The sequence below is a fragment of the Pseudomonas syringae genome (assembly GCF_000737245.1).
Lineage (GTDB): Bacteria > Pseudomonadota > Gammaproteobacteria > Pseudomonadales > Pseudomonadaceae > Aquipseudomonas > Aquipseudomonas syringae_J.
Window position 1 is genome coordinate 57,672 of the sequence record NZ_JPQU01000020.1, and the last position, 57,307, is coordinate 114,978.

Here is a 57,307-nt window from a genome sequence, read left to right on the forward strand (position 1 = left end):
TACGGGTGCTGCAAGACAAAAAGCTGGAAAGGCTGGGCTCAAACAAGGCTATTGATGTGGATCTGCGAATCATCGCGGCCACCAAACCGGATTTATTGGAGGAAGCCCGGGCCGGACGCTTTCGCGAGGATCTGGCCTATCGTCTGACTGTCGCCGAACTGCGCCTGCCGGCGTTGCGCGAGCGTCGAGAGGATATTCCATTGCTGTTCGCCCATTTCGCAAAGGCTGCAGCCGAACGTCTGGGACGTAAAGCGCCGCAACTCAGCGGTGCCAGGCTGAGCGAGCTGCTGAGCCACGATTGGCCGGGCAATGTTCGCGAGCTGGCCAATGCTGCTGAACGGCAAATCCTGGGGCTGGCCGCTTCGCCAGAAACTGCCACCGATACCGGCCAATCACTCGCCGCTCAGCAGGAAGCTTTCGAAGCCCAATGCTTGCGCGCCGCCCTCGCCCGCCACAAGGGCGACATCAAAGCCGTACTCCATGAACTGCAACTGCCACGCCGTACCCTGAACGAAAAAATGCAGCGTCATGGGTTGTTGCGGGAGATGTTTGTGGAGTGATGCTCGGAAAATGCTCTGTTGGATGAACGCCTGTAGGAGATTCTAGGTCTGCCTGCAAGGCTAATGGCAACACACCAAACCCTTGGTGACCTCGGACCTGTGGGAGCGAGCTTGGTCGCGAAGGGTCAATACATGAAGCAAATTTCTAGCGCCTGGAACATAGCCTTCGCAAGCAAGCTTGCTCCCACGGGGGGCGCGCGGCCACCTGTGAATGAGCGGTTTTCCGCTTATTCCTGAATAGCCAACAAGCGGATTTCCGCTCATAAAGTTCTGTAAACCCTTCTAAACCGGGCCTCCATCAACTGGCACAGCTCCTGCTATAGCCACAGTCAGGCTGCGCATCGACGCGCCATTCCTAAAAATAATGACTGTAAGGAACATGATGGATACCTCCAGCTCAATGCCTAAAGGGTCGACCGGCACGGCGACTGCGGAAAAAACCACCTCAACCCGTCTCAAATCAATTTTCAGTGGCTCGGTCGGCAACATGGTCGAGTGGTACGACTGGTACGTCTACGCCGCTTTCTCCCTGTACTTCGCCAAGTCCTTCTTCCCCAAAGGCGACACCACGGCTCAACTGCTCAACACCGCAGCGATCTTTGCCGTAGGCTTTCTGATGCGCCCGATTGGTGGCTGGCTGATGGGTCTGTATGCCGATCGCAAGGGCCGCAAGGCAGCCTTGATGGCCTCGGTACTGCTGATGTGCTTCGGCTCGCTGATCATCGCGTTGACACCCGGCTATGAAGTCATCGGTGTCGGTGCCCCGATCCTGCTGGTATTTGCCCGCTTGCTCCAAGGCCTGTCGGTCGGTGGCGAGTACGGCACTTCGGCGACCTACCTGAGTGAAATGGCGACCAAGGAAAGACGCGGCTTCTTCTCAAGCTTCCAGTACGTGACCCTGATCTCCGGCCAGCTCATCGCCCTGGCTGTGTTGATCGTGTTGCAACAAACCCTGACAACTGAACAGCTCTACGCATGGGGCTGGCGTGTGCCGTTCGTGATCGGCGCGCTGTGTGCCGTTGTTGCGCTGTACCTGCGCCGCGGCATGGAAGAAACCGAGTCGTTCACCCGCAAGAAGAAAGAGAAAGCCAAAGAAAGCCTGATGCGCACCTTGATGCGCCACCCCAAGGAACTCATGACCGTAGTCGGTCTGACCATGGGTGGTACGTTGGCCTTCTATACCTACACCACGTATATGCAGAAGTATCTGGTGAACACCGTCGGCATGAGCATCACCGACTCCACCACCATTTCAGCGGCAACATTGTTTCTGTTCATGGTGATCCAGCCTCTGGTGGGGGCGCTGTCGGACAAGATCGGTCGTCGCCCGATCCTGATTGCCTTCGGTGTCATGGGCACGCTGTGCACGGTGCCGATCCTGACCACGCTGCACACGATCCAGAGCTGGTGGGGCGCGTTCTTTCTGATCATGGCGGCGCTGATCATCGTCAGCGGCTATACCTCGATCAACGCAGTGGTGAAAGCCGAACTGTTCCCCACAGAAATCCGTGCGCTGGGCGTAGGCCTGCCGTATGCGCTAACTGTATCGATCTTCGGCGGTACTGCTGAATACATCGCGCTGTGGTTCAAGAGCATTGGAATGGAGACCGGCTACTACTGGTATGTCACCGCTTGCATCGCCTGCTCGCTGCTGGTCTATGTGTTCATGAAGGACACTCGCAAGCATTCGCGGATCGAAACTGATTGATTCATCATCAGCGCGATTGATGAAGGGCGGCCCTGCACAACAGAGCCGCCCTTTTTGTTGAGAGGCACTTCTTTCTGGATGCTTTCACAATGGTGCATTTTTCAGCTAAAAATTGAGCGCAACCGGCAATAGATATTAAGTTTTTAATTTGTCAAGAGGGTTTATTGCGAGATTTTTCAAAGAAATGCACCACCCCAAAGCACTACAGCCGGAAAGGCCCGAATACAGTGCCCTGTGGCTTACTATCATTTTCAGCGATGGTCGGTAGCAATCCTATTAACTTCTTAATAAATTCTGGGCGCGTAGCATTCACTCCATACCGAACTGGCAAACAATTCGATTGGAGAACTACCATGAAAACTAACAAACTGATTTTCGGCATCGCATTTTCTGTTCTGGCTTCCAGCGCTTTCGCAGCTCCACATCTGCCAAGCCTGCCAGGTAATAACCACACTAATCTGATTGAGCCTGCCTCGACTCTGACTGTTGCGGAAGGTGGCTCCAAGCACACTAACGTGGGTGGCATTCGCCAGGCCGCTGATGGTTCTGACCATGTAGGCGCTAATCGCCTGGCCGCTGATGGTGCTGACCGCGTAGGTGCTAATCGCCAGGCCGCTGACGGTTCTGACCATGTAGGCGCTAATCGCCTGGCTGCTGATGGTGCTGACCGCGTAGGTGCTAATCGCCAGGCCGCTGACGGTTCTGACCACGTAGGCGCTAATCGTCTGGCTGCTGATGGTGCTGATCGTGTAGGTGCAAACCGCCTGATCTAATCGTCAGACGTGTCCCTTCAAGCCCGGCTTAATGCCGGGCTTAATCGTTCTGGGCTATTGCTAAATCCTGGTGTGGCTCTTTTTGAGACGAATCGGGCACTATATCGACTCTTTGCAGAGGCCATCACGGTTACAGGAATTGCACATGTCAGATGACATCTACTCGTACCAACCTTCCCAAGGCCATGGCCTGCCCCACGATCCGTTCAATGCTATCGTCGGCCCGCGGCCCATTGGCTGGATCTCGTCCCAGGACGCCAACGGCAAGTTGAATCTGGCGCCTTACAGTTTTTTCAACGCCTTCAACTACATCCCCCCGATCATTGGTTTTTGCAGCGTCGGTCGCAAAGACAGCCTCAATAACATCGAACAGACCGGCGAGTTCGTGTGGAACCTGGCGACCCGATCCCTGGCTGAAGCCATGAATCAGAGCTGCGCCCCGGTTGCAGCGGATGTGAGCGAGTTCGAACTGGCCAATCTGACACCCCTTGCCTCACAGATCGTGGCTGTGCCGCGTGTGAAAGAAACGCCGGTTTCGTTCGAATGCAAAGTCACGCAGATCATCCAGCTGCAACGGGCAGACAAGGAATTGGTGCCTAGCTGGTTGATACTTGGGGAGGTGGTAGCCGTACATATTGCCAAGTCACTGTTGAAGGACGGCATTTACGACACGGCGGCGGGTGAACCGATATTGCGTGGCGGCGGCCCGGCGGATTACTTCCAGCTGGGCCCCGAGGCGTTGTTCAAAATGCATCGGCCCAAGGCCTGATCAGTCAACGCTGGATGTTATTGCTGGAACACCAGATTGCCTTCGGCGTCGATGTCGAGCAACCGCGCCAACTCGCCGGTTGCAGCAACGTCGGCGTCATGGGCAGTCTTAAATATCTGACCGACGAGCACTTTGTTGAACACCGGTGCGCCACCCGCGTTCAGCGCTTTGACGGCAATAGCAGCGCTATAGCCACCTTCGCCAGGGGCTCCACTCGGAACTACGGCTGAAACCGCTTCAAAATTGTTGAGTTCTTTACGTGCCATTGCTTGTGATCCTGCTTGTGCGTTTAAAGCAGGGGATTCTAAACCGCTGACGCTCAGATCGTGCGCAACATCTGCAAAGCCTTGGCCTGGGCTTCCTGTTCGGTGGCGAAGGTTTGGAAATCCAGGCTGCTGACCATGCACGTCTGCACAATTTCAGAAAAAATCTGTACATGCGGCGCATCGAGCCAGTTATTCATCTCGTCTTCACTGGCCCATGAGCCGGAGATCAGCCACAAGTCCGGGTCTTGAGGTGCGTTTACCAAAGCGAAGCTCAAGCAACCACTGGCATTGCGCGAAGGTTCGATCAGGGCGAGCAGGCGGGCACCGAGTTTTTCACTTTGCCCTTTCCTTGCGCGGGCGAAAACGAGATGGCTCACTGCTGATGATTGAGGCATGGCCGTAGTTCCATTCAGGTGTCGAGGAAGAGTACCAAGGCGGGGTTTTCCGGACATGGCAACAGGATCCGAGATTAGGGCCTGCTGACTATAGCCGTTAGCCGGTTTCTGTCAGCTTATTGCCTGATCCTGCATTGGAGCCAGGCTATGCTCGCCACGCACAGTCTGGCCCAAGCCGTCCGCCAGCAGATTCAGGCAAGAGATGTGACGGTTTATCGCGCTTCAAAACCGGCATCAGCAGAATCAGGCAATCATCCGGCAGGATTCGCGTACCACCCGGCCTTGCACAAAAATAAGCTAAGCGCATAAACCCCGAGCGTATAAATGAAGCATTGAGGGACGCACCGAATGTCGCAACTACAACAGAGCCTTGAGCCCGTCAGTGAACACCTGGAAAAGCAGCGCGCTGAGCTGGCCGAGCTTATTCGGCGCTTTACTCCCGGCGAAGGTAGTTTCCAGACAGCTATTGAGCCGCTGTTCATGGTGCGCTACGAAAGCCCGTCGCAATCGTTACCAGTCTTGGTCCAGCCCGCGCTGTGCCTTTTCGCCCACGGCAGCAAGGAAGTGCGCCTCGGGGACGAAACTTACACCTATGATCCCCTCAACTATCTTGTGCTGTCGGTCGCAATGCCTCTGAGCGGCCGAATCCTTAATGCTACTCCAGAGCAACCGAATCTGGCGCTACGCCTGGACATCGACCCTGCGGACATCAACGCGTTGATCGCCGAAGCCGGTCCTATGAGCGTACCCACCCGGCCAAGCGGTCGCGGCCTGTATGTCGAACGCATCGATACCCAGTTATTGGACGCCGTGCTGCGGCTGTCACGCTTGCTGGACAACCCTAAAGACATTCCCATGCTTGCACCGCTGATCAAGCGTGAAATCCTTTACCGATTGCTGCGTAGCCAGCAGGGTCATCGCCTGTACGAAATCGCGATTACCAACTGCCAGACGCATCGTGTCACCCAAGCGATCAAATGGCTTAACGAGCATTTCGCCGAGCCGCTGCGCATCGAAGAACTCGCTAGGGAGGTGAACCTCAGTATTTCCACCCTGCACCATCGGTTCAAAGCAGTCACCGCCATGAGTCCATTGCAATATCAGAAGCAACTGCGCTTACAGGAAGCGCGGCGCTTGATGCTCAACGACGGGCTGGAGGCCTCGGCGGCTGGCTACAAAGTCGGCTATGAAAGCCCGTCTCAGTTCAGCCGCGAATACAGCCGCCTGTTCGGCGCCCCGCCCCTGCGGGATATGGCGCGGTTGAGGGTAATGGTCTGAGCGAGCCATCGCCGATCTCGTCCCTTGTTGGAGCGTATGGGCGGCATTCCGACTTGCCCGCGATAAGGCTGAACGCGACTAACCTGATATCTGTGGCGCCCTTATCGCGGGCAAGCACCGCTCCCACATGGACCGCGTACAGCCTTAGAACTCCGCCATCCACCCCCGCTGATCAATCTCGATCAACGTAGGCCCCGATCGCTCGTTGGCCGCACGCAGCGCCGCCTGCAATTCCTCAACAGCAGATACCGCTTCTGCGGCACAACCCAGCGCCTTGGCGACGCCGATGAAATCCGGGGTGTAGATATCCACGCCAATGGGCTCGATAGCGCGGTTGACCATGAACTTCTTGATCTCCTCGTAACCCTGGTTATTCCACAGCAGGATGATGATCGGAGTGCGCGCTTCCACTGCACTGGCCAGCTCCGGCAGGGTGAACTGCAAGCCACCATCGCCGATCAGGCAAGCTACCGGATTTCCTGCACCGGCATCGACACTGCCCAGCCAGGCGCCGATGGCCGCTGGCAAGGCGTAGCCGAGTGTTCCATAACCGGTCGAGGAGTTGAACCAGCGGCGTGGCTGCTCAAGATCCAGCGTCAGGTTGCCGGTGTACACCGGTTGGGTCGAGTCGCCCACGATCACGATGTTGGGCAGCACCTCCAGCACCGTCTGTAGAAACATCGTCTGTGCACGAGTCGCCGCGTCCCAGGAAAGGTCCAGGGTTTGGCGCAAAGCCGCCACGCGCTTGACTCCCCAATCGGCATTACCCTCGCAAAGGGTCTCCTGCTCCAGCGCGACCAGCAGAGCTTCGGCGGCAGTCTGCGCGTCAGATACCAGTGCCACTTTGGGTGGGAAGTTACGCACTGTCTGGTCAGGATCAATGTCGATGCGCAGCAGTGTGCCGGGGATTTTGAAATGGCCCTGGAAGGTAATGTCGTAATCGGTTTCTGCCAGTTCGGTGCCGATGGCCAGCACCACGTCCGCAGCTTCGATCAATTCACGTGCCGGATCGAGCGCTTGGGTAGAGCCCATCAACAACGAATGACCGGACGCCAGCATGCCTTTGGCATTGATCGTCAGGGCAACCGGCGCTTGCAGCAGCTCGGCAATCTCCCTTAAGGCAGTGGCCGCTTCGATAGCGCCGCCACCCGCCAGGATCAGCGGGCGTTTCGCGCTGGCGAGCAGTTTGCTCATTTGGCTGATGGCGGCTGGCGAGGGACCGGCGCGGCTGATGCTTACAGGCTCACTGTCGAGCAAGGCATCGGCATTCTCTACCAATACGTCCAGCGGAATTTCAATGTGCACTGGACGTGGGCGCCCAGCCTGAAACACGGCAAATGCCCGGGCCAGAACACTTGGTAACTCGGCGGCTGACATCAGGGTATGGGAGAACGCCGCAACCCCTGCCACCAGTGCGCCTTGCGCTGGCAGCTCATGCAGCTTGCCACGGCCGCCGCCCAACTGGCTGCGGGACTGAACGCTGGAGATGACCAGCATCGGGATCGAATCGGCATAGGCCTGGCCCATGGCGGTGGTGATGTTGGTCATTCCAGGGCCCGTAATGATGAAGCAGACCCCCGGCTTGCCGCTGGTGCGCGCATAGCCGTCAGCCATAAACCCTGCACCCTGCTCATGCCGCGGCGTGATATGCCTGATCGCCGAGCCCGCGAGGCCACGGTACAACTCCACGGTGTGCACGCCGGGAATGCCAAACACCTTCTCGACGCCATAAGCCTCAAGTAACTTCACCAACACTTCACCGCAGGTTGCCATCGCTGTTTTTCCTGATCGAATTTTGAGGTACTCATGCTTACTGGACGGATACCTTGCAGGAGCTGACCAAGGCTGCGAACAGTTTTTTGAGAAATACCGATTCGCAGCCTTCGGCAGCCCTACAGACACCCCCAATCCGAGATTAAACGGCGCTATAACTTTTCACACCATAGTGGCGAAAAGATATGCTTTTTGAGTCCTACGCTCTGCTTCTCCTCTACCTAGACTCCTGACAGTCCTGTTCAGAACTGCTCAGTAGTTGGGATGAGGTTAACCGAGATGAATATAAAAATAAGAAGGTGCTTGTCTGTAGTCGGTGTAGCTGCGGTTATTGCGCTTTATGCCACCAGCGCTTATCGGGTGGAAATGGCGCGCCAGGCTCCTAAACACGTTGCAGGTTGCAGCTTCGGCCACTGCGTTCCGGCCAATGCAACATTCAGTGCCTTGCGATGAGCCCGGGCTGAAGCGTTTAAGTCGCGAGAATTGCGTAAGGCAGCTATCGATTAGGAAGCTATCGGCTTAGACTGATCGCTTTCCTCCGTCGGCCTCGACGGGGTATCACTGTCGATCAGGTTCTGCCTTGACCAGTCTCAATCACACCACGCCGTCCATCCGCAGCGTTTTGTCTGCATTGATGATGGCGGTATTTCTCAGTGCTCTGGATCAGACGATCGTCGCCGTCTCGATGCCAGCCATCTCCGCCCAATTCAACGATTTCGACCTGCTGGCCTGGGTTATTTCCGCTTATATGGTGGCCTTGACCGTTGCCGTGCCCATCTACGGCAAGCTTGGTGACCTGTACGGGCGGCGAAAATTGATGCTGTTCGGGCTTGGGCTATTCACCTTGGCCTCGCTGTTCTGCGGGGCGGCGCAAAGCATGGAGCAACTGGTTCTGGCCAGGGTCCTTCAGGGGATTGGTGCGGGTGGCATGGTCTCGGTGAGCCAGGCGATCATCGGCGATCTTGTTCCTCCCCGGGAGCGTGGCCGTTATCAGGGCTACTTCAGCGGTATGTACGCGACCGCCAGTGTTGCCGGCCCGGTTCTGGGCGGCTTCATGACCGAGTACCTGTCGTGGCGCTGGGTGTTTCTGATCAACCTGCCACTGGGGCTGGGCGCCTGGTGGATCGCCAAACGCACCTTGCTCGGCCTGCCGGTCCCGCAAAGAAAGCCGATCATTGATTACCTGGGCACGATATTGATGATCGTCGGCCTGACCGCCCTGTTGCTGGGCATCACCGAGATTGGTCAAGGCCGTGGCTGGCGCGATCAGCAGGTGGTTATTCTGCTGGGTATCGCGTTGCTGGGCCTGGTGCTGTTCGTCCTTTACGAACGCCGCACGGTAGAGCCTTTGCTCCCGATGCATCTATTCGCCAACCGCAGTGCGGTGCTGTGCTGGTGCACGATTTTCTTCACCAGCTTCCAGGCGATCTCGCTGATCGTGCTGGTTCCGCTGCGTTTTCAGACCGTCACCGGCGGCGGCGCTGACAGCGCGGCCTTGCACCTTCTGCCCTTGGCGATGGGTATGCCCATGGGCGCCTTTTTCGCTGGCCGTCGCACCTCGCTGACCGGTCGCTACAAACCGATGATCCTGACCGGTGCGCTTTTAATGCCGTTGACCATTCTTGGCATGGCCTTCACCCCACCGCAATCGGTGGTGCTGACCAGCCTGTTCATGGTCCTGACCGGGATCGCCAGTGGGATGCAGTTCCCCACCTCGCTGGTCGGCACACAGAATTCCGTAGCTGTTCAGGACATGGGTGTCGCCACCAGCACCACCAATCTGTTCCGCTCGCTGGGGGGAGCGGTAGGTGTGGCCGTCATGTCTGCGCTGTTGCTGGCGATGCTGCAAAGCACTGGCCTCGGCCATATCAGCTCAGGTCCCATCGGTGGCGAGGGCGCATCCGGCAACGTTTTGATGGACAGTCTTAATGCCGCAAGCGGCCCGGCGTTGCAGACCCTGCGTGGGGAATTGGCGATGACCTTCAGGCACTTGATGATGATCAGCGCGGCGGTCTCACTGTTCGGACTGGCCGCCGCGCTGTGTATGCCCAATAACCTGTTGCGTGGGAAAGGCCACAAAGAGCTGTGAACAGCTCAGCTGTAAGCTTCAAGCTTCAAGCGAAGCAGTGCGTGCTAGCTTGTAGCTTGTAGCTTGTAGCTTGCAGCTCTAATGGTAATACCCCACCGCCACCAGGTAATTCCCCGCCTTACGCATATACGCGTGTTTGTTCTCCACCTTGCCGGTCACCGGGTTGCGCCAGCGGTATTCATATTCACCGGCGTTCTGCCTGGCGATCATCGCCAGCATGGGTTCACCCACTGGTTTGCCTTGGGGATCCTTGACCTTGTTGAAGTCGGTATTGATCAGTCGCAGATTGGTGCCGTGTGCCACGTAGCGTTTGCTGTTCAGGTCTACCACGAAAACATAGAGGTCATCCTGCAAAAAGCCACCCCGCAGGTTGTTGATTGCAACCAGAGTGCCCTTCTCATCCCGACTCAACCCGGCAACTGCTTTATCCAGCAGCGCCCTGGCTTGTTCAGGCGCCGCTCTGGGCATGTAATAGCCGACGGCCAGGATCCGTTCTGCGACGCGTTGAAAATAGACATGTTTGCGTTCGACCTTACCGTCCGCCCAGTTGTGCCAGCGGTACTCAGCCTGCTGGACGCCCTTCTCTTCGGGCGTCTTGAGCACATCCTTGAACGCTTGTTGCAGGTCAGGCTCCAGCACCTGAGAAACGTCTCGCCCGATCAACGCCACCGACGGGCCGCCACTGGCGAGCATGGTCCCGTGGGTATCGACCACAAAAACGTAGCGTTCGCCATCCACAAATTCTCCCTGGCGACTGAACTCGGCAAACGCCTTGTCGCCGACTTGCTGATAACGCGCGACGGCTTTTTCGAGCAGCGCCCTGGTGGCAGGCCCCTGCTCCGGGCTTTCAGCCCCCGCCCACGATTGGCCAAGCCAGGCACAACAGACAAAACCCAGTACCACGGACCTCAATGAAACCTGCATCGCGGACACCTCTTTTTTATATGTCTGGGCAGAGCTTAGACAATGGCCGGGCGATGCAGAATCATTCATGAGATAGAGTCACAGTATGGTCTGCCACCCTGAGGTCATTCCGGGTCCGCAGACCAGAACCACTGAGTGCGTTCCGCCTTGAGATGCTCAAAACCAGGCATGATTTCACCCTCGTTGAAAAAACGCCGGGATCGCGCCTTGGCATTGCTGAACCAGTATCCGGTCTGCGGACAGGGTTGGCCGGCCTTCACAGGCGGCTTGGGTTTTTCCTCAAAACGGTCGTACCACTGCAAGGTGGATTGCTCAGTAAAGCCCCTGCCCCGAATCGGATAAGGATGCAGGCAACCGGTAGTCCGTACTCGCACCGGTTCAAGTGCATTGTGCAGCGCTCTATACGCACGGGATGGCGCCTCGCCTTTATCGCCCAGCGAGGGCAGCAACCCGGTACGCACCAGCAATCCGGCGTCATAGCCTTGGAAAACAACATCGCTGTGGGCGCTGAGCTGGCGGCGCAAGCGATCATTGCCACCGAGCGTTTTGACGTATCGACTGCCCAGTACGGTGTACCAGCTGACGCCCTTGATTCGCTCAAGCAGGTACAGGCTTTCGAGATGCGGACCGGCATCGACCATCAGCCCGGTATGCTCCTGAGCGAAGCGATATTCCACCGGCAAATAACGCGCGTCGTCATCGGGCATGATGCACGCGAGGCCTCCATAGCCATGCTCGGTAAGCACTTGATCGCACAAAAACCTGAGCCAGCCTTCGTAAGTCCTGACGCCTCCGCTCTCCTCGAGCAAAGACCACGGCAAAATCATTTTCAGGCATGAGTGGTCGGTATCGTTCTGGCTTTTGCCTGCCCCCATCACAAACATCCGGTGGGTGGCCGCTTCAGCGGAGTCGGCACTGGAGATTGACCACAGAAGCGGCTCCTCCGCCGGGGACTCGAGGATCTGACGGCGACACGTCGCGAAACCGCTCGGCGACAGCTTGCGCAGGTGTTTATATGACTGCCATTTGAGAAATGGACGGAATGTCTCGTAGAAGCGGCTGAAGCAAACCTCCAGCCGTCGCCGGGTATCGGCCGTGTGGCCTTGCTTGAAATACAGTGTCGTCATCAATCCGAGGCGAACAAGTGGCACACCCCTTGCTGAAACAACTGTCAGTTGTTCAGCCTTTTGCCTGAGCTCAGCCAGGATCCTTACAATTTCAGATACAGTTTCTGACACGCTTTAAACTCCCCAGCAACCCACTCATGTGCTAACGGGGCGCAGAGTGAAGGGAGTTTCAGAAGGGAGCAATACGGTAAAGGCAGTTTGGGAAATCAGCTACAAAGTTCAAGAAGCGTCCTACTCACAGTTCACAGATTTCCGCGTTTACCGAACATTTTTTGTAAGACATAGTCGTAGTGGCATTGCGCCAAGAAGGTAAACGATGGGTAAACTGACTGGGCAGTCATCCATCACTTCGCTATAGATAGACAGGTAAACAGCAAAAGATTGCTAACAGAACTCAGCATGGGATTAATTCCGTAAAGCAGGACTCAGGCGCAACATGTCGAGCCCCGCCTCTACCCATTTTTCCGCCTGATCACTAATCGAATAGCTGTCGGGGATGAGTAGCCACTGACCGAGCATGCCATCGATGTATGCGTGCAATGAAATCGAAGCGCGCACCGTGTCCAGATCTGCAGGCAGTTGACCTTTGCGCACAGCGTTACTCAGGGCCAGACCGATTCGGTCGTTGCATTCAAGAGCACTCTCCTGCCGCTGGCGGCGGAAGTCACACATTTCATCGGTAAATTCACATTTATGAAACAGGATCTCATTGATGCGACGGGTTTTCGGATCCAGAGCAACTTCATGAAACAAATGAATGAGGAGATTCTTCATGCAGCCCAATGGATCGGCCTCGTCCTCGCTTTCGCTCGCCTTGGCCATCTCCTCCAAGGGCTCCTGGATGCTGTCCAGCATCGCCTGCACCAGGTCGGCCTTATTACTGAAGTGCCAGTAGATCGCGCCTCGCGTCACCCCAGCCAGGCTCGCGATATCCGCCAGAGTCGTGCGCGCCACCCCTCTCTCATAGAACGCCTTTTCAGCGGCCTCAAGAATAAGACTTCGGGTGACCTGAGCTTCCTCTTTGGTACGACGGACCATGGCATCAAAACCTCAATAAATATCCTCCAGGCTCCGAATGACGCGGGCTTGAAGCAAAAACGGGCGGCATTTGTATTGCCTTGTCCCGAACCTGTAATCCCCTGTCTGCGCGGCTTAGCGACGCAGAAATGGGTATTTACAAACAACCGTGAATGTAAGTATATTCATTAGCTTGCTACTAATCCAACCAGAATTTTTTATCCCTTCCAATTTTTCTTGAGCACTCAAGGCTCCAGACCCGAGGATCTTCATGCAATTCAAGCCAGCTGTTACCGTTCTGGTCACTGCCGTCGCCCTGGCCACACTGCTAAGCGGATGCGGTAAAAAGGAAGAAGCGGCAGCCCCTGCCGCACCACCTCCTCAGGTCGGCGTCGTTACCATCAAAGCTCAGCCTTATACGCTGACCACAGAACTGCCGGGCCGTACCACGGCCTACCGCATTGCCGAAGTCCGGCCGCAGGTCAACGGCATCATCCTCAAGCGCCTGTTTACCGAAGGTGCGGAAGTGAAAGCCGGTCAGCAGCTTTATCAGATCGACCCGGCGCTTTACGAAGCTACGGCCAACAGCGCCAGTGCGACGCTGCAATCAGCCAAATCACTGGCCGATCGCTATAAGCAATTGGTCAATGAACAGGCTGTCAGCCGTCAGGAATACGACAACGCGCGATCGACCACTCAGGAAGCTCAGGCTGCCCTGCAGACCGCTCAGATCAACCTGCGTTACACCAAGGTCATGGCGCCGATTTCCGGCCGCATCGGTCGCTCGGATGTGACCGAAGGTGCACTGGTGACCAACGGGCAGGCCAACGCGATGGCGACGATTCAGCAGCTGGATCCGATCTACGTTGACGTGACTCAATCGTCAGCTGAAATGCTCAAACTCAAGCGCGACCTGGAAACCGGCAAGCTGCAGAAAGCCGGTGATAACGCTGCTACGGTCAAACTGACCCTGGAAGATGGCAGTGAATACAGCAAACCAGGCAAGCTGGAGTTCTCGGAAGTCTCGGTAGACCAGGCCACTGGCTCGGTGACCTTGCGCGCCGTGTTCCCCAACCCTGATCACATCCTGTTGCCGGGTATGTTTGTCCACGCACAGCTTCAGGCTGGTGTCAGCGCCAAGGCGATCCTTGCTCCACAGCAAGGTGTGACCCGCGACCTCAAAGGCTCGCCGAGCGCTCTGGTGGTTAACAAAGACAACAAGGTTGAGCAACGTCAACTGGTCGCCAACCGTACCGCCGGTGCTTTCTGGCTGGTGGAAAAAGGCTTGAACGAGGGTGACCGCGTGATCACCGAAGGTCTGCAGTACGTCAAGCCAGGTGCTCAAGTGACCGTGAAGGATGCGGGTAACCTCACCGAAGCCCAGTCTGCCCCTGCCGCCGGCAAAGGTGAGTAATCGATGTCTAAATTCTTTATTGACCGCCCCATCTTTGCCTGGGTACTAGCCCTGGTGGTGATGCTGGTGGGTACGCTTTCGATCCTGAAACTACCGATCAACCAATACCCGGCCATTGCGCCGACCGCGATTGATATCCAGGTGACCTACCCAGGTGCCTCTGCACAAACCGTGCAGGACACTGTGGTGCAGATCATCGAGCAACAGCTCAACGGTATCGATAACCTGCGCTATGTTTCCTCGGACAGTAACTCCGACGGCAGCATGACCATCACCGTGACGTTCAACCAGGGCACCAACCCGGACACCGCCCAGGTTCAAGTCCAGAACAAGCTCAACCTGGCGACCCCGCTGCTGCCACAAGAAGTACAGCAACAGGGCTTGCGGGTTACCAAGTCAGTGAAGAACTTCCTGCTGGTGATCGGCGTTGTTGCCGAAGACGGCAGCGGTTTGACCCGGGAAGACTTGTCCAACTACATCGTATCCAACATCCAGGACCCGATCTCGCGGACCTCCGGTGTAGGTGACTTTCAGGTATTCGGTTCGCAGTACGCCATGCGTATCTGGCTGGACCCGGCCAAGCTCAACAACTTCCAGCTGACACCTGTGGAAGTGAGCGCGGCCATTAGCGCGCAAAACGTGCAGATCGCCACCGGTCAACTGGGCGGCTTGCCCGCCATGCCTGGCACACAGCTGAACGCCACGATCATCGGCAAGACCCGTCTGCAAACGGCCGAGCAGTTCGGCAACATTCTGCTCAAGGTCAACACCGACGGTTCGCAAGTGCGTTTGCATGATGTCGCGCGCATTGGTCTTGGCGGTCAGAACTACAGCATTGATGCACAGTTCAACGGCAAACCGGCTTCCGGCATGGCGATCAAACTGGCTTCCGGCGCCAACGCGCTGGACACTGCCAAGGCGATTCGGGCCACCGTTGCCAACCTGGAGCCCTTCTTCCCGCCCGGGATGAAAGTGGTTTACCCGTACGACACCACCCCTACGGTGACCGAGTCGATTTCCGGCGTTGTACACACCCTGATCGAAGCCATCGTGCTGGTGTTCCTGGTGATGTACCTGTTCCTGCAAAACCTGCGCGCGACCATCATCACCACGATGACCGTGCCAGTGGTATTGCTCGGCACGTTCGGCATCCTGGCGGCGTTCGGATTCACCATTAACACCCTGACCATGTTCGGCATGATTCTGGCCATCGGACTTTTGGTGGACGACGCCATCGTGGTGGTGGAGAACGTCGAGCGGGTGATGGCCGAGGAGCATCTATCGCCCAAAGAGGCGACGAAGAAATCCATGGCACAAATCCAGGGCGCACTGGTAGGTATCGCCATGGTGCTCTCGGCGGTACTGCTACCGATGGCATTCTTCGGCGGCTCCACGGGGGTTATTTATAAACAGTTCTCGATCACTATCGTTTCGGCGATGGCCCTGTCGGTTCTGGTTGCCTTGATCTTCACCCCGGCCTTGTGCGCCACCATGCTCAAGCCAATCGATCCGGAAAAACACGGCCAACCGAAAAAAGGTTTCTTTGGCTGGTTCAACCGCACGTTCGATCGCAGCGTCGTCAGCTACGAAAACGGCGTGAAGCGCATGGTCACTCACAAGTTGCCTGCGTTTATCGTTTACCTGGTGATCGTCGCTGGCATGATCTTCCTGTTCACCCGCATCCCGAGCGCGTTCCTGCCCGAAGAAGACCAGGGCGTGATCTTCGCTCAGGTTCAGACGCCGGCTGGCTCATCTGCGGAGCGAACGCAGAAAGTCATCGATGAAATGCGCGACTTCCTGCTAGACCCGGAAAACGGAGAAGGCGCAGGGGTTAAATCGGTATTCAGCGTCAACGGCTTCAACTTCGCCGGTCGTGGTCAGAGCTCGGGCCTTGCGTTCGTGATGCTCAAGCCGTGGGACGAGCGTGATTCGAATAACACCGTGTTCGAGATCGCCAAACGTGCCCAGGCGCACTTCTTCTCATTCCGCGATGCAATGGTGTATGCCGTCGTACCGCCTTCGGTACTGGAGCTGGGTAACGCCACCGGTTTTGACGTTTACCTGCAGGATCAGGGCGGCGTCGGTCACGAAAAACTGCTTGAGGCACGTAACCAGTTCCTCGGCATGGCGGCACAAAGCAAGATCCTGGCGGGCGTACGTCCAAACGGTCTGGGCGATGAGCCGCAGTACCAGCTCACCGTCGATGACGAGAAGGCGAGCGCTCTGGGCATTACCCTGGCGAACATCAACCAGACCTTGTCCATCGCGCTGGGTGGCAGCTACGTCAACGACTTCATCGACCGTGGTCGTGTGAAGAAGGTGTACGTGCAGGGTGAAGCATTTGCCCGTATGACCCCTGAAGACCTCAACAAGTGGTATGTGCGCAATAACTCCGGGACCATGGTGCCGCTGTCGGCCATTGCCAAAGGCGAATGGATCTACGGTTCGCCAAAACTGTCGCGCTATAACGGCGTAGCAGCAATGGAAATCCTGGGTACTCCTGCACCGGGCTACAGCTCGGGTCAAGCCATGGCGGAAGTCGAGGCCATTGCCAAGAAACTGCCTGCAGGGATCGGCTACGCGTTTACCGGCCTGTCCTTCGAAGAACGCCTGTCCGGCTCGCAAGCGCCTGCGTTGTATGCGCTGTCGATGCTGGTGGTGTTCCTCTGTCTGGCTGCTCTGTATGAAAGCTGGTCGATTCCGATCGCGGTCATGCTGGTGGTGCCACTCGGTGTCATCGGCGCATTGATGGCCACCAGCCTGCGCGGTCTGTCCAACGACGTGTTCTTCCAGGTGGGTTTGTTGACGACCATCGGATTGGCGGCGAAGAATGCGATCCTGATTGTCGAATTCGCCAAAGAGCTGCATGAACAGGGCAAGAGTCTGGTGGATGCGGCGATGGAAGCCTGTCGTATGCGTCTGCGTCCGATCATCATGACCTCTATGGCATTCATCCTCGGCGTTGTGCCGTTGGCGATCTCCACTGGCGCAGGTTCGGGTAGCCAACATGCAATCGGTACGGGCGTGATTGGCGGTATGATCACGGCCACCATTCTGGCGATCTTCTGGGTCCCGATGTTCTATGTTGCCGTGTCGTCGATGTTCAAAGGCAAAGACAAGGACAAGCAACACAAGTCCGAAATTTCACACGATGAGGCTGGCCAATGAGCAAGTCCCTGATCTCTCTGGCAGTCACTGCGGTCATCCTCAGTGGTTGCTCGTTGATCCCTGAATACAAGCAACCTGCAGCGCCGGTCGCCGCACAATACCCGCAAGGCCCGGCGTACTCGCCGGCCGAAGCGGCCAATGTCGCGGCAGCTGAACAAGGCTGGCGGCAGTTCTTCCGCGATCCGGCTCTGCAACAGCTGATCCAGACTTCGCTGGTCAATAACCGCGACCTGCGTGTCGCGGCGCTGAACATCGACGCCTACCGTGCGCAATATCGCATCCAGCGTGCCGACCTGTTCCCGGCTGTCTCGGCCGATGGCAGCGGCAGCCGTCAGCGGGTTCCGGCTGATCTGTCGACCTCTGGCCGATCAGGTATTACCAGCCAGTACTCGGCCACTCTGGGCATCAGCGCTTACGAACTCGATCTATTTGGTCGGGTTCGCAGCCTGAGCGAGCAAGCGTTGCAGACTTACTTCTCCAGTGAGGAAGCACGGCGCAGCACGCAGATCAGTCTGGTGGCCAATGTCGCCAATGCTTACCTGACCTGGCAGGCCGACAAAGAACTGCTCAAACTGACCGAAAACACCCTGAAGGCGTTCGAGGAAAGCTATCGACTGACCTCGCGAAGCAACGAAGTGGGGGTTTCTTCGGCACTGGACCTGAGCCAGGCACGCACCTCCGTGGAAAGCGCGCGGGTTGCATTGGCTCGCTACCAACGCCAGGTCGCACAGGATCAGAACAACCTGACGCTGCTGCTGGGTACCGGCATTCCAGGCAATCTGCCAGAAGCTCAACCACTGAGTGCCGACCTGTTGAGTGAAATGCCAGTGGGTATGCCGTCGGAGCTCTTGCAACGCCGTCCGGATATTCTCCAGGCAGAGCATCAGCTCAAGGCCGCTAACGCCAACATCGGCGCGGCACGAGCGGCGTTCTTCCCGAGTATCAGACTGACAGCCAATGCCGGTTCGATCAGCCCGGACCTGTCCGGCCTGTTCGATGGCGGCTCGGGCACCTGGTTGTTCCAGCCGAGCATCAACATACCGATCTTCAACGCCGGTAGCCTGCGTGCCAGCCTGGATTACTCGAAGATCCAGAAAGAGATCAGCGTCGCCAACTACGAGAAGGCGATTCAGACCGCTTTCCAGGAAGTGTCCGACGGACTGGCCTCGCGCAAGACTTACAACGAACAGTTGCAAGCCCAAAGCGATTTCGTCGGTGCCAACCAGGATTACTACCGTCTTGCAGAACGTCGTTACCGTATCGGTATCGACAGCAACTTGACCTTCCTGGATGCCCAGCGCTCGCTGTTCAGTGCTCAACAGTCGCTGATCACCGATCGCCTGTCCCAGCTCACCAGCGAGGTCAACCTGTACAAGGCCCTCGGCGGTGGTTGGTATGAGCAGACCGGACAGGCCAAGCCAGTCTCGCAAGAGAAGCCGTCAGTCCAGCTGTTCTGATACGCCGCTCAATAAAAAACCCACCTCATCGGTGGGTTTTTTTATACCTGTCTTAAAGCGTTTGGTTAGTGATCGTGATGCAGATATGCGGGCTGCTTGGGCAGACGCAGGCTGAACAAGAAGGCAATCGCCATCATGACGGTGACGTACCAGTAGAAGTTGTTCTCCATGCCCATGCTCTTCAGGTTGAGCGCCACGTACTCAGCGGAACCACCAAACACTGCGTTAGCCACCGCGTAGGCAAGGCCGACACCCAATGCTCGAACCTGTGGCGGAAACATCTCGGCTTTGACCAGACCGCTGATCGAGGTGTAGAAACTGACAATCGCCAGCGCCAGGGTGATCAGCAAAAAGGCAATGAACGGATTGGTGGTGGTCTTGAGGGTCATCAGGATTGGCACGGTACAAAGGGTACCCAGCGCGCCAAACCAAAGCATGGAATTACGCCGACCAATTTTGTCCGCCAGCATGCCGAACAGCGGCTGCATGCACATGTACAGGAACAGAGCGCCGGTCATGATGTAACTGGCGGTTTTCGGGTGCATGCCACCGGTGTTGACCAGGTATTTCTGCATGTACGTGGTGAAAGTGTAGAAAATCAGCGATCCGCCTGCGGTGTAACCCAGCACAGTAATGAACGCGGCTTTGTGATCGCGGAACAGGGCGCTGATGCTGCCGGCGTCCTTGTTATCACGCTGCTCGGCGGTGGTGGTTTCTTCCAGTGAGCGACGCAACAACAGCGAGATCACGGCGGCGATGGCACCGATGACAAAGGGAATCCTCCAGCCATAGGCGCGCAGCTCTTCAGTGCTCAAAAATTGCTGCAGGATCACTACCGTCAAGACTGCCAGCAATTGGCCGCCGATCAGCGTCACATACTGGAACGATGCAAAGAAACCGCGTTGTCCGCGCAAAGCCACTTCACTCATGTAAGTGGCCGTGGTGCCATATTCTCCACCCACCGACAAACCCTGAATCAGGCGTGCGAGCAACAGCAATGCAGGTGCCCAGGCACCAATCGACGCATACGTGGGCAAGCAGGCAATGATCAACGAACCACCGCACATCATGAGTACGGCAATCATCATCGAGTTCTTGCGGCCGTGCTTGTCAGCCACCCGGCCGAACAACCAGCCACCAATAGGGCGCATCAGAAACCCGGCAGCAAAGACGCCTGCGGTATTGAGCAATTGAACGGTGGGGTCATCCGAAGGGAAGAAGGCGGGGGCGAAATAAATCGCGCAAAACGCATAGACGTAGAAATCGAACCATTCGACCAGGTTGCCCGACGAGGCACCAACAATTGCGAAGATCCTCTTACTGCGCTCTTCACCCGTGTACTGCGTGGTTGTCATTATTTTTCCCTCATGGTGTGGAACAGATTCCAGGACACAATCTGTAACATACGACAGCCCGGATGTCTGTGGAATTCCCGATACACGTGGGGGTTGGCGATGCTTTGTTAAAACAATCCCTGTGGGAGATTCTATGTTCGTCTGCAATCCTGCAGGACCGGCTTTAGCCGGGAGGGCTGTACTTGCAGCGAAGGAGATGCAGCGACCGCACTCACGCGCTCCCTGCTAAAACCGGTCATACGGATCAAATTGATGCTGTGGGAGCGGTGCTTGCCCGCGACGCAGACGACCCTGTCCAGCAGGCCCATCGATTTATCGTTCTTCGCGGGCAAGCCTCGCACGGGGAATGTATATCCCCGTGGGAGCGGTGCTTGGTCTGGGCCGCATTCTGACGATACAGGCGCTAAAGTCTGTCAGGCACGCTCAATCGCTAGCGCAAGCCCCTGCCCGACGCCTACACACATGGTCGCAAGGCCCCGGCGGCCGCCGGTTTTCTCCAGTTGATGCAACGCTGTCAACACCAGACGCGCGCCACTCATGCCTAGCGGGTGACCTAAAGCAATCGCGCCGCCGTTTGGGTTTACCTGTGGTGCATCATCGGCCAGCCCCAACTCCCGCAACACCGCCAGACCCTGGCTGGCGAACGCTTCGTTAAGCTCGATCACATCAAAATCAGTAACAGCCAGACCCAGACGCTCAACCAGCTTGCGCACAGCAGGTACCGGCCCAATCCCCATTACTCGCGGGGCGACACCCGCGCTGGCCATGCCGAGAATCCGTGCCCGAGGGTTCAGGCCATGCTTCTTGACCGCGTCGGCCGAGGCCAGAATCAATGCAGCAGCGCCGTCGTTGACGCCCGATGCATTGCCGGCAGTGACGGTCTTGTCAGGGCCATTGACCGGCTTGAGCTTGCTCAAGGTTTCCAGGCTGGTATCGGCACGAGGATGCTCATCTTGCTCCACGACCGTTTCGCCCTTCTTATGGGTGATGCGCACGGGCGTGATTTCTTCGTTAAAGAAGCCCGCAGCCTGTGCGACGGCAGTGCGCTGCTGGCTGCGCAGGGCGAAAGCGTCCTGATCGGCTCGAGAAATCTTGAAGTCGTCCGCCACGTTGTCGCCGGTCTGCGGCATGGAATCGACGCCATAGTGCTCTTTCATCAGCGGGTTAATGAAACGCCAACCGATGGTAGTGTCTTCCAGCTTCATGTTCCGCGAATACGCCGCGTCGGCTTTGCCCATCACAAATGGCGCACGGGACATGGACTCTACGCCGCCAGCAATGGCCAGCTCCATTTCCCCGGCCGCAATGGCCCGGAATGCGGTGCCGATAGCGTCCATGCCTGAAGCGCACAGGCGGTTGAGGGTTACGCCAGGAATTGATTCCGGCAACCCTGCCAGTAACGCTGCCATGCGCGCGACATTGCGGTTGTCCTCGCCGGCCTGGTTGGCACAGCCGAAGAACACCTCATCCACTTCGCTCCAGTTGACCGAAGGATTGCGTTCCATCAACGCCTTGATCGGCACCGCGGCCAAGTCATCAGCGCGCACACTGGATAACCCGCCACCAAAACGGCCAATGGGTGTACGAATGGCATCGCAGATAAATACTTCACGCATCATGCTTCTCCTGGCGCCTGACCATGAGCCGCCGCAGTGCGGGCCTCTAGATCGCGCAATGCAGTCAATTCAGTTTCAGTGGGTTCGGCAGAATATTCGACGTTCTCCGCGAAACGCACCTCCCAACCGGTGGCCGCGATCACCTGCTCGCGGGTGACGCCGGGGTGCAGGGTCGTTACCACGAATTCGTTGCTGCCCGCTTCCGGCTCCATGATGCACAGATCGGTGATGATCCCCACCGGCCCGGCACCCGGCAGGCCAAGGCGCTTACGCGAATCGCCACCTTCGCCATGACCTACAGAGGTAATGAAATCCAGCTTGTTGACGAATGCCCGCGCCGACTGTTTGAGAATAATCAGCACTGACTTCGCAGAACCGGCGATTTCCGGAGCGCCACCAGCACCTGGCAAACGCACTTTGGGGTTGTTGTAGTCGCCCACCACGGTCGTATTGATATTGCCGAACCGGTCCACTTGCGCCGCCCCCAGGAAACCCACGTCGACGCGGCCGCCTTGCAACCAGTAGCGGAAAATTTCACTGGTAGAGACGACTGTGTCAGCAGTCTCCGCCAGCTCGCCGTCACCAATCGACAAAGGCAAGACCGTTGGTTTAGCGCCAATCGGCCCAGACTCATAGATCAGAACCACATCCGGGGAAGAGGTCAGCCGCGCCAGATTCGCGGCCTTGGATGGCAGGCCAATGCCGACGAAACAGACAGCGCCATTACGCAGCCGACGTGCCGCCGCTACGGTCATCATTTCATTGGTGGTGTAAGTCATTATTTTGCCTCCGAGGAGCTGGCAAGCTTGCGCTGGAACTCGCTGAAATCTGCTGTGCCGTGGATGTATTCATCGATCCACGCGCTGAAGGTTTCCCGATCGCGGGCAATAGGGTCCCAGGCCTGATAGAAACGGTTGTCACGCTCGTAGTAGCCGTGAGCGTAGGACGGATGCGCGCCGCCAGGCACAAGGCAAACCGCACTCAATGCCCAGGTCGGCAAGACGCAAGCGTTCATCGGTGCATTCAGGTCATCGACGATTTCTTCCACGGTGACAATGCAACGTTTGGCGGCCAGCGCCGCTTCTTTCTGCACGCCGAGGATGCCCCAGAGCAAAACGTTGCCTTTGCGATCAGCCTTCTGCGCGTGGATGACCGTGACATCCGGACGCACCGCAGGGACTGCCGCCAGAACTTCGCCGGTGAAGGGGCAAGTGACGGTCTTGATCAGCGGATTCACCTTCGGCAAGTCAGAGCCGGCGTAAGCGCGCAAGACAGCGAATGGCAGGCCTGATGCACCGGCGACATAGGCATTGGCCAGGTCAGCATGACTGTGTTCTTCGATTTCCATGGCGTGCGGCCATTTTTTTTCCACTGCATCACGCAAACGATGCAAGGAGCCCACACCAGGGTTGCCGCCCCAGGAAAAGATCAGGCGCTTGGCACAACCGGCACCAATGAGCTGGTCGTAGATCAGGTCTGGCGTCATGCGCACGAGGGTCAGATCTTTTTTGCCCTGACGGATGATTTCGTGACCTGCCGCCGTGGGAATCAAATGGGTGAAGCCTTCCAGCGCAACGGTGTCGCCATCGTTGACCAATTGCTTCACGGCATCACGTAGAGAAAGAATTTCAGCCATGAGGTACTCCCGAACTCAAATCGCATCCAATGAACAGCGCAGATGAACTACGCTGGAATGGTGCTGAGGTTATGCCCGGGGAGGAGGCCAAACAATCCGATAATCGATTATCCGTTCGTTAATCGCACAAATTCAAAACGATCAATAGACAGTTTCAGGTAAACAACTGAGTACTCAAATCCCGGCTTGCATCAAGCATGATCGGCAAGAATTTCTGCTCCAATTCACTTCTCGCAACACGACCGGCGCTGGTGCTGACATTCAACGCCGCCAGTACCTGGCCTGACGCGTCATAGACCGGTACTGCAATCGAGCGCAGGCCCTGTTCCAGCTCTTGATCGACAATGCACCAGCCCTGTTGGCGAACCTGCTGAAGACATTCGAGCAAGGCTTCCGGGGTGCGGATCGTGCGGCTGGTTTTAGGTTGCAGGTCCACATGATCCAGATATTCACGCAGCGAAACATCATCCAGTGCCGACAACAGAATGCGCCCCATTGAGGTGCAATAGGCCGGAAGTCGCCCGCCTACTGACAGGTCTACGGAAATCAGGCGCTGGGTCGTGGCCGAACGGGCGATGTACAGAATGTCCTCGCCCTCCAGGGTCGCCATGTTGCAGGCCTCGTGCAACTGATCACTCATGCGGTCCAGATAGGGCTGGGACGAAACGGCCAGCGGAGTCGAGGACAAGTAGGCATGACCCAAGGTCAGCACCTTGGGTAATAGTGAATAGGTCCGACCGTCCGTCGTCGCATACCCCAGCTTGATCAACGTCAGCAGGCAGCGCCTGACTGCTGCCCGGGGGATTTCGGTTCTATGGCTGATCTGAGCAATGGTCAAATGCCGTTTGCGCTCTTGAAAGGCATGAATCACTGCCAGCCCCCTGGCCAGGGAGGTCATGAAATCCGGGTCTCCGGTCAGCGCCTGAATCCGTTTGGCAGGTGACGCCACGATAGGGGGCGCCAATGACGCAAAAGAATTTCGTAGTTCATCATTCATCGCCACTACCTCGCTAAAACCCAGTCAGCCCAGATGGGACGCCGCTTGCGACCGATTCAATGAAAAACGATCCAAGCGCCGTGTGCGATTATCGAACGACTGGCCGATAATCGCAATTGACCCGTCACAAAGATACTTATACCTTTGCATGGCCTTAAGTGGCTTCTTGGAATTACTGGTCAGGTACCCACGAGAAGTCCAAGGCCGGCCTTGCCCATGAAGCGAGGCCGTTTTTATTTCTGCACCCTCTTCCAATTGCTATCAAAGCGCCACAACTCAGCGGCACCCGCGAGCGGCGTGAAGCTATAGCGCGTTCTATCACCCCGTCAATTATCCGCGAACTACCCTGTCAGGATTCTGTCCGGGCCTGTCAATATTTTGCGCTTCCAACTTCCTTTCATATGTTCCCCACCGAAACTTCGGAACAGTCGTACAAGAAAAAATCCTGTTTGGAATTCTTTCAGTTACTCATCACATATATAGTTGACGGAGCCGTAGTTCTTGGAGATAGTGTTCGTCACTTGGCTGGAATAACGATTCGCAGTGCTTGCCATCCCATCGCTACACCCATGATGGATGACGCGCACAAAGGCTTGAGATGCTGCCACACTGAAGCAAAGCAGCCGTGCCACATCCTCATCCCGCGAATGACGGCTAGCCCAAGTAGCTATCGCACTTGTAACTCAAAAAACGAATGTCGCTACGACAGATACGTTTCTGGTGTTCGTAGCCGCGAGCAGCAAAGAGTGTTCATGCCGAGCTGATTCCGACGTTGCTGTTTGGCCAATGGCCGGAACATGCCGTTTGAGGCGCAGCTTCATGTGTGACCAGTGCAGCTGCTCAGTGATATCGCCAGAGTTCAATTGACTTGATCAGGTAACAAAGTGACTAAAGATGAACTGCGCGCGGAACTTGAGCGCCAGGAACAACGTTTCAAGGATGTATATGGTGGGGAAATTACTACCTACGCAGCTCAACCAGAGCCGGAACGCAAACCTTGGCGAAAAAAAGCCAGTCTCCTTGACCAGGCTTTCAAGCAAGAACTTCAAAAAATGGAAAAGGACCTCAGCGAAGAAACATAGTCGCCAGGTGCTCGAACATGGCCTGGGTGTGCCGATGCGCGCGCCTGGCAGCTCTAAAAGGCACGAATTTCCTGGGGCCTCATAGCGTCTGACTGCTGAAAACACGCTGCGCAAAAAATGACGGCGCGGCCTTGCTTTGCATGAAATTCAGACTTTGAGCGACGACCAATCAGCGGCTGTCACATCGACCTGTATTTTTTCTGTCATAATCCCGCCCCCTTCAGACCGGGTCAGAAAACCTTCATGATCGATTTATTCAGCGGACTAGATGCCTGGGTACTTATAAGCCTGCTGCTCGCCTTGGCATTCGTCCTCACCTTCGAGTTCATCAACGGCTTTCATGACACCGCGAACGCGGTGGCGACAGTCATTTATACCAAAGCCATGCCGCCTCATCTGGCCGTATTCGCCTCGGGTATCTTCAATTTCCTTGGGGTTCTGCTGGGTGGCGTGGGCGTGGCTTATGCCATCGTGCATCTGCTGCCGGTGGAGTTGCTGATCAATGTGAACACCGGCCACGGCCTGGCGATGGTTTTCTCATTACTCGCAGCCGCGATCACCTGGAATCTGGGCACTTGGTACTTCGGTATTCCGGCCTCCAGTTCCCACACCTTGATCGGTTCGATTCTCGGGGTGGGCCTGGCCAACGCCTTGATCAACGACATACCGCTGGCCGATGGCGTCAACTGGCAGAAGGCGATCGATATCGGTGCTTCGCTGGTTTTCTCGCCACTGGCTGGCTTTCTGGTCGCCGCACTGGTTCTGCTGGGCCTGAAGTGGTGGCGTCCGCTGTCCAAGATGCATAAAACTCCCGAGCAGCGCCGCAAGCTCGACGATAAAAAGCATCCACCGTTCTGGAACCGTCTGGTACTGGTTGTTTCCGCCATGGCCGTCAGTTTCGTGCACGGTTCCAACGACGGCCAGAAAGGCATCGGCCTGATCATGCTGGTATTGATCGGCATCGTGCCAAGTGCCTTTGTCCTTGATCTGAACAGCACCACGTACCAGATCGAGCGGACTCGGGATGCAACCCTGCACCTGAATCAGTTCTATCAGCGCAACAGCAGCACGCTGGGCGAGTTTCTGGCCTTAGGCAAAGCAGAAAAAGGTGATCTGCCGGAGAGTTCGAGCTGCAACCCGACACAAACCGAGCCGACCATCGCAGCGCTGCTGGACAACCTGAGCGGCGTGACCGATTACCACTCGCTGCCTTCGGAGCGTCGTATCGAAGTTCGCCGCTACCTGCTGTGCCTGGACGACACCGCTCGCAAGGTTGCCAAGCTGCCAAACCTGGCCCCGCGTGAAAAGTCGGACCTGGACAAGCTGCGCAAGGACCTGACGGAAACCACTGAATACGCGCCGTTCTGGGTGATTCTGGCCGTTGCCCTTGCGCTGGGTATTGGCACCATGGTCGGCTGGAAGCGCGTAGTGCTGACCATTGGCGAGAAGATTGGCAAACAGGGCATGACCTACGCACAAGGTATGTCTGCTCAGATCACCACAGCCTGCGCCATCGCCGCGGCCAACCTGTTCGCCCTGCCGGTATCCACGACCCATATCCTGTCGTCTGGCGTTGCCGGCACGATGGTCGCCAACAAAAGCGGCCTGCAAGGCGGCACCGTACGGACCATTCTGCTCGCTTGGGTACTGACCCTGCCCGCGACGGTCGGGCTGTCGGCCGCATTGTTCTGGCTGGCATCCAAAGCGCTGGCTTGATATTCAAGCACGCTCCCCGGACACGGTTTGTGGGAGCGGTGCTTGTCCGCGATACAGGCGCCGCAGATGGCAGGTCAACCGTATTCAGCCTTATCGCGGGCAAGCACCGCTCCCACAGATGGAACACCATAGTCATCGAGACTATTGCGTTCCTACCTGCGCTTCTTCCCCCCACCCAGCAGTGACCCCATCAATCCCCTCACCAACTGCCTGCCCAACTGATTGGCGGCCTGACGCGCTGCGTTTTTCATCGCCTGCCCGGCTATCCCCCCGAGAAACTCACCGGCCATATCACTAAAGCTTCGCTGCTCTTCTGGGGTTTTCTCCGGTGTTTGCGCCGACTCTGGAGCGGCGATCTTGCGGGCAATGAGCATTTCATAAGCCGATTCACGATCTATCGGTTTGTCATAACGTCCTGCCAGCGGCGAACGAGCAATCAGGCTGGCCCGCTCAGCGGCGCTAAGTGGACCGATTCGCGACTGCGGTGGCGCGATCAGCACTCGCTGGACCATAGCCGGCGTGCCCTTGTCTTGCAAAGTCCCCACCAACGCCTCACCGATGCCCAGCTGGGTCAGTACCTCAAGGGTGTTGATGTCCGGATTGGGCCTGAAGCCATCCGCCACGGCGCGCAATGATTTCTGTTCCTTGGCAGTAAACGCCCGCAGGCCGTGCTGAATGCGCAGCCCGAGTTGGGCCAGCACGTCGTCTGGCAGATCGCCCGGAGACTGGGTGACGAAATACACCCCCACGCCTTTGGAGCGAATCAGCCGCACGACTTGTTCAAGTCTTTCCTGCAGCGCCTTGGGCGTGTCGGCGAACAGCAAATGCGCCTCGTCAAAAAACAACGCCAGCAGCGGCTTCTCTGCATCGCCCCGCTCTGGCAATTGCTCGAACAATTCCGCCAGCAACCACAACAGGAAAGTGGCGTAGACCTTTGGCGCTTCGTGTACCAGACGGCTGGCATCCAGCAGGTGGATACGCCCTCGCCCGTCACTGGCCGGCTGAAGAATGTCCTCCAGTTGCAGGGCAGGCTCACCAAACAGGGCTTCAGCGCCCTGCTGTTCCAATATGGCAAGGCGTCGTTGCAGGGCCTGGCTCGATCCGGTCGTCATCAGCGAGCTGTCTTCGCCCAATAGCTGTGGGTTATCCCGCAGATGGTTGAGCAAGGCCTTGAGATCTTTGATGTCCAACAGCAGCAAACCTTCACGATCGGCCACCTTGAAGGCGGCGTACAGCGCAGCTTGCTGGCTGTCGGTCAACTCCATAAGGCTGCCTAACAGCAACGGGCCCATTTCACTCAACGTGGTGCGCAAAGGATGACCGGACTGACCATGGACGTCCCACAAAGTCACGGGATAAGCCTGTGGTGTGTGATTCAGCCATGGCATACCTGCGATGCGCTCGGCGATCTTGCCTTGCGGATCACCCGCCGCACCGAGGCCACACAAGTCACCTTTGATATCAGCCGCAAACACGGCAACACCCGCGTCACTGAAGGCTTCAGCCAGACGCTGCAAAGTGACAGTCTTGCCGGTACCGGTCGCCCCCGCAACGAGTCCATGCCGATTGCCCAGCCGCAGCGCCTGTGTAACCCCCAACCCGTCGGGGCCGGAACCGATAAGGATATTCAGAGAGTCGGGCATTTCATCACCTGTTTTGAACCGTGTTTTTCGACATCTGCTCCGCAACAACCTTAGCGAAATACCTTTAGCAACGACTTGAGGTTTAACGTGAATAGCCCCTTTGGCTGGCAGGAACCGCAGACCACTCGTCAGAAGGAGTCTTGTCTGCGTTATCTGCGCGGTGCTGTTTCCGGCCACACGAGGCAACAAAAACACTGCTACAGGCAACTAATCAAGGGCTTGCGGTTAAGTTGATTCAGAGAACATCTATTCTTGCTGAAGGTCAACGTTAGGACGCTGACCTCTGCAGGAGTGTTCACTGTGCATATCGCTGACATGACGATGTTCTACGCCCCAGCCAGCGGCGGCGTGCGCACCTATCTGGATGCCAAGCATCGACGCCTGGGCCTTCACCCAAACGTTCGGCACAGCCTTCTGATACCCGGAGCGACGCGCAGCCACAAGGACGGCATTTACAAAATCCCCGCCCCTCCAGTGCCCTTCGGTAACGGCTATCGCTTCCCACTGCGCCTGGCTCCCTGGAGAAATGCCCTACAGCGTCTTAAACCAGATCTGATCGAAGTGGGCGATCCTTATCTGACGGCCTGGGCGGCGCTGGATGCAAGGCGCCAACTGGATGTGCCCGTTATCGGCTTTTATCACTCGGACCTGCCGCTGCTGGTCAGCAACCGCGTGGGTAGTTGGCTGGGAACGAACGTGGAGGCTTATGTGAGCAAGCTGTACGGCAACTTCGATCGGGTTTTGGCGCCAAGCAAAGTCATGGCCGACAAACTGATCGGACTCGGCGTAAAAAATGTTTACGTACAGCCTCTGGGGGTAGACCTGAACATCTTCACACCGACCGTTCGAGATGCTCACTTAAAAATGGAGATGGGGTTGAGTCCGACCACACGCCTGCTGATTTTTGCCGGCCGGGGCTCCAAGGAAAAAAACCTCCCTGTGCTGCTTGATTGCATGAAGCTGCTCGGCGAAGAGTTTCATCTGCTGCTGGTGGGCACGCACATGCCCGTCCAGGTACCGGACAACGTATCGGTTGTGGGACATTTCTGTACGGCAAGCGAACTCGCCCGGATGCTCGCCAGCGCCGATGCGTTGCTGCACGCTGGCGATCAGGAGACCTTTGGTCTGGTCATCCTCGAAGCCATGGCCAGCGGGATCCCGGTGGTTGCCGTTGCAGCGGGTGCCTTCTGCGAAATAGTGCCTCAGGAATGCGGTCTGCTTTGCGACCCCAACAGTGCCCCGGCCATGGCCGACGCCGTGCGTGAATTGTTCAGCCATGACTCCTTGATTAAAGGACTTTCGGCCAGGCGTTATGTCGAAAGTCACTACTCATGGGATAGCGTGGTCACGGGCCTGCTGGAACATTATCACGCGGTGCTGGGCCATTCTGTCGCGGCCCACGATCATGCTTGAGTCTTTAACTTCACCCCCCAGCGTGTTGCTTGTGCTGCATGATGTCGCGCCGGAGACCTTGCCTGACTATCAAGACTTCGTCGCCCAAGTGGACGCCTCAGGTCAGATTCCCATAACGTGGCTGGTAGTTCCGAACTTCCATAGGCGCAACGACGTCGAATGCAGCACGCAATTTCAGCGATATATGCAGCATCGCCTCAGTCGCGGTGACGAGCTGGCTCTGCACGGCTACTACCATTGCGACGACGGCCCCTCGCCTCGCACACCACAGGATTACTTCATGCGCCGCGTTTACACCTGGGAAGGTGAGTTTTACTCACTCACGACCCAACAGGCACTGACCAGGCTGCAAGCCGGCATCGAGTTGTTCCAGCGACTGGACTGGCCGCTTCAAGGGTTTGTCGCTCCCGCATGGCTGATGAGCCAAGGCACCCGACAGGCACTGCGCCAATTGCCCTTGGCCTGGACCAGCGATGCTCGGAATTTATACCGGCTGCCAGATTTTTCACCGGTCGATGCGCCGGGCCTGGTCTGGAGCGCGCGCAGCCCTATACGTCGCACCCTCTCAAAAATCGTCAGTGACTGTCGCCAAGCGCAGTTTCGCCATGCGCCCACCCTCCGGCTTGGCTTGCACCCTGTGGATATGCGCCATGAATCTTCCCGCAATTATTGGCTTGAAACCTTGCGTCGCCTGATGGAAAACGGCCGGGTGCCGATGACCAAATCACAGTGGCTCGCCGCCCAGAGCAACACTGACAAGGCGGTGGCATGAAGCGTGTCGCCTGGTTGGCGGTAGGCTTGCTGGCTGCCGTAATGATCCCGTTGGCGCTCGGCGGCGGAGATATTTTTCAACGTCTGCGCAGCTTTCCTTTCCCCCTGCTAATGGCCATGTTCGGCATGATCATCCTGTGCTGGGCCCTCAATACTCTGCGCATGCGGATACTCCTTGGCGATAGCGCCAGGAATTTGAGCGTTAAACGAAGCCTGGGCCTGATCATGGCCAGCGAATTCGCTTACTGCGCCACGCCCGGTGGTAGCGGCGGGCCGTTGACCCTCATGGCCGTGCTCTCGCGCAACGGGGTAGGTGCCGCCAAAAGCAGCGCGGTCTTCGCCACAGACCAACTCAGCGACCTGGTGTTTTTTCTGCTGGCTTTGGTGGGCATCATGTTCTATGCCCTGTTCAATCACCTGAGTGAACGCATGGAGTGGCTGCTGGGATTCAGCGCCGTTCTGGTCGTGGGCAGTCTGCTGCTCTTCATCGGCTTTGCCCGCTTTCACCGCCAAGTCATCAAATTCAATGGCCGATTGCTCAGACGCTTCAACACCCGAGCCGTTACTCGTCGACGCTGGGCGCGCAAGCTTCTGCATTTTCGCGATGCGCTGGCCCAGACTTGGAAAATGCCTCGGGAAAGACTACTCGCGGTATTCGTCCTGACGTGTGTGCACTGGGGGCTGCGCTATAGCATCCTTTATCTGGCGCTGTTGGGGCTGGGAGTGAACGTGCAGTGGGCGTGGACGTTTCTGATCCAGATGCTCTCGCTGACGGCTGGTCAGTTCAGCCTGCTGCCGGGCGGCGCCGGGACTGCCGAGCTGACGTCCGCAGCACTATTGGCGCCTATGGTCGGTAAGTCCACCGCGGCGGCGGCCATATTGATCTGGCGCACGGTGACTTATTACTTCTATCTAGTCGTGGGAGGGCCGATCTTTCTGTTGATGGTCGGACGACCGCTGTTGAACCGGCTGATGCGCTTCAACCAGATCTGAATCAGGTGTCGGATTTATCTTTTTGCTGTTGAGCCTTTTCCAGCTCAGTCGTACGCCAAAGCTCCGCGGCACCGTCGAAATCAGCACCGTCTTCAGCGGAAAGGGCATCCGGGTCATAACGACTCAAACAGCCTTCGCCCAAGGTTGGCGGCGCTGTGGAAGTTGCCTTGTCGAGTGGGTCGGTCATCTGGATGTCCTTTTTGTCCGTAGGAGCTCACGAGCACCGCGAGGCAGCGATGGCGGTCTGACTGATACACCGCCATCGCGGGCGTCGTAACCTCCGCTCCTACAGGTCCAAAGTTGAAGCCTGAAGCTTAGTCGAACACTACCGTCTTGTTGTCATGGACCAGCACCCGATCTTCCAGGTGGTAACGCAAGCCTCGCGCTAGAACCATTTTCTCGACGTCACGACCGAAGCGAACCATGTTCTCGATGCTGTCGCTATGGCTGACACGAACAACGTCCTGCTCGATGATCGGACCAGCATCAAGTTCTTCAGTTACATAGTGGCAAGTTGCACCAATTAACTTCACACCCCGCAAGGATGCCTGGTGATAAGGCTTGGCCCCGACAAATGATGGCAAGAAGCTATGGTGAATATTGATGACTTGGTGAGCATATTCGCGGCACAACTGCGGCGGCAGTATCTGCATGTAACGCGCCAGTACGATCACGTCCGCCTTATGATCGGCGATCAGACGGGAAACCTCGGCAAAGGCAGGTTCTTTATCTGCCGGGTTAACCGGGACATGGTAATACGGGATGTTGTGCCACTCGACCATGCTGCGCAGGTCCTGGTGATTGGAGATCACGCAGGCGATTTCGCAATCCAGTTCATCGGTGTGCCAACGGTGCAGCAAATCGGCCAGGCAGTGGGACTCCCGGCTCGCCATCAGGACTACGCGCTTCTTCTGAGCAGAATCGGTAATGCGCCAATCCATCGAGAACTCTTCAGCGATGGGTGCAAAAGCCTCGCGGAACGCCTCCAGTTCAAACGGAAGCGTATCGGCCCGCATCTCGTGACGCATGAAGAACCAGCCACTGAGGTTATCGGAGTGGTGGCTCGCCTCGGTGATCCAGCCGTTATAGGACGCCAGAAAGTTACTGACTTTGGCAACGATGCCAACACGGTCCGGACAAGAAATCACCAGACGGAAAGTGCGCATGAGGGAAACTCCAGAACTTCGCAAAGGCCGCCATTCTAGCGGCTGCGCGGCAAAACTGCAGTATTCCTGTGGAATCTGATTGAGCGCTGCGGCTGGACGCAGGCTTCCTGCATACGGCTGCCGTCCCCGTCTCGCACCGCGCTTATGAAGAATCCACGAACCGCGTAATTAGCGCTTATCTTTAACAACCGAGTAAAAGTCGGCTAGTGTCCCACCTCGCAAATATGTCAATTCTGGTCGCGTGGCTGGTTTTGGCGAAGCGCCGTGATGACTCATAGTTATGCTATGGAAAGGAGCATCAAGCTGGCTGACGAAATCAGCTGCCGTCCCAACAGCTTATTTGCGACTCGGGATACTAGTTGGTCAGTGCTGTAGGAAAAGGCGGATATTTCTAAATAATTCAAATAAAACTTTTCTTAAATGTTTACTTGATCAAGGCGCATGACTATTATTGCGTCACTGTCTACCCCCACCCTCTCAACATAAGGTGTGTCTCATGTCTCTGATCAACGAATACCGCGCCACAGAAGAAGCAATCAAAGAACTGCAAGCACGTTTGAAGAATCTGTCCCAGGACGACAAACTGCAAACCGAGCTGGAATTCGAAGGCAAACTGCGCACCTTGATGGGCGAATATCAAAAGTCGCTGCGTGACATCATCGCACTGCTTGATCCAGACGCTAAAGTAGGCAAATCTGCACGTGGCGCTGCCGTGAAAACTACCGGCACCAAGCGCGCTCGCAAGGTTAAGCAGTATAAAAACCCGCACAACGGTGAAGTCATCGAAACCAAAGGTGGCAACCACAAGACTCTGAAAGAGTGGAAAGCCAAGTGGGGCGGTGACGAAGTTGAAGGTTGGGCAACCCTGCTGGGCTAATCCCCACGCGGCTCCAGCTTCACCCGCAACATCAAAAACGCCAGCTTGCTGGCGTTTTTTATTGTGTTTTTTTCACCGCCAGCATCACAGCTCGCCCGCTGGAGGCTTAAAGGGCCAAGCGCTGACGCAACTCCTCGACGTAGTCCTGCCATTGCGCCAATACCCTGAGCTGCTCCGACGTAGCACTAACAGAAAGCTCCACCAGCGATCGATTGAAACTCTCAAGGGTATTAGGAGCACCCCACTCAGGATTTGTCAGACGTTTCTGACAGAAACTGCGCCAGCGCTGTTGTTCCTCAAGGCTGAGGGTCTCGGCGAAGTTTCGCGCCCGATATCGAAACAACAACTCGGGAAGCCGCCCATCATCGAAGGGCCAGGCATTATTCGCCAAATCTTCAGGCTCGGCATTGCGCACTTGTTCGCAAAGCCTGCGATCCCGGTCGCCAATAAAGCCGTCATACAATTGCTGCTCTGGATCCTCACTGGCTTTGAACTCATCCGGCGCATAAATGACGTTGAGCTTTTCCTGCCAGACTGCTTGCCCTTCCCCCATCTGTCTCGCGCGATCCTCGAAGACTGCCATATCCAGCTGTAGACGTTGTTGGTCTTCACTACGCAACACCTTCAACGGCGCAACCACCGGACAACGGTTTATATGCAGGAGTTTAAGCGGCACAGGCAGCTCACCTTCCAGCAACTCCTCGCGTCGGGTATATAAACGGCGCCGAAGAGTTTCCGCATCCTCAGCCAGTAACGGCAGATGATCCTGATGTAAATCACAGACGATTAGGGCATTTCGATTCTGTGGGTGCCATGCCAGTGGCAGCACTACGCCTACATAATGTCGGGCTGCCGAGAAACGCCCGGAAATATGCACCAGAGGCTCCAGCAGTTTTATCTGTTGCTGGACTTTCTGCTTGCTGCGCAGCTGGAAAAGGTAATCGTACAGTTTTGGCTGCTTTTCCCTGATCAGACGAGCCAAGGCAATAGTGGCGCGGACATCAGACAGTGCGTCATGCGCCTGACCATGGTCGATACCATTGGCTGCTGTCAGTCGCTCCAGCTTGAGGGTGACCCGCCCGTCTTCTTCAGGCCAGACAATCCCTTCCGGACGCAATGCGTAAGCAGCTCGGACCACGTCGATCAAATCCCAGCGGCTGTTGCCCCCTTGCCACTCACGTGCATAGGGATCAAAAAAATTACGGTACAGGCTGTAACGCGTCACCTCATCATCGAACCGCAACGTGTTGTAGCCTGCGCCGCAGGTGCCCGGTGCGGCCAGCTCGGCATGCACACGGGTCATGAAGTCCGCCTCACACAGACCCTGCTCGGCCAGACGCGACGGCGTGATACCGGTGATCACGCAGGCCGCTGGATGGGGCAGGATATCGTCGCTGGGCTGACAGTAGATATTGACCGGCGCGGCGATCTCATTGAGCTCGGCGTCAGTGCGGATACCCGCCATCTGCAAAGCACGATCATTACGAGGATTGATCCCGGTAGTTTCGTAGTCGTACCAAAATAGGGTGGTAGTCACGGGCGGATCCTGAACAGAAGACCGGCAAAGTGTATGGCCTCAAGCAGCAAAAATGCGAATCGGTCATATTCTGTCGTCAAACGTAAAGTTATCTTACAACCCCTGCTGCAAGAGTCTGGTTGCTTAGCAGGCAGGTGGTGGCTAGCATCAGACTTTGTTTTCAGGCGTCCACTTCCAGACAATGCCATCCCCTTACGTTCAGCCAAGGAATGCACCTGCGCCCGCGCCGCTGGATACCCGCACCCGAATTGAAACCCCTGAAGGCATCGATCTGCTCCTGCGCCCGGCAGGCCTGGTCCCGCGAGCTCTGGCATTTGGTATCGATTTCAGCTTCCGCGCCCTGATCCTCGGGGGGTTGTATCTGCTCTTCAGCCTGTTCGAATCCTTTGGCGCGGGGCTGACCGCCCTCAGCCTGTTTCTCGTTACCTGGTGGTACATGGTGTTATTCGAAGTCTTGAACCAGGGCTGCACGCCGGGGAAAAAGATCATGGATCTGCGAGTCATTCACGATGACGGAACCCCCATCGGCTGGACTGCCTCGCTGGTCCGCAACCTGCTGCGCTTCGTTGACATGATGCCTTTCGGCTATAGCCTGGGTGCCATAAGTTGCCTGCAACACCCACAATTCAAACGCCTGGGTGACCTCGCCGCGGGAACGCTGGTGGTGTATCGCAACACCCCCATTCCGCGACCCGTGCTGCCTGACGCCGTGGCGGTGGTTGCGCCGTTCGTGATGAATCTGGAAGAGCAACGCGCAGTTCTGGGTTTTGCCGAACGACAACGCCAACTTTCATCAGAACGAACCCTGGAATTGGCATCGATTCTGGCCGAACCACTGCAAGTACCTCCCGAGCAGGCGGTGGCGCAGCTCAATGGAGTGGCCCGCGGGCTGTTGGGGTCGTCATGAAACAGGCCCTCTTCGAAGCCCGTCATCAAGCTCATTGGCAGCGTTTCGAGGAGTCCCTCGTCGCTCTTGAGCGAGGCAAGCCGCTCAAGGCGTCCAGTGGCTCCTTTACCCGTGACTACCGGCGCATATGCAGCCAACTGGCCCTTGCACAGGAGCGCGGCTACTCCAGCCACCTGGTCGACCCGTTGCAGCAGCTGGCGATGCGCGGTCATCAACAGTTGTACCGACATCGCAGCCCGATCGGCTCGCAGCTTCTGGGGTTCGTGCTCGCAGGTTTTCCGCGACTGGTCAGGGCTGAATGGCGCCTGGTGGCAATCGCCAGCCTGATGTTCTTCGGCAGCCTGTTAGTCATGGCAGGGCTGATACAAGGCTTCCCGGATCTGGTCTACAGCGTGCTTGACCCGCAACAGGTCTCGGAAATGGAAAGCATGTACGACCCGCAGGCCCATCGGATTGGCCAGGCCGTGGAGCGCACCGCCGACGATGACTGGATGATGTTCGGTTACTACATCATGCATAACATCGGCATTGCCTTTCAGACTTACGCCACCGGCCTGCTGTTCGGGCTTGGCAGCCTGTTCTTTCTTTTCTTCAACGGCCTGATGATCGGTGCGGTGGCAGGCCATTTGACCAGCATCGGTTATGGGCAAACATTCTGGTCATTCGTGATTGGCCACGGCGCTTTCGAGCTCACGGCCATTGCCCTGGCTGGGGCAGCAGGGCTGAAGCTGGGCTGGGCGCTGTTGGCACCGGGTCAGCTATCTCGGGCCCACGCGCTGCGTCTGGCGGCAAAGACCAGTGTGCAGCTTATCTATGGCGTCATTGTGTTTCTGCTGATCGCCGCTTTTATAGAAGCCTATTGGTCGTCCATGCGCTGGCCGCAACCGGCCATGAAGTACACCGTAGGCGCGGCGCTCTGGGCGCTGGTCATTGGCTATCTTTTATTCGCCGGAAGGAAGCAGCATGCGCCTGACTGACTCCAGCGTTGCCATTCACCCGCGCAGCCCGTGGGAAGCCATTGATCTGGGCGTACTGCTGGCCCGCCAGCACCGTGGTTTGCTGATGGGTAGCTGGGCGATTGTCACGCTGCCGGTCTTTACGCTGCTCAGCCTGATGCTGTGGGACTACCCGACACTGGCAATTGTGCTGTTCTGGTGGCTCAAACCCGTCTATGAGCGCCTGCCGCTACTCATTTTGTCCAAGGCACTGTTTGGGTCGCCGCCCTCATTGAAAATGGCGCTTGTGGAATGGTTGCAGGCGTTGCGACCAAACCTCCTTTCCAGCCTGACCTGGCGACGCTTGAGTCTGAGCCGCAGCTTCATACTGCCAGTGCTTCAGCTTGAAAGGCCCTCCGGCGAAGAGCTCGGCAAACGTGTCGCGGTATTGAGTCGAAACGACATACGCGCCGCCCGACTGCTCACCGCCGTCGGTAGCTTGCTGGAGATGGCGCTGTGGATAGGTCTGCTGGTGATGTTCTACGTGCTGATCCCGCAGCAATTGCTCACCGACTGGGATCAGTTGACAGTCTTCGAGCTCGATGGAAACCTGAACTGGCTGGAGCACCTGACCAATGCGGGGTATGCGCTGGTACTGGTGATCTGGGGACCGATTTATGTGTCCTGTGGCTTTACCTTGTATCTGAATCGCCGCACCACGCTGGAAGCCTGGGACATTGAACTGGTCTTGCGGCGCCTGCGCCAGAAACTACTCGGCAGCGCCTATGTGCTGATGATCGGGGTCGGCCTGACACTGGCGACTGTCACACAGCCAGCATGGTCCGCTGCGCAAGACTTCAACTGCCCGCTGCCGCCCCAGGACAATGAAGCCCAGGCAAGCCCCGAAAGCGCCCGCCTGACCCATCAAGCACTCACCAGTGAGGCTGCCCGCGAGACTATCCACAAGGTGCTGCAAAATCCGCCGTTCAAGAACCCGCAAACGGTTTCCGGCTGGCGACTGGAGAAGCGCGAGGTCACCCCATCTGCAGAGGGCCCGCAGGCCAGCGGATTGACCGCATGGCTGAACCGACTTATGCAACTGGGTAACTTCCTGGCGCAGACATTCAAAATACTGCTTTGGGCCCTCGCCGTGACCTTGCTTTGCCTGGTTATCTGGCGCTACAAGGCTTGGTTCAAAACCTTCGTTTCCCGCACAACGGGAGACAAAAAAGTGGGCCCCAGCCAGCCCGAGCAATTGTTCGGCCTGCAGATCACCGCACAAAGCCTGCCAGCGGACATCGCCGGCAGTGCCGAGCAACTCTGGCCGAACCAGCCCCGTGAAGCATTGGGCCTGCTTTACAGAGGATTGCTGAGCCGTCTGGTCAGCGACTATCAACTGCCACTGAAAAGCGCGGATACCGAAGGCCAGGTACTGGAGCGCATTGCCCTTCTCAACCAGCCGCAATTACAACTGTTCAGCCAGGACCTGACGACTCAATGGCAAAATCTGGCGTATGGCCACAGACTCCCCCCCGCCCACCTGCAGCGTGAGTTGTGCGATGGTTGGCGGCAATTGTTCGACGTCGCCGCGCTTGATGGAAATTCGCGTCCATGAGCAAGCGCAGTCATTGGCTGATCGCCCTGCTGGCCTTGCTGATCATCGGTATAGGTCTGGTGTATCTGGCCAAAAACCTCGAGCACTATGAAGAAACCATCGACAAGGGGCCTTCACCAGCGGTCAGGGCCAATCCCTATCTGGCTGCAGAGAACTTTCTGCGCCAGCTATCCATTGCCGTAAAAGTCGCTGACTCCCTGAACAATCTGCCCGATCCTGCGCAGCAAACCCAAACCCTGTTGTTGCTCGACAGCCGTGAAGACATGACCCCGGCAGAGGCGGAGCGCGTCCTGCGCTGGGCACGTTCAGGCGGGCATCTGCTGTTTGTTGCCGAACAACTGTGGAACGAAAAAAAAGGCCGCAGTGGCGACTTGCTGCTGGATCGCTTGCAGATTCATCAATTGCTCAGCAAGGACCTCAAGGACCAGGACCGCGCACCCTTCAGAGCAATGATCCCGCTGCGGACGCCTGAACCCGAGCCTGAAAAGCCAGCCACATCCTGGCCCGAGTTGACTCGTCTGTACGTTGAAAACGAAGCGGCACCGGCCTATATGAGTTTCGATACCAGCTTCCACCTTGAAGACCCACAGGACCACGCACAAGCCTGGGCCAACAGCGCCGAAGCCACTCACATGCTGCAACTGATCTATGGCAATGGCGTGATCACCGTTGTCACCGATGCCGACCTGTGGAAAACCCGCGCCATCGGCAAATACGACAATGCCTGGCTGTTGTGGTATCTGACCCAGGACAGCAACGTCACGATGCTGGTCAGCACGAGGCACGACAACCTTTTCAACCTGCTACTGCGCAACTTTCCACTCCTGCTGCTGACGTTAGCGTTGCTGGTTGGCCTGGGTCTGTGGCGAGCGGGGATGCGTCAGGGGCCTTTGTTGCCGGCGCCATCCATGGCTCGTCGACAACTGACCGAACACCTGCGGGCCAGCGCTGAACTGGCCCGGCGCCACAGCGGCCAGCAAAGCCTGCTGCGCACGCTGCAAGTGGACGTCCTGCGCCGCGCCAGGAAACGCCACCCCGGTTTCGAAACCTTGCCTGTTACCGAGCAATGGCAAGTATTGGCACGACTGACACGCCAACCGACCAGCGCTATCAGCCTGGCCCTGCGCCCGCGCCCCGCCACCCGGCTGTCCAGCTCCGACTTCACCCGGCAGGTTGCCCACCTGCAAATCATCAGGAATGCCCTATGAGCGATCAATCAAACGATCCATCGAGCAATAGCGAACCTGTTGTCGAGTTCAATATCGACCACAGCGCATCGCCCGCCGAACCCGCCGCGCCAGCTAGCAATCAGGCACAACAACGCCAACGTGCCAGCCACCTGGCTCAGGCGCTGCGTATTGAGCTGCGAAAGGCAGTCGTGGGTCAGACGGCGGTCATCGATGATGTGCTGACCGCCTTGATTGGCGGCGGCCATGTCTTGCTCGAAGGCGTGCCGGGGCTGGGTAAGACCTTGTTGGTCCGCGCCCTGGCTCGCTGCTTCGGTGGCGAGTTCGCGCGAATCCAGTTCACCCCGGACCTGATGCCCAGCGATGTCACCGGCCATGCCGTCTATGACATGCAGAGCGAACAGTTCAAGTTGCGCAAGGGCCCGCTGTTTACCAACCTGCTGCTGGCCGATGAAATCAACCGTGCGCCAGCCAAAACCCAGGCCGCGCTCCTCGAAGCAATGCAGGAGCGACAGGTCACCCTTGAAGGCCGTCCCATGCCCATCGCGCAGCCCTTCATGGTGCTCGCGACGCAGAACCCGATCGAGCAGGAAGGCACCTACCCCTTGCCGGAGGCAGAGCTGGATCGCTTCATGCTCAAATTGCGCATGGACTATCCCGAGCTCAACGACGAACTGGCGATGGTGCGTCAGGTCACCCGATCGACTCGCGCCGACATGCTGGACGTGCAGCCGTTGCGAGTGGTCTTGCAAGCCCGTGAAGTGCAGGCCTTGCAGCGCATCGCCAGTGAGCTCCCCATGGATGACCAAGTGCTGGACTACGCAGTACGTCTGGCGCGGGCCACGCGCAGCTGGCCGGGGCTGACCATCGGGGCCGGTCCTCGGGCATCCATTGCGCTGGTGCGCGGAGGCCGTGCACGAGCGTTGCTGCGCGGCGGCGAATTCGTCATACCCGACGACGTCAAAGGCTGTGCGCTGGCGGTGCTGCGCCATCGGGTAAGACTGTCGCCTGAACTGGACATCGAAGGTCTATCAGTGGATCAGGTGCTCAAACAGATGCTTGATCAGGTTCCGGCACCGCGCCTATGAAACAGGCGTTGAAGCCTTCCCTCTCCCTGTTTTGCTGGCTTGGCGGCCTGGCGGGCATGGCGTTGGTGCTGGGTGTCTGGTCGGCGCTTGCTCCGGCAGCCGCCGAATTCAGCGGGCTGTTCTGGAGCTTGTTGATTGGGCTGGCGATGCTGGCGGCTCTCGATGGCTACCGGCTACTGCGCCTGCCCTCGCCTCACCTGCAACGCCGGCTACAAGGCAGCCTGGCCTTGGGTCGCTGGAGTGAAGCGAGCGTGCAACTGACCCACAGCTACCCGAGTCCCGTCACGGTTCGGGTATTCGACCACGCGCCTGAAGGTCTTGAATGCGAGCATTTGCCCCAGGAAATCGCCCTGCTGCCGGGGCACCAGGCTGAACTGACGTACCGCTTGCGCCCTCACCAACGTGGCCTGTTTCACTTCGAGCGTTGTGAAATCTACCTGCCCAGCCCGATGGGACTCTGGAGCAGCCGCCGCTATTTACCATTGCACGACGTTACCCGTGTTTACCCCGACTTCGCCCGACTCTACGGTGGACAACTTCTGGCCGTCGATAACTGGCTGAGTCAGATCGGCGTACGTCTACGACAAAGGCGTGGTCTAGGCATGGAATTCAACCAGCTACGCGAATTTCGTGAAGGTGACAGTCTGAGACAGATCGACTGGAAAGCCACCGCCAGGCACCGCACACCGATCGCCAGGGAATATCAGGAAGAGCGTGATCAGCAAATAATTTTCATGCTCGATTGCGGCCGCCGAATGCGCAGCCAGGATGGCGACCTGTCCCACTTCGATCATGCACTCAACGCTCTACTGTTGTTGGGGTACGTCGCGCTGCGGCAAGGGGACGCTGTGGGGTTGTTCACTTTTGCCGGCGAGCAACATCGCTACCTGGCACCTGTCAGGGGGCAAGGCCAGCTTAATGTTCTGCTCAACAGTGTCTATGACCTGCACAGCAGCCAACGTCCGGCGGACTATAGCGCCGCTGCGCGCCAACTGCTGGCGCGGCAGAAACGCAGGGCTCTGGTGGTACTGATGACCAATTTGCGGGATGAGGACGACGAGGAGCTGCTGGTTGCGGTCAAACAGCTCGAACGCCAGCATCGTGTTTTGGTGGTGAGCCTGCGAGAAGAGGTGCTGGACACATTACGGCAAGCTCCGGTCCAGACCTTTGACGACGCATTGACCTATTGCGGGACCATCGACTTCCTCAACGCCCGCGCTGATCTGCAGGAACGCTTGAGCGCCCATGGTGTTGCGGTTCTGGATTCGCGCCCGGCAGAGCTGGGCGCGGAACTGGTAAGCAGGTACCTGAGCTGGAAAAAGGCCGGAGCCTTATAAGCGAACCAAGGGACAGTACCGGGCAGCCGGGACACTCCTAGGCCGACGCCTCCAGAGGGTGAAAGCTGAAGTAGCGACGCAAGGCCTTGATCAGCTCTGAGTATTCGGCAGGCGCTTCGGTCAGAGTAAAGCCCGAATCGTAACTGCCGGGGGTTTCGTCTTCGTGGCACCAGAGACAGGTTGCGTTAACGTCAACCGTCGACGGCAAACCCCGTTCGCAGGGCACCTGAAGACGCAACTGGAATTCAGCCCCTACCAATACAGGCAGGTCACTGATGAGCATCAGCCCATTCTCGGAGATATTACCCAGGCACCCCACGGACTTGCCGGTGTACCGATTGGAAACCCGAAGATAGAAAGGCAGTTGATGTCGTTCGATCTTTCGCTCTTTTAGCATGGTTCAGCCGCCGTCATAGACCATTGAGCATGGTCGCGCTAAATCTTCCAGATTGTCGCAGCCTTGAACTGCACAAACGCTGCGAACAAATGCTTCAAGGTGGATAAATCGCAGAATGTGTCTCTGACTCGCACGCGCCTGTCCAAGTCACTCTTTAATCATCAACTTTACAAAGCGTAGCGCAAAGCGGCCAGACAGCCACCCAAGACCGCTACCGCCTATCCATTCGAGTGTAACTACCGTGAAGCACGCCTCGTCTGGGCGGCCTGCACTCTGGGATAGTGACCCAACTGAGCAAGGGTTTCCAGGCGAGCACGGGCCCTGAACGCGTATTCGCTGGCGGGATATTGGGTAATGATGAACTGGTAAGTCTGCGCCGCATCAACGAACAACTTCTGACGCTCCAGACACTGACCGCGCAGCATCGACACCTCAGGCTGAATGTAACGCCGTGAGCGGCTTTGACGGTCGACCTTGGAAAGGCTCAACATGACGTTTTCACAGTCGCCACGATCATACGAACGGTAGGCGCTGTTCAAATTGGAATCCATCGACAAACGGGTACAGCCACCGACGGCGGCCAGCAATACTAAAATCATCACGATTCGCATGGGACTCTCCTGTGCTCTGCAATGTATCGACCCAAACCCGGATTTCTTCAAGGCGTTTTACGACCAATCGTCTGTCCGCATCCGGCTGCGGGAGTTCAAGGCAGTGAAACGAACAATGACTTCGGATCAAGACAGTAGTAGCCTCTCGCTGCGCTTCATATAAGGAGTTTGTGCATGACCGTACGCCGCACCAAAATCGTCGCCACCCTTGGCCCTGCGAGTAATTCACCAGAAGTCATCGAGCAACTGATCCTCTCGGGTCTGGACGTTGCCCGTCTGAACTTTTCCCACGGCACCCCGGATGAGCACAAGGCACGCGCCAGGCTGATCCGCGAAATCGCCGCCAAACACGGGCGCTTCGTCGCTCTGCTGGGCGATTTGCAAGGGCCGAAAATTCGTATCGCCAAGTTTGCGAACAAGAAGATCGAGCTGAAGGTGGGTGACAAATTCACCTTCTCTACCGCTCACCCGCTGACCGAAGGCAACCAGCAAATCGTGGGTATCGACTACCCGGATCTGGTCAAGGATTGCGGCGTTGGCGACGAGCTGCTGCTCGACGACGGCCGTGTTGTCATGCGCGTCGATACCCAGACAGCTGACGAACTGCACTGCACCGTATTGATTGGCGGTCCACTGTCAGATCACAAAGGCATCAACCGTCGTGGCGGTGGCCTCACAGCGCCAGCGCTGACCGAAAAAGACAAGCTGGACATCAAGCTCGCCGCGGAAATGGACCTGGATTACCTGGCGGTGTCCTTCCCACGCGACGCCGCCGACATGGAATACGCACGCAAACTGCGTGACGAATCCGGTGGCACCGCCTGGCTGGTTGCCAAGATCGAACGCGCTGAAGCAGTGGCCAACGACGAAGTGCTCGATGCACTGATCCGCGCCAGTGACGCAGTCATGGTTGCTCGTGGTGACCTGGGTGTTGAAATCGGCGACGCAGAACTGGTCGGCGTACAGAAACGCATCATCCTGCACGCGCGCCGTCACAACAAAGCGGTGATCGTTGCCACACAGATGATGGAGTCGATGATCTCCAGCCCGATGCCGACCCGCGCCGAAGTATCAGACGTCGCCAACGCCGTGCTCGACTACACCGACGCCGTGATGCTCTCGGCTGAAAGTGCTGCCGGTTCTTACCCGATCGAAGCGGTGCAAGCCATGGCGCGTATTTGCGTCGGCGCTGAAAAGCACCCAACCGGCAAGACCTCCAGCCACCGTATCGGCCACTCGTTCACCCGTTGTGACGAAAGCATCGCCCTGGCGGCCATGTACACCGCCAACCACTTCCCCGGTGTGAAAGCGATCATTGCCCTGACTGAAAGCGGCTATACCCCGTTGATCATGTCGCGGATTCGTTCTTCGGTTCCGATTTACGCGTTCTCCCCGCACCGCGGAACTCAGGCACGCGCGGCCATGTTCCGTGGCGTGTACACCGTACCGTTCGACCCAGCCAACCTGCCACCTGGCCAGGTCAGTCAGGCAGCGGTCGACGAGCTGCTCAAGCGTGGTCTGGTGGAACAAGGTGATTGGGTCATCCTTACCAAAGGTGACAGCTACCACACCATCGGCGGCACCAACGGCATGAAGATCCTGCACGTCGGCGATCCTTTGGTCTAAGACCGCCCCGCGCAGTAACTAAAAAGCCCCGGTTCGCAAGAGCCGGGGCTTTTTGTTGGCTGTTCAATGCAAGCCTTCAGGCACAGCTGCTAAGGCCCGGAATCACGGTAATTGCGTGGGAGCGAGCTTGCCCGCGAAAGGGCAGGCACAACCAGCAGATTTGCCGAACCCGAAGTATGGTCTTCGCGAGCAAGCTCGCTCCCACAGGTTTTGCATTGCCGTTCAAAGAGTATGCAGCTACGCCCATGAAACCGAGTCCTGAAGGGCTTGAGGAGTACGACTTCGCAGGCGCTGCGGTCTCATTCCCGCCCCAAAAACACATCTGCCAACACCTGATTGCGCGGCAGGCCGGCCAGATACAGGCGCTTGGCAAAATCTTCAACACTGTTCGGGCTGCCGCAAACCAGCGCCATACTCTTGCGCGACAACATGCGCAGGTCAGCCAGTGTGGTTGCCAGATTCTGTGGCGTGACCAGTTGCACCTGCGCACCCACTTCCTCCAGCTCCTGGCGCAGGTAGTGCTCACTTTCGTCCCGCGCCAGATGCACAAGACGAATTGCCCCCTGATGATCCTGGCGCAGGGCTTCACGCAGAACGCCCCATAGAGGCCCAAGCCCGGTCCCGGCAGCCAGTAGCAAAAGTGGCCGTTCCTGCCAGTCAGGATCGTACTGCAACGCGCCACCACGCAGCTCGCCAAGGCCAATGGGATCACCGATCTTCAATTGCCGGGCGGCGTCGATAAATGCGCCGGGCTGATGGCAATCGAGGTGGAATTCCAGGTAAGGATCCCCGCCGGGCAGGCTCGCCAGGGAGTAAGGCCTGGCGACACCGCCGACGGTCCACAGCACCACGTGCTGTCCGGCGCGATAACGCAACGGGCGTTCAGGCTCCAGGCGTAGACGTAATACGGTTGGGCTTAGCCAATCGCAGCCCGACACCACAGCAGGAGAACCGTCACGCAATGGATCAAAAGCCTGGATCGTCAGATCTCCAACAACGCGGCACTGGCAGGCCAGACGCCAGCCTTGCTGATGCTTGCCTGGGTCCAACGCTTCAGGAAGCGCATCGGCCGGCTCACCGTCAACGCAACGCACCAGACACGCATGGCAACTTCCAGCTCGACAGCTATAGGGAACGGCGACTCCAGCCTGATTGAGGCTGTCAAGCAAGTTGCTTCCCGGGGCGACCGTCCAGCGACGCTCCCCCACCTGCAATTCAGGCATCTACGTTTTCCCAGCCAGCCACACATCGATTGCGTCCAGTGCGTTTGGCCAGATACAGCGCCTGATCGGCGCGCTGCAAGGCTTCATCCAGATTGTCGCCACGCTCTAGCAAGGTCATGCCGATGGACAGGCTCAGACTGACGTCAGGCAAGACATCGAGTTTGACCTGAGCGTAAGACTCGCGAACCCGCTCGCAACACTCGATCAACTTCCGCTCCGTACACAGGGGTATCAACAACACGAACTCTTCTCCACCGTAACGGGCCAGCACATCTGTGTCGCGAAGACAGTTTTCAGCACGCTGGGCGAATGCCTGCAACACTTGATCGCCCGCCGCATGCCCGTAGTTATCGTTAATGCGCTTGAAGTGATCAAGGTCGATCAGGGCCAGACCGTGGCAAGTCTCACCCTCCAGCAGGTTCAGCTCACGGGCTGCCATGCGCAGAAAATAACGGCGATTGTACAGGTTGGTGAGTTCGTCGGTGGCGGCAAGCTCTTCAAGCTGCACCATCATGCCGCGCAGGGTCTCCTGATGGGCCTGCAAGGCATAACGGCGCTGACGCAAACGCTGACGCTGGGCATACACGTAGCCCGCGAAAAGGCTGAGCCATAACAGCATGACAAACAACGCACTGAACTGCAGAACGGCAGTTGCCACATGCTGCATACGGCCGGTGGAAAACTCCCAGACATTGATCCCGGCAAAGCTGATGAGCACCAGCAGCGAACAGCGGGCAAAAACCATGGGCGTGAGTTGGAAAAGGCCGAACAGCAAAATCGGCGCGTACAGGATGAGAAACGCCCCGCGCGCGGTATCGAGATAAAACACCAGCCAGGTCAGCCAGGTCAAAGCCAGCGTTACCTGGAACTCGGTGAGGCTCGCGTCGGCAAATCGCTGGTTGAACTTGCTGAGAAACACCACCAGCAGCACAAGCTGGCTGACAATCACCAAGGTGCAACCGATCAACGCGACGTGAAGTGGCTGATGAAGCTCTCCGGCATAGACAGCCAGCCAGCTAAGGGACATCACCACCAGATAGGTCGCGACAGCCAGACCGAAACGCCTTAAAAACAAAGATTGCGTAGCCGGAGAGATTTGTCTTGTGTTCGTCGTGCTCAAAAAGGATTCCTTCCCATACTGGCACCAGGGACCAAACTCTAGCTTCGTTAGCGAAAGGTTGCCCACCCAAATGAATAAATACGTTCAATAAAGTACAAAAGCAATCAACAAAAAATCCCCGCAGCGCCCGTCGTACCTGCGATTGCGCGCAAATCCCCATGTTAACTGGCGCAGTTGCGCTTCGAGCCTGACAATAGTGCACTTGATAACCGATGGATGGACCTGTGCGAGCGACGGGTTATACTGCCGCGCCTTTTTGTCGCAGCCATATAACTGTTACAGCCCTGATACATCACTGATACAACAACGGGTTGGAGATGGCTCGGCACATTATTGAATGTTCCCGACCTGATAGAGGAGCGCGCCCCATGACCGTGATCAAGCAAGACGACCTGATTCAAAGCGTCGCCGACGCCCTGCAATTCATTTCCTACTACCACCCGGTAGATTTCATTCAGGCCATGCACGAGGCGTACCTGCGTGAAGAGTCGCCTGCTGCCCGCGACTCCATGGCGCAGATCCTGATCAACTCGCGCATGTGCGCCACCGGTCATCGCCCGATCTGCCAGGACACCGGGATCGTCACCGTGTTTGTGCGCGTGGGCATGGACGTGCGCTGGGACGGCGCCACCATGGGCCTGGACGACATGATCAACGAGGGCGTACGTCGCGCCTACAATCTGCCGGAAAACGTATTGCGTGCATCGATCCTGGCCGACCCGGCAGGCTCGCGTAAAAACACCAAGGACAACACGCCGGCCGTGATTCACTACTCCATCGTTCCGGGTAACACCGTGGAAGTGGACGTGGCTGCCAAAGGCGGCGGCTCGGAAAACAAATCGAAGATGGCGATGCTCAACCCGTCCGACTCGATCGTTGACTGGGTACTGAAAACCGTTCCGACCATGGGCGCGGGCTGGTGCCCACCGGGCATGCTCGGCATTGGTATCGGCGGCACTGCCGAGAAAGCAGCCGTGATGGCCAAGGAAGTGTTGATGGAATCCATCGACATCCACGAGCTGAAGAAGCGCGGCCCGTCCAACCGTATCGAAGAGATGCGCCTCGAGCTGTTCGAGAAGGTCAATCAGCTGGGCATCGGCGCTCAGGGCCTCGGTGGTCTGACCACCGTGCTCGACGTGAAGATCATGGACTACCCGACCCACGCAGCGTCCTTGCCGGTGTGCATGATCCCCAACTGCGCCGCTACTCGTCACGCCCACTTCGTGCTCGATGGTTCCGGCCCTGCGTCCCTGGAAGCGCCATCGCTGGACGCGTACCCGGAAATCGTCTGGGAAGCCGGCCCGTCAGCCCGTCGCGTCAACCTCGACACCCTGACACCGGAAGACGTGCAAAGCTGGAAGCCGGGCGAAACCGTTCTGCTCAACGGCAAGATGCTCACCGGTCGCGATGCCGCCCACAAGCGTATGGTCGAAATGCTCAACAAGGGCGAAACCCTGCCGGTGGACCTCAAAGGTCGCTTTATCTACTACGTCGGTCCGGTTGATCCGGTGCGCGAAGAAGTAGTCGGCCCGGCTGGCCCGACCACCGCCACGCGGATGGACAAATTCACCCGGCAGATCCTCGATCAGACCGGCCTGTTGGGCATGATCGGCAAGTCCGAGCGCGGTCCAACGGCCATCGAAGCGATCAAGGACTACAAAGCCGTGTACCTGATGGCGGTCGGCGGCGCAGCCTATCTGGTGGCGCAAGCGATCAAGAAGTCGAAAGTCGTGGCCTTTGCCGAACTGGGCATGGAAGCGATCTACGAGTTCGAAGTCAAAGACATGCCGGTCACGGTAGCGGTGGACAGCAAGGGCGAATCCGTCCACATCACCGGTCCGCAGATCTGGCAGAAAAAGATCAGCGACAGCCTGGCGGTAGAAGTGCAGTAAGCACCTCGGCGGCCCAATAAAAAACCCGCAGCGATGCGGGTTTTTTATTAAGAGGACCACATTGCGCCCCCTGTGGGAGCGGTGCTTGCCCGCGAAGAACGATAACGCGTTATTGCTAACGACGTGGGACCGGCTTTAGCCGGGAAGGCGGCATTTCAGACGATGGATATTGGGTGGATGTCCGGGCCTCTTCCCGGCTAAAGCCGGTCCCACGTCGTCACATCCGCTTGCGAGCAAACATAGAATCTCCCACAGGATTAGGATTACAGTTCCCGCCCGAACGTCACCCCCGCCTATTCAACGCATTCACCACCAACCGATCTACCCAACCCCACAAGCGCTGTTTGATCCGGCTCCACAATGGTCGGGATTTCCACTGCGCCAGAGTGATTTCCTTGCTCACGGCAAAATCCTTCTCAAAGCTGGCAACCACATCCCGCGTCAGACCCGAGTCGAGGGCTTCAAGGTTGGCTTCCAGATTGAAGCGCAGATTCCAGTGATCAAAGTTGCACGAGCCAATGCTGACCCAGTCATCAATCAGCACCATTTTCAGATGCAGGAAGCACGGCTGGTATTCGAAGATCTTCACGCCCGCGCGCAATAGACGTGGGTAGTAACGGTGTCCGGCGTAGCGCACTGATGGGTGATCGGTGCGCGGACCGGTGAGCAGCAAACGAACATCGATGCCCCGCGCCGCAGCCCGTCGCAGCGAGCGACGGACTTTCCAGGTCGGCAGGAAATACGGCGTTGCCAGCCAGATGCGTTTTTGGCCGCTATTCAAGGCGCGCACCAGTGACTGGAGAATGTCGCGATGCTGGCGGGCGTCGGCATAGGCCACCCGGCCCAGACCATCCCCGGAAACCGGCACTTTGGGCAGGCGCGGCAGACCGAAGTTTTCTGCTGGACGCCATGCAGTGCGACGTTCATTGGCGTGAAATTGACGATCAAACAACGCTTGCCAATCGATCACCATCGGACCGGTGATTTCTACCATCACTTCATGCCATTCACTGACATCTGCCGATGGCTGCCAGAACTCGTCGGTAACCCCGGTGCCGCCTACCACCGCCAGCTGCTTGTCGACCAACAGCAACTTGCGATGGTCGCGATAGAAGTTGCGAATACCGCGCCGCCAATGAATGCGGTTGTAGTAACGCATGATGACGCCTGCATCGTTCAGTCGTTTGCGCAGGCTGAGGGTGAAAGCCTGTGCGCCAAAATCGTCGAACAGGCAGCGGACGATCACACCGCGCTGTGCCGCATCCACCAACGCTCGGACCACCGCGTCGGCGCAGGCCCCGGCTTCGACCAGATAAAGCTCCAGCTCCACTTGCTGCTGCGCGCTGTCAATGGCAGCGATCATGCGTGGAAAAAAGGCTGGACCGTCGATCAGCAACTGAAACTGGTTGTCCTTGCGCCAAGGAAAAATCGCTCCGGACATGATCAGCGCGCCGTGAAGATCAAGACGGCGCCCACGGGAACCGACAGACTCACCGCCGATAAGCCCGCAGCGCTACGCAGTGCCGAGAAGCCGGGCACCAGACCAAAGTCCTGAGCATTGACCACCAGCGGTTCAAGCGTCACCACCTGAAAGCGTCGCTCATCAAGCCGCGTGGCAAGCAACTCCGCCCGATAGCTGTGGGACTTGCCATGCAGCTGCACAATCAGCGGCAGGCGCAGTTCCAACTGTGCGCCGGGTGCCAGATCGTTGATGGGGCGCAGATCGAGCTGGGCGTTGATTTTCGCCCGGGGGAATTTTTCCACGTCAAAAACCTGCTCGCGAATTCGCTCATCGCGCAGGGCAATGCCAGTGCTGACCGACTCCAGCTCAACCTCGACTTCAGCCAGCCCCTGACGGTCGACCTTGCCGTGCAGCGTCAGGAAACGATGAACTTCGGCAATGTCAGAATTCTTGGTGGAGGTGAACGAAAGTCGCGACGACTCGTTATCCAGATACCAGTTCGCCTGAGCAGACAACGAAAACACTGACAACAAGGCCAGCAGCAGGCGGGTTGTGGTGTGCATGCAAACTCCAGATGCGCATTGAGGGGCAACCTTACCGCCTGTCTGACCGCTGGCAAACTGCTACGTTCGCAAGCAGCACCGATCAAGGCGGCAGCAAGCGACAACCCTGTCGCTCACCCTGCCAGGCGGCAACGCTGCTGCGACCTAGCCCTTCGGCCGATACCCGTTTATTTGCCGGGTCATCCAGCAGGCTGCTGGGTACGTACTGTTTGACGTAGCCACGGCAATAGTCGGCGGAATTAAGCATGACGTAGCGGCAGGAGCAATACTCCTTGGCGGTATAGGCGCTGATGATGCCCGGAAAGGCACCTAAAGCGACGCGGTTTTGCCAGACCAGAACGCCCACTGCCACCAACATCAATAGCAGCAGACTGCTGAAGGGACGACGTCGTATAAATCCGGTAATCATCTCGACTTCTCTCATCACATAATTGAAATGCAGCGCACAGCTTGGGCTGGGGTCGTGGGATCGGCTTCAGCCGGGAAGTCGGCATTCCAGGCGATAAATATGGAGTGGTTGTACTGGCCTCTTCCCGGCTAAAGCCGGTCCCACGTCGTCACATCGGTCCCTACAGCGCAGGGGCCTCTTTACCAAACGCAGCCAGCGTCAGCTTGAGCAACTGATCATGTGAGTAGCTCCCGTCGCGATCATCGGCATAGCGCACGATCACCAGCCCGGCGCTGGGCACGACATACAGCGCCTGCCCCCAATGCCCCAAAGCAGCGAAGGTATCAGCCGACGCATGCGGCCACGGGCCTTTAGCGCCGTCGGCGGTGCGGTTAAGCCACCACTGGCCTCCAGAGGCTTCGTTCGCCTGCAGGCCTGCAAACGGCGTCAACACGAAATCCACCCAGGCTACGGGCAATAACTGCTGTTCATTCCAGCGCCCGCCGCACTGCATCAGCAATCCGATACGCGCCAGGTCTCGTGCAGTCATGTAGGCGTAGGAAGAGCCGACAAAGCTCCCGCTGGGGTCCGATTCCCACACCGCGCTGCGCATACCCAACGGTTCGAACAACGCCGTCCACGGGTAATCGGAATAAGCCTTTTCTCCCACCATGCCGCGCAGCGCTGCCGACAGCACATTGCTGTCGCCGCTGGAGTAAAGAAAGGCGGTACCCGGTGCATAAGCACTGCGATGCTCGGCAGTAAAGCGCGCCATATCACCGCGACCCCGGGTGTAGAGCATGGCGACTACCGAGGAGTTGAGCGGCGCGTATTCGTAGTCTTCCTGCCAGTCCAGGCCGGAAGACCAGTTCAGCAGGTGCCGCAAGGTGATGCCGGGGTGCGCGCTGAACGGCGGATAGAACCTGGCCACCGGATCATCCAGCTGAAACCTGCCCTGCCCAAACGCGACACCTAGCACCGTCGCCATGATGCTTTTGCTGATCGACCAAGTGAGGTGCGGCGTCTCGGCGCGGGTTTCACCGGCGTAGCGCTCATAGATCACCTGCCCGTCGCGCATCACCAGCAAAGCATCGGTACGAATGCCCTGGCGCGTTTCGTCGTTGCGCACAGGGAATGCGTAGTTCTCAAGGGCTTGTAGAGCGTCGGCATTGGCGTTGATCGAGATTAACAGCAGAAACAGCCAGGCAAACCGCATGGGGCGGACCTCGGAATGGGATGGCCGGAACTTAGCAGGAGGTCATGACAGAAATTGCACCAGCATTTTGAAATGCATTCCTGTGGGAGCGAATTTATTCGCGAAGGCGGTAGGTCAGACACAGGTGTTGATCGGTAAGGCCCCCTTCGCGAATAAATTCGCTCCCATAGGGGTTTGCGTTCATTCAGCCCCGTCACATAACCATCACCAAACGTTCATGGTCATGACATCGCCTCTGCATAGCCTGAGTTTGAACAGCAGCGCCAGGCCATTTCAGCCGATGCCCGCACTTGCAGGGCTGGCTCACGGAGATTTCGCATGACTCAGATCGCCCGCATTCGCGACACAGCGTCCGACCGCCGTCTTCAGGCCGAACGCCTGACCGGAACCAAAGCTTTGCAGGAAGCACAGGCATTGCGTTTCACCGTTTTCAGTGGCGAATTCAACGCTAAACTCAAAGGCGCAGACCAGGGTCTGGACATGGACGACTACGACGTGCACTGCTCGCACATCGGCGTGCGTGACCTCAATACAGGCAAGCTGGTCGCCACCACTCGCCTCCTTGATCACAAGGCGGCCAACACCATCGGCCGTTTCTACAGCGAGGAAGAATTCAGCCTGCACGGCCTTGGCCATCTGCAAGGGCCGATCCTGGAATTGGGTCGCACCTGCGTCGATCCCGAATACCGCAACGGCGGCACCATTGCCGTGCTGTGGAGCGAACTGGCCGAGATCCTCAACGAAGGCTCCTACAGCTACCTGATGGGCTGCGCGAGCATTTCGATGCAGGACGGCGGCATTCAGGCTCACGCCATCATGCAGCGTCTGCGCGAACGTTATCTGTGCACGGAAAACCTGCGCGCCGAGCCGAAAAATCCACTGCCGGCCATGGACCTGCCGAGCAACGTGATCTGCGAAATGCCGCCTTTGCTCAAGGCCTACATGCGCCTGGGTGCGAAGATCTGCGGCGAACCCTGCTGGGACGAAGACTTCCAGGTTGCGGACGTTTTCATTCTGCTCAAGCGTGACGAGCTTTGCCCGCGTTACGCCCGCCACTTCAAGGCAGCTGTGTAATGAGCCGGATACGTGGCTACGCCCGAGTCGCACGGGTGCTGATAGTGATCGCGCTGGGCCTGACCATTGCCGGCGCATTCGCCTGCATGGAGCGCGTCAAGATTGGTCATTCCATGGCCCGTCGCCAGCGCTGGAGCCGCTGGTTCATGGCTCGCCTGACCGCGGCTTTGCCGTTTCGCGTGATGGTCAGCGGCGAACTGCCTCGCCAGCCGATGCTGTGGGTCAGCAATCACGTTTCGTGGACCGACATTCCGCTACTGGGCATGCTCGTCCCACTGTCGTTTCTGTCCAAGGCCGAAGTGCGCACCTGGCCGGTCGCAGGCTGGCTGGCGTTGAAGGCCGGCACCCTGTTCATCCGTCGCGGGGCGGGCGACAGCCGTCTGATTCAGAAACAGATGGGCAATCACTTGCAGCAGAACAACGCGCTGGCGATTTTTCCGGAAGGCACCACCACCGACGGCACCGGGCTGCGCACCTTCCACGGGCGCTTGATGTCCAGTGCTATCGACAGCGGTGTAATGATGCAACCGGTGGCGATTCAGTATTCACGAAATGGCAAGCCTGACCCTATCGCCCCGTTCATAGGCGATGACGACCTGCTCTCGCATTTGCGTCGGCTGTTCGCCAACGAACAGGGCGATGTGCATATCCAGTTATTGACGCCGATTGTCACTCAGGGCAAGGAACGTGCAGCGCTGGCCTATGAAGCACAGCAAGCAGTGCAGGTCGCGCTGTTTGGCGAACTTCCTGTCACCGTCGAAAAACCAGTTGCTGAGACACCCCAGGTCGTTGCAGAGCCTCAGCCAGCCGAGAGCCCACGCTCGGCCAGGGCAGCCTGAGAAAAATCCTGCAGAAACGGATAAAACTCGGCGAAGTCAGCACTCAAGGGTTGGTAGAGCGCATGCAACTCCTGCATGGCGCCCGCCAACCCTTGAGGCCGTGACAAGCGCCGGGAAATCCCCATCAACACCTGCTCCAGCACGGCGAATTCCTGATACGACCCGAGCCAGTCCTGAGCCGCCATGCGCGGGGCGATCAGCGCCAACCGCTCGGGCAACTCCGGCTCGGCCTCGAGCACGCTGTAAACCTTGCGGGTGAATGCGGAGAGCGGAACGTCCGCGTAGATCGTCCAGTCACGCGCCAGACAGTGATCGAAAAACACATCAAGCACGATGCCCGCGTAACGTCGCCGCTCGGCGGGGAAGCGGGCAATGGCTTGCTTGATCAGCGGATGGCTGTCGGTAAAGACGTCGATGCTGCGATGCAATTGAATCGCCTGCGCCAGCTCGTCCGGAAACCGCCCGACCACAGGTCCTTTGACGAAATCGCCATACAGACTGCCGAGTAATTGTGCCGGGCGTTGGCCGCCGAGGTGCAAGTGTGCGAGGTAATTCATAACGCCCAGCCTACGCCGAAATACTCGACAAGCCTATATCGATATAACCCGATATAGCGTTTTGCCCTATCTTAAGCAGAAAATCATATTTGTATATCGCGAAATACAAATATAAAGTTCGCTTCATCGCGATATAGCGTTAGACCCATATTGAGAACGACATGCCTATCGACCTCGACGAAATAATAAAAGCCCTGGCTCACCCTGTACGCCGCGACATCCTGGTCTGGCTCAAGGATCCGCTCACCTGTTTTCCGGACCAGACCCACTCGACGGAAAACGGTGTTTGCGCAGGTCAGATCGACCAGCGCGCGGGGCTTTCGCAATCCACGGTTTCCGCGCATCTGGCGACGTTACAACGGGCGGGGCTGATCACCAGCAAGAAGGTCGGCCAGTGGAGTTTCTTTCGACGTAATGAAGAAGTGATCCAGGCCTTTATCGAGGCGCTGGTGCTGGAGCTCAATCCGCCTTCATAAGGGCATGTAAGCCCCCTGTGCCCCTGATTACTTTTCGCCAGAGCGGCAACCCCGTCCTGGCTCCAACTACCAATTGATCATTCAAGAGAATTTGACGCATGACGACTATCTTTGACCCGATCACCATGGGCGATCTGCAACTGTCCAACCGCATCATCATGGCACCGCTGACCCGCTGCCGCGCCGACGAAGGCCGTGTACCGAACGCGTTGATGGCTGAATATTACGTACAGCGAGCGTCTGCCGGCCTGATCATCAGCGAAGCGACTTCGGTGACGCCGATGGGCGTGGGCTACCCGGATACGCCAGGCATCTGGTCCAACGATCAGGTGCGCGGCTGGAGCAACATCACCAAGGCCGTCCACGCCGCGGGCGGCAAGATCGTCCTGCAGTTGTGGCACGTCGGGCGCATCTCCCACCCGTCGTATCTCAATGGCGAAACACCGGTGGCACCGAGTGCAATCAAACCAGATGGCCATGTGAGCCTGGTTCGCCCTCTGTCCGACTACGTCACCCCGCGAGCGCTGGAATTGGCGGAAATTGCCGACGTCGTAGAGGCTTATAGGGTTGGTGCTGAAAACGCCAAGGCGGCCGGTTTTGACGGTGTGGAAGTCCACGGCGCCAACGGTTATCTGCTCGACCAGTTCCTGCAAAGCAGCACCAACCAGCGTACTGACCTGTACGGCGGCTCGATAGAAAATCGTGCCCGTTTGATGCTCGAAGTAGTAGATGCAGTCATTGAAGTCTGGGGCGCCGGTCGCGTCGGCCTGCACCTGGCACCCCGTGCCGACTCCCACGACATGGGCGACGACAACCTGGCCGAGACGTTCGGTTACGTCGCGGCAGAAATGGGCAAACGCGGTATCGCCTTCATCTGCTCGCGCGAACGGGAAGCTGGCGACAGCATCGGTCCGCAGTTGAAAAAGGCATTCGGCGGCGCTTATATCGCCAATGAGAAATTCACCAAGCAAAGCGCCAACGCCTGGCTGGCCAATGGCTCGGCTGACGCGGTGGCATTCGGCGTGCCGTTCATTGCCAACCCGGACCTGCCCGCTCGCCTGAAGCAGGACGCGCCGCTGAACGAAGCGCATCCGGAAACCTTCTACGCCAAGGGGCCGGTGGGTTATATCGATTATCCGGTGCTGTAGGGGCCATGAGAGCTTGACTTGAAATAAATAACCCTGTGGGAGCGGTGCTTGCCCGCGATAAGGCTGCATGCGATCTAACGTAATCTGCGTCCAGCCTTATCGCGGGCAAGCACCGCTCCCACACAG

51 protein-coding genes (1 of these 51 running past the window's edge) are annotated in these 57,307 nt (G+C 57.7%); 27 read left to right on the forward strand and 24 right to left on the reverse strand.

Going from position 1 to position 57,307, the window contains the following annotated elements:
- From IV01_RS19770 to IV01_RS19755, 4 genes are all read left to right on the forward strand, one after another.
- Nucleotides 1-560: the 3' portion of a sigma-54-dependent transcriptional regulator gene (locus IV01_RS19770; RefSeq protein WP_032626636.1), read on the forward strand. It extends 769 nt beyond the left edge of the window; 560 of the gene's 1,329 nt are visible here — the last part of the coding sequence; its start codon lies beyond the left edge, outside the window; it ends in the stop codon at nt 558-560.
- Between the two features lie 400 nt (nt 561-960).
- Nucleotides 961-2,268, forward strand: a complete 1,308-nt coding sequence (locus IV01_RS19765) for an MFS transporter (protein WP_418903510.1) — start codon at nt 961-963, stop codon at nt 2,266-2,268.
- 353 nt (nt 2,269-2,621) lie between these two features.
- Nucleotides 2,622-3,041: a hypothetical protein gene (locus IV01_RS19760; RefSeq protein WP_032626639.1), complete on the forward strand. Its 420-nt coding sequence runs from the start codon at nt 2,622-2,624 to the stop codon at nt 3,039-3,041.
- 145 nt (nt 3,042-3,186) lie between these two features.
- Nucleotides 3,187-3,810 (forward strand): flavin reductase family protein, encoded by a 624-nt coding sequence (locus tag IV01_RS19755; RefSeq protein ID WP_032626641.1) that lies wholly within the window; start codon nt 3,187-3,189, stop codon nt 3,808-3,810.
- A 17-nt stretch (nt 3,811-3,827) separates the two neighbouring features.
- Here the strand turns inward: IV01_RS19755 and IV01_RS19750 are convergent, their stop codons facing one another.
- Both IV01_RS19750 and IV01_RS19745 read right to left on the reverse strand, forming a co-directional pair.
- Nucleotides 3,828-4,076, reverse strand: coding sequence for a hypothetical protein (locus IV01_RS19750; protein ID WP_032626643.1), 249 nt, complete (start codon nt 4,074-4,076; stop codon nt 3,828-3,830).
- Nucleotides 4,077-4,129: 53 nt separating this feature from the next.
- Nucleotides 4,130-4,471: an antibiotic biosynthesis monooxygenase family protein gene (locus IV01_RS19745; protein ID WP_032626644.1), complete on the reverse strand. Its 342-nt coding sequence runs from the start codon at nt 4,469-4,471 to the stop codon at nt 4,130-4,132.
- Between the two features lie 348 nt (nt 4,472-4,819).
- On the opposite strand from IV01_RS19745, the gene IV01_RS19740 reads away from it, so the two are divergent.
- Nucleotides 4,820-5,749 (forward strand): AraC family transcriptional regulator, encoded by a 930-nt coding sequence (locus IV01_RS19740; RefSeq protein ID WP_032626646.1) that lies wholly within the window; start codon nt 4,820-4,822, stop codon nt 5,747-5,749.
- A 144-nt stretch (nt 5,750-5,893) separates the two neighbouring features.
- Here IV01_RS19740 and IV01_RS19735 read toward each other — a convergent pair whose 3' ends face one another.
- Nucleotides 5,894-7,522 carry a 5-guanidino-2-oxopentanoate decarboxylase gene (locus tag IV01_RS19735; RefSeq protein ID WP_032626648.1) on the reverse strand — a complete coding sequence of 543 codons (1,629 nt, stop codon included), beginning with the start codon at nt 7,520-7,522 and terminating at the stop codon, nt 5,894-5,896.
- 580 nt (nt 7,523-8,102) lie between these two features.
- On the opposite strand from IV01_RS19735, the gene IV01_RS19730 reads away from it, so the two are divergent.
- Nucleotides 8,103-9,611, forward strand: coding sequence for an MDR family MFS transporter (locus tag IV01_RS19730; protein WP_032626651.1), 1,509 nt, complete (start codon nt 8,103-8,105; stop codon nt 9,609-9,611).
- A 78-nt stretch (nt 9,612-9,689) separates the two neighbouring features.
- Here the strand turns inward: IV01_RS19730 and IV01_RS19725 are convergent, their stop codons facing one another.
- From IV01_RS19725 to IV01_RS19715, 3 genes are all read right to left on the reverse strand, one after another.
- Nucleotides 9,690-10,535, reverse strand: a complete 846-nt coding sequence (locus IV01_RS19725; protein ID WP_032626653.1) for a cache domain-containing protein — start codon at nt 10,533-10,535, stop codon at nt 9,690-9,692.
- Nucleotides 10,536-10,639: 104 nt separating this feature from the next.
- Nucleotides 10,640-11,773 carry a type VI immunity family protein gene (locus IV01_RS19720; protein ID WP_032626656.1) on the reverse strand — a complete coding sequence of 378 codons (1,134 nt, stop codon included), beginning with the start codon at nt 11,771-11,773 and terminating at the stop codon, nt 10,640-10,642.
- A gap of 294 nt (nt 11,774-12,067) precedes the next feature.
- Nucleotides 12,068-12,700 carry a TetR family transcriptional regulator gene (locus IV01_RS19715; protein WP_032626658.1) on the reverse strand — a complete coding sequence of 211 codons (633 nt, stop codon included), beginning with the start codon at nt 12,698-12,700 and terminating at the stop codon, nt 12,068-12,070.
- A gap of 250 nt (nt 12,701-12,950) precedes the next feature.
- On the opposite strand from IV01_RS19715, the gene IV01_RS19710 reads away from it, so the two are divergent.
- The 3 genes from IV01_RS19710 to IV01_RS19700 are packed head-to-tail and all read left to right on the forward strand — an operon-like array spanning nt 12,951 to nt 18,718.
- Nucleotides 12,951-14,093 (forward strand): efflux RND transporter periplasmic adaptor subunit, encoded by a 1,143-nt coding sequence (locus IV01_RS19710; RefSeq protein ID WP_032626659.1) that lies wholly within the window; start codon nt 12,951-12,953, stop codon nt 14,091-14,093.
- Nucleotides 14,094-14,096: 3 nt separating this feature from the next.
- Complete coding sequence (locus tag IV01_RS19705; RefSeq protein ID WP_032626661.1) at nt 14,097-17,261, forward strand: efflux RND transporter permease subunit; 3,165 nt, start codon at nt 14,097-14,099, stop codon at nt 17,259-17,261.
- Nucleotides 17,258-18,718, forward strand: coding sequence for an AdeC/AdeK/OprM family multidrug efflux complex outer membrane factor (locus IV01_RS19700; protein WP_032626663.1), 1,461 nt, complete (start codon nt 17,258-17,260; stop codon nt 18,716-18,718). Before IV01_RS19705 ends, IV01_RS19700 begins: the two co-directional genes overlap by 4 nt.
- 65 nt (nt 18,719-18,783) lie before the next feature.
- Here IV01_RS19700 and IV01_RS19695 read toward each other — a convergent pair whose 3' ends face one another.
- The 5 genes from IV01_RS19695 to pcaR all read right to left on the reverse strand — a co-directional run bounded on the left by IV01_RS19695 (nt 18,784) and on the right by pcaR (nt 24,322).
- Nucleotides 18,784-20,073: an MFS family transporter gene (locus IV01_RS19695; protein ID WP_032626665.1), complete on the reverse strand. Its 1,290-nt coding sequence runs from the start codon at nt 20,071-20,073 to the stop codon at nt 18,784-18,786.
- 413 nt (nt 20,074-20,486) lie between these two features.
- A complete protein-coding gene (gene pcaF, locus IV01_RS19690; protein ID WP_195758752.1) occupies nt 20,487-21,692 on the reverse strand; it encodes a 3-oxoadipyl-CoA thiolase in 1,206 nt (401 codons plus the stop codon).
- Nucleotides 21,689-22,471, reverse strand: a complete 783-nt coding sequence (locus tag IV01_RS19685; RefSeq protein WP_195758754.1) for a CoA-transferase subunit beta — start codon at nt 22,469-22,471, stop codon at nt 21,689-21,691. The genes pcaF and IV01_RS19685 overlap by 4 nt, the downstream gene beginning before the upstream one ends.
- Nucleotides 22,468-23,325, reverse strand: a complete 858-nt coding sequence (locus tag IV01_RS19680; protein ID WP_032626672.1) for a CoA transferase subunit A — start codon at nt 23,323-23,325, stop codon at nt 22,468-22,470. Before IV01_RS19680 ends, IV01_RS19685 begins: the two co-directional genes overlap by 4 nt.
- Nucleotides 23,326-23,479: 154 nt before the next feature.
- On the reverse strand, nt 23,480-24,322 hold the full coding sequence (pcaR, locus tag IV01_RS19675; protein WP_032626674.1) for a pca regulon transcriptional regulator PcaR: 843 nt from the start codon (nt 24,320-24,322) through the stop codon (nt 23,480-23,482).
- Between the two features lie 884 nt (nt 24,323-25,206).
- Here pcaR and IV01_RS19670 point away from each other — a divergent pair.
- The gene (locus IV01_RS19670) at nt 25,207-25,404 is read left to right on the forward strand and encodes a hypothetical protein (protein WP_032626675.1); all 198 of its coding nucleotides are present in this window, start codon (nt 25,207-25,209) and stop codon (nt 25,402-25,404) included.
- 243 nt (nt 25,405-25,647) lie between these two features.
- Complete coding sequence (locus tag IV01_RS19665; RefSeq protein ID WP_032626677.1) at nt 25,648-27,120, forward strand: inorganic phosphate transporter; 1,473 nt, start codon at nt 25,648-25,650, stop codon at nt 27,118-27,120.
- 152 nt (nt 27,121-27,272) lie between these two features.
- Here IV01_RS19665 and IV01_RS19660 read toward each other — a convergent pair whose 3' ends face one another.
- Entirely contained in the window at nt 27,273-28,763 is a 1,491-nt protein-coding gene (locus IV01_RS19660) for a helicase HerA-like domain-containing protein (protein ID WP_032626680.1), read from the reverse strand.
- Nucleotides 28,764-29,054: 291 nt separating this feature from the next.
- Between IV01_RS19660 and IV01_RS19655 the strand changes: the two genes are divergently transcribed.
- Genes IV01_RS19655 through IV01_RS19645 form a run of 3 tightly spaced genes read left to right on the forward strand, consistent with a single transcriptional unit; the run spans nt 29,055 to nt 31,940 of the window.
- Nucleotides 29,055-30,176: a glycosyltransferase family 4 protein gene (locus tag IV01_RS19655; RefSeq protein ID WP_080290221.1), complete on the forward strand. Its 1,122-nt coding sequence runs from the start codon at nt 29,055-29,057 to the stop codon at nt 30,174-30,176.
- A complete protein-coding gene (locus IV01_RS19650) occupies nt 30,169-30,948 on the forward strand; it encodes a DUF2334 domain-containing protein (protein ID WP_032626681.1) in 780 nt (259 codons plus the stop codon). Before IV01_RS19655 ends, IV01_RS19650 begins: the two co-directional genes overlap by 8 nt.
- Nucleotides 30,945-31,940: a lysylphosphatidylglycerol synthase transmembrane domain-containing protein gene (locus tag IV01_RS19645; RefSeq protein ID WP_032626683.1), complete on the forward strand. Its 996-nt coding sequence runs from the start codon at nt 30,945-30,947 to the stop codon at nt 31,938-31,940. Before IV01_RS19650 ends, IV01_RS19645 begins: the two co-directional genes overlap by 4 nt.
- Before the next feature lies 1 nt (nt 31,941).
- On the opposite strand, the gene IV01_RS19640 is transcribed toward IV01_RS19645, so the two are convergent.
- Together IV01_RS19640 and purU are read right to left on the reverse strand one after the other, a co-directional pair.
- Nucleotides 31,942-32,127, reverse strand: coding sequence for a hypothetical protein (locus tag IV01_RS19640; RefSeq protein WP_032626685.1), 186 nt, complete (start codon nt 32,125-32,127; stop codon nt 31,942-31,944).
- A gap of 127 nt (nt 32,128-32,254) precedes the next feature.
- Nucleotides 32,255-33,106, reverse strand: a complete 852-nt coding sequence (purU, locus tag IV01_RS19635) for a formyltetrahydrofolate deformylase (RefSeq protein ID WP_032626688.1) — start codon at nt 33,104-33,106, stop codon at nt 32,255-32,257.
- Between the two features lie 496 nt (nt 33,107-33,602).
- Here purU and mvaT point away from each other — a divergent pair, with 496 nt between their 5' ends.
- Nucleotides 33,603-33,983: a histone-like nucleoid-structuring protein MvaT gene (gene mvaT, locus IV01_RS19630; RefSeq protein WP_032626689.1), complete on the forward strand. Its 381-nt coding sequence runs from the start codon at nt 33,603-33,605 to the stop codon at nt 33,981-33,983.
- 106 nt (nt 33,984-34,089) lie between these two features.
- On the opposite strand, the gene sbcB is transcribed toward mvaT, so the two are convergent.
- Entirely contained in the window at nt 34,090-35,520 is a 1,431-nt protein-coding gene (gene sbcB, locus IV01_RS19625; RefSeq protein WP_032626691.1) for an exodeoxyribonuclease I, read from the reverse strand.
- Between the two features lie 181 nt (nt 35,521-35,701).
- On the opposite strand from sbcB, the gene IV01_RS19620 reads away from it, so the two are divergent.
- Genes IV01_RS19620 through IV01_RS19595 form a run of 6 tightly spaced genes read left to right on the forward strand, consistent with a single transcriptional unit; the run spans nt 35,702 to nt 42,589 of the window.
- Nucleotides 35,702-36,427 (forward strand): RDD family protein, encoded by a 726-nt coding sequence (locus tag IV01_RS19620; protein WP_032626694.1) that lies wholly within the window; start codon nt 35,702-35,704, stop codon nt 36,425-36,427.
- The gene (locus IV01_RS19615) at nt 36,424-37,404 is read left to right on the forward strand and encodes a stage II sporulation protein M (RefSeq protein ID WP_032626741.1); all 981 of its coding nucleotides are present in this window, start codon (nt 36,424-36,426) and stop codon (nt 37,402-37,404) included. The genes IV01_RS19620 and IV01_RS19615 overlap by 4 nt, the downstream gene beginning before the upstream one ends.
- The gene (locus tag IV01_RS19610; RefSeq protein ID WP_032626696.1) at nt 37,391-38,977 is read left to right on the forward strand and encodes a DUF4129 domain-containing protein; all 1,587 of its coding nucleotides are present in this window, start codon (nt 37,391-37,393) and stop codon (nt 38,975-38,977) included. Before IV01_RS19615 ends, IV01_RS19610 begins: the two co-directional genes overlap by 14 nt.
- Nucleotides 38,974-40,185 (forward strand): DUF4350 domain-containing protein, encoded by a 1,212-nt coding sequence (locus IV01_RS19605; protein WP_032626701.1) that lies wholly within the window; start codon nt 38,974-38,976, stop codon nt 40,183-40,185. Before IV01_RS19610 ends, IV01_RS19605 begins: the two co-directional genes overlap by 4 nt.
- The gene (locus IV01_RS19600; RefSeq protein ID WP_032626703.1) at nt 40,182-41,252 is read left to right on the forward strand and encodes an AAA family ATPase; all 1,071 of its coding nucleotides are present in this window, start codon (nt 40,182-40,184) and stop codon (nt 41,250-41,252) included. The genes IV01_RS19605 and IV01_RS19600 overlap by 4 nt, the downstream gene beginning before the upstream one ends.
- Nucleotides 41,249-42,589 carry a DUF58 domain-containing protein gene (locus IV01_RS19595; RefSeq protein WP_032626704.1) on the forward strand — a complete coding sequence of 447 codons (1,341 nt, stop codon included), beginning with the start codon at nt 41,249-41,251 and terminating at the stop codon, nt 42,587-42,589. Before IV01_RS19600 ends, IV01_RS19595 begins: the two co-directional genes overlap by 4 nt.
- A gap of 37 nt (nt 42,590-42,626) precedes the next feature.
- On the opposite strand, the gene IV01_RS19590 is transcribed toward IV01_RS19595, so the two are convergent.
- Together IV01_RS19590 and IV01_RS19585 are read right to left on the reverse strand one after the other, a co-directional pair.
- Nucleotides 42,627-42,986, reverse strand: a complete 360-nt coding sequence (locus tag IV01_RS19590) for a PilZ domain-containing protein (RefSeq protein WP_032626705.1) — start codon at nt 42,984-42,986, stop codon at nt 42,627-42,629.
- Between the two features lie 236 nt (nt 42,987-43,222).
- Entirely contained in the window at nt 43,223-43,597 is a 375-nt protein-coding gene (locus IV01_RS19585) for a tetratricopeptide repeat protein (protein WP_032626707.1), read from the reverse strand.
- 174 nt (nt 43,598-43,771) lie between these two features.
- On the opposite strand from IV01_RS19585, the gene pyk reads away from it, so the two are divergent.
- A complete protein-coding gene (pyk, locus tag IV01_RS19580; protein WP_032626709.1) occupies nt 43,772-45,223 on the forward strand; it encodes a pyruvate kinase in 1,452 nt (483 codons plus the stop codon).
- Nucleotides 45,224-45,522: 299 nt separating this feature from the next.
- On the opposite strand, the gene IV01_RS19575 is transcribed toward pyk, so the two are convergent.
- The gene (locus IV01_RS19575) at nt 45,523-46,446 is read right to left on the reverse strand and encodes an iron-sulfur-binding ferredoxin reductase (protein ID WP_032626711.1); all 924 of its coding nucleotides are present in this window, start codon (nt 46,444-46,446) and stop codon (nt 45,523-45,525) included.
- A complete protein-coding gene (locus tag IV01_RS19570; RefSeq protein WP_080290222.1) occupies nt 46,439-47,473 on the reverse strand; it encodes a sensor domain-containing diguanylate cyclase in 1,035 nt (344 codons plus the stop codon). Before IV01_RS19570 ends, IV01_RS19575 begins: the two co-directional genes overlap by 8 nt.
- 461 nt (nt 47,474-47,934) lie before the next feature.
- Here IV01_RS19570 and IV01_RS19565 point away from each other — a divergent pair, with 461 nt between their 5' ends.
- Nucleotides 47,935-49,458, forward strand: coding sequence for a fumarate hydratase (locus IV01_RS19565; protein ID WP_032626713.1), 1,524 nt, complete (start codon nt 47,935-47,937; stop codon nt 49,456-49,458).
- Nucleotides 49,459-49,741: 283 nt separating this feature from the next.
- On the opposite strand, the gene IV01_RS19560 is transcribed toward IV01_RS19565, so the two are convergent.
- The 4 genes from IV01_RS19560 to IV01_RS19545 form a co-directional block, all read right to left on the reverse strand.
- The gene (locus IV01_RS19560) at nt 49,742-50,899 is read right to left on the reverse strand and encodes a phospholipase D-like domain-containing protein (protein WP_032626715.1); all 1,158 of its coding nucleotides are present in this window, start codon (nt 50,897-50,899) and stop codon (nt 49,742-49,744) included.
- A 2-nt stretch (nt 50,900-50,901) separates the two neighbouring features.
- On the reverse strand, nt 50,902-51,483 hold the full coding sequence (locus IV01_RS19555; RefSeq protein ID WP_032626717.1) for a YceI family protein: 582 nt from the start codon (nt 51,481-51,483) through the stop codon (nt 50,902-50,904).
- Between the two features lie 82 nt (nt 51,484-51,565).
- Complete coding sequence (locus tag IV01_RS19550) at nt 51,566-51,892, reverse strand: hypothetical protein (protein ID WP_032626718.1); 327 nt, start codon at nt 51,890-51,892, stop codon at nt 51,566-51,568.
- Nucleotides 51,893-52,052: 160 nt separating this feature from the next.
- Nucleotides 52,053-53,087 carry a serine hydrolase domain-containing protein gene (locus IV01_RS19545; protein WP_050507305.1) on the reverse strand — a complete coding sequence of 345 codons (1,035 nt, stop codon included), beginning with the start codon at nt 53,085-53,087 and terminating at the stop codon, nt 52,053-52,055.
- 318 nt (nt 53,088-53,405) lie between these two features.
- Here IV01_RS19545 and olsB point away from each other — a divergent pair, with 318 nt between their 5' ends.
- Nucleotides 53,406-54,161, forward strand: coding sequence for an L-ornithine N(alpha)-acyltransferase (gene olsB, locus IV01_RS19540; RefSeq protein WP_032626720.1), 756 nt, complete (start codon nt 53,406-53,408; stop codon nt 54,159-54,161).
- A complete protein-coding gene (locus IV01_RS19535) occupies nt 54,161-55,000 on the forward strand; it encodes a lysophospholipid acyltransferase family protein (RefSeq protein ID WP_032626722.1) in 840 nt (279 codons plus the stop codon). The genes olsB and IV01_RS19535 overlap by 1 nt, the downstream gene beginning before the upstream one ends.
- Here IV01_RS19535 and IV01_RS19530 read toward each other — a convergent pair.
- Nucleotides 54,961-55,557, reverse strand: coding sequence for an ACP phosphodiesterase (locus tag IV01_RS19530; RefSeq protein ID WP_032626724.1), 597 nt, complete (start codon nt 55,555-55,557; stop codon nt 54,961-54,963). The two genes, IV01_RS19535 and IV01_RS19530, sit on opposite strands and share 40 nt — an antisense overlap.
- Nucleotides 55,558-55,718: 161 nt before the next feature.
- Between IV01_RS19530 and IV01_RS19525 the strand changes: the two genes are divergently transcribed.
- Nucleotides 55,719-56,033 carry an ArsR/SmtB family transcription factor gene (locus IV01_RS19525; protein ID WP_032626725.1) on the forward strand — a complete coding sequence of 105 codons (315 nt, stop codon included), beginning with the start codon at nt 55,719-55,721 and terminating at the stop codon, nt 56,031-56,033.
- Nucleotides 56,034-56,131: 98 nt separating this feature from the next.
- On the forward strand, nt 56,132-57,181 hold the full coding sequence (locus tag IV01_RS19520; RefSeq protein ID WP_032626727.1) for an alkene reductase: 1,050 nt from the start codon (nt 56,132-56,134) through the stop codon (nt 57,179-57,181).
- Nucleotides 57,182-57,307 lie beyond the last annotated feature (126 nt).

What these genes read in the sequence shown, in the direction of transcription:
- IV01_RS19765 (WP_418903510.1), top strand. Translation starts at nt 961, where the DNA reads ATGCCTAAAGGGTCGACCGGCACGGCGACTGCGGAAAAAACCACCTCA.
- IV01_RS19760 (WP_032626639.1), top strand. Translation starts at nt 2,622, where the DNA reads ATGAAAACTAACAAACTGATTTTCGGCATCGCATTTTCTGTTCTGGCT.
- IV01_RS19755 (WP_032626641.1), top strand. Translation starts at nt 3,187, where the DNA reads ATGTCAGATGACATCTACTCGTACCAACCTTCCCAAGGCCATGGCCTG.
- IV01_RS19750 (WP_032626643.1), bottom strand. Translation starts at nt 4,076, where the DNA reads ATGGCACGTAAAGAACTCAACAATTTTGAAGCGGTTTCAGCCGTAGTT.
- IV01_RS19745 (WP_032626644.1), bottom strand. Translation starts at nt 4,471, where the DNA reads ATGCCTCAATCATCAGCAGTGAGCCATCTCGTTTTCGCCCGCGCAAGG.
- IV01_RS19740 (WP_032626646.1), top strand. Translation starts at nt 4,820, where the DNA reads ATGTCGCAACTACAACAGAGCCTTGAGCCCGTCAGTGAACACCTGGAA.
- IV01_RS19735 (WP_032626648.1), bottom strand. Translation starts at nt 7,522, where the DNA reads ATGGCAACCTGCGGTGAAGTGTTGGTGAAGTTACTTGAGGCTTATGGC.
- IV01_RS19725 (WP_032626653.1), bottom strand. Translation starts at nt 10,535, where the DNA reads ATGCAGGTTTCATTGAGGTCCGTGGTACTGGGTTTTGTCTGTTGTGCC.
- IV01_RS19715 (WP_032626658.1), bottom strand. Translation starts at nt 12,700, where the DNA reads ATGGTCCGTCGTACCAAAGAGGAAGCTCAGGTCACCCGAAGTCTTATT.
- IV01_RS19710 (WP_032626659.1), top strand. Translation starts at nt 12,951, where the DNA reads ATGCAATTCAAGCCAGCTGTTACCGTTCTGGTCACTGCCGTCGCCCTG.
- IV01_RS19705 (WP_032626661.1), top strand. Translation starts at nt 14,097, where the DNA reads ATGTCTAAATTCTTTATTGACCGCCCCATCTTTGCCTGGGTACTAGCC.
- IV01_RS19700 (WP_032626663.1), top strand. Translation starts at nt 17,258, where the DNA reads ATGAGCAAGTCCCTGATCTCTCTGGCAGTCACTGCGGTCATCCTCAGT.
- IV01_RS19695 (WP_032626665.1), bottom strand. Translation starts at nt 20,073, where the DNA reads ATGACAACCACGCAGTACACGGGTGAAGAGCGCAGTAAGAGGATCTTC.
- pcaF (WP_195758752.1), bottom strand. Translation starts at nt 21,692, where the DNA reads ATGATGCGTGAAGTATTTATCTGCGATGCCATTCGTACACCCATTGGC.
- IV01_RS19680 (WP_032626672.1), bottom strand. Translation starts at nt 23,325, where the DNA reads ATGGCTGAAATTCTTTCTCTACGTGATGCCGTGAAGCAATTGGTCAAC.
- pcaR (WP_032626674.1), bottom strand. Translation starts at nt 24,322, where the DNA reads ATGAATGATGAACTACGAAATTCTTTTGCGTCATTGGCGCCCCCTATC.
- IV01_RS19665 (WP_032626677.1), top strand. Translation starts at nt 25,648, where the DNA reads ATGATCGATTTATTCAGCGGACTAGATGCCTGGGTACTTATAAGCCTG.
- IV01_RS19660 (WP_032626680.1), bottom strand. Translation starts at nt 28,763, where the DNA reads ATGCCCGACTCTCTGAATATCCTTATCGGTTCCGGCCCCGACGGGTTG.
- IV01_RS19650 (WP_032626681.1), top strand. Translation starts at nt 30,169, where the DNA reads ATGCTTGAGTCTTTAACTTCACCCCCCAGCGTGTTGCTTGTGCTGCAT.
- IV01_RS19645 (WP_032626683.1), top strand. Translation starts at nt 30,945, where the DNA reads ATGAAGCGTGTCGCCTGGTTGGCGGTAGGCTTGCTGGCTGCCGTAATG.
- IV01_RS19640 (WP_032626685.1), bottom strand. Translation starts at nt 32,127, where the DNA reads ATGACCGACCCACTCGACAAGGCAACTTCCACAGCGCCGCCAACCTTG.
- purU (WP_032626688.1), bottom strand. Translation starts at nt 33,106, where the DNA reads ATGCGCACTTTCCGTCTGGTGATTTCTTGTCCGGACCGTGTTGGCATC.
- mvaT (WP_032626689.1), top strand. Translation starts at nt 33,603, where the DNA reads ATGTCTCTGATCAACGAATACCGCGCCACAGAAGAAGCAATCAAAGAA.
- IV01_RS19620 (WP_032626694.1), top strand. Translation starts at nt 35,702, where the DNA reads ATGCCATCCCCTTACGTTCAGCCAAGGAATGCACCTGCGCCCGCGCCG.
- IV01_RS19615 (WP_032626741.1), top strand. Translation starts at nt 36,424, where the DNA reads ATGAAACAGGCCCTCTTCGAAGCCCGTCATCAAGCTCATTGGCAGCGT.
- IV01_RS19610 (WP_032626696.1), top strand. Translation starts at nt 37,391, where the DNA reads ATGCGCCTGACTGACTCCAGCGTTGCCATTCACCCGCGCAGCCCGTGG.
- IV01_RS19605 (WP_032626701.1), top strand. Translation starts at nt 38,974, where the DNA reads ATGAGCAAGCGCAGTCATTGGCTGATCGCCCTGCTGGCCTTGCTGATC.
- IV01_RS19600 (WP_032626703.1), top strand. Translation starts at nt 40,182, where the DNA reads ATGAGCGATCAATCAAACGATCCATCGAGCAATAGCGAACCTGTTGTC.
- IV01_RS19595 (WP_032626704.1), top strand. Translation starts at nt 41,249, where the DNA reads ATGAAACAGGCGTTGAAGCCTTCCCTCTCCCTGTTTTGCTGGCTTGGC.
- IV01_RS19590 (WP_032626705.1), bottom strand. Translation starts at nt 42,986, where the DNA reads ATGCTAAAAGAGCGAAAGATCGAACGACATCAACTGCCTTTCTATCTT.
- IV01_RS19585 (WP_032626707.1), bottom strand. Translation starts at nt 43,597, where the DNA reads ATGCGAATCGTGATGATTTTAGTATTGCTGGCCGCCGTCGGTGGCTGT.
- pyk (WP_032626709.1), top strand. Translation starts at nt 43,772, where the DNA reads ATGACCGTACGCCGCACCAAAATCGTCGCCACCCTTGGCCCTGCGAGT.
- IV01_RS19575 (WP_032626711.1), bottom strand. Translation starts at nt 46,446, where the DNA reads ATGCCTGAATTGCAGGTGGGGGAGCGTCGCTGGACGGTCGCCCCGGGA.
- IV01_RS19570 (WP_080290222.1), bottom strand. Translation starts at nt 47,473, where the DNA reads ATGTCCCTTAGCTGGCTGGCTGTCTATGCCGGAGAGCTTCATCAGCCA.
- IV01_RS19565 (WP_032626713.1), top strand. Translation starts at nt 47,935, where the DNA reads ATGACCGTGATCAAGCAAGACGACCTGATTCAAAGCGTCGCCGACGCC.
- IV01_RS19560 (WP_032626715.1), bottom strand. Translation starts at nt 50,899, where the DNA reads ATGTCCGGAGCGATTTTTCCTTGGCGCAAGGACAACCAGTTTCAGTTG.
- IV01_RS19555 (WP_032626717.1), bottom strand. Translation starts at nt 51,483, where the DNA reads ATGCACACCACAACCCGCCTGCTGCTGGCCTTGTTGTCAGTGTTTTCG.
- IV01_RS19550 (WP_032626718.1), bottom strand. Translation starts at nt 51,892, where the DNA reads ATGATTACCGGATTTATACGACGTCGTCCCTTCAGCAGTCTGCTGCTA.
- IV01_RS19545 (WP_050507305.1), bottom strand. Translation starts at nt 53,087, where the DNA reads ATGCGGTTTGCCTGGCTGTTTCTGCTGTTAATCTCGATCAACGCCAAT.
- olsB (WP_032626720.1), top strand. Translation starts at nt 53,406, where the DNA reads ATGACTCAGATCGCCCGCATTCGCGACACAGCGTCCGACCGCCGTCTT.
- IV01_RS19535 (WP_032626722.1), top strand. Translation starts at nt 54,161, where the DNA reads ATGAGCCGGATACGTGGCTACGCCCGAGTCGCACGGGTGCTGATAGTG.
- IV01_RS19530 (WP_032626724.1), bottom strand. Translation starts at nt 55,557, where the DNA reads ATGAATTACCTCGCACACTTGCACCTCGGCGGCCAACGCCCGGCACAA.
- IV01_RS19525 (WP_032626725.1), top strand. Translation starts at nt 55,719, where the DNA reads ATGCCTATCGACCTCGACGAAATAATAAAAGCCCTGGCTCACCCTGTA.
- IV01_RS19520 (WP_032626727.1), top strand. Translation starts at nt 56,132, where the DNA reads ATGACGACTATCTTTGACCCGATCACCATGGGCGATCTGCAACTGTCC.